The organism is Cyclobacterium sp. L-R (genome assembly GCF_056859355.1).
The window spans coordinates 57,672-113,372 of sequence record NZ_JBSXOH010000098.1; the positions used below are offsets into that span (position 1 = coordinate 57,672).

Here is a 55,701-nt window from a genome sequence, read left to right on the forward strand (position 1 = left end):
AGATTCTCCTGTCTTTAAAGTATTATCAAATGCCTTCTTAATAGCCTCTCTACTTTTCCCTTCTTTATAAAAGTCAAGTGCTTCTTCCATCGATGGCACATAATCATCCGGCACTTCATGAATAAGACGGGTAACCTCACTCCATTCAGGTAAATTATTCTCGAGATCGATGCTCCAATACCAAATCTTGGATTTGAGGTTACATTGGTAATGAAAACTCTCCTTCTCTATAGCTTCAGTTAAGTTCTCAATAAAAAAAATAAATTCACTTGCTTTCTCTGCATTGGAATCAGGAAGGCCAAACCCATTTAGCTTCAAAGTCATTACCTTTCCATTCATCGAGTGAAGCTTAATCGTATAATTTTGAATGGCCTCAGATTCGGCTCTCTCTAAAAAAGCAATTAAAAGTTCTTTTTCTCCAATCTCCATTAAATTAAATAGACCAGGAAACAGCCCACTATCTTCAGAAAAACCAAGTGTAGCCAACATGTCCTCATTACATTCGGCATTCCATTCCTCCTCTTTTGTAAAACTCAATATTCCTTCATTAAAGTGAGATTTTAAAAAATTCAGGAGATCAATTTTTGGGATTTTTTCAAAAATAGATGAGGTAATCATTTTCTTCAATTAAAGTTTTTCTAGGATAAAAATTTAACTGCAATAGAACAAGCAATCTCAATAGACCGCACTCTCGGGTCAAACTATAATAGACGTTTTTATAAATCTAATTAGTTAAGAAACAAGTAATCAATGTAGTCGCATTTTGGTGATAAAATCCCCATTAAACTACAAATTAATCTGGTTTAACACACAATAAATCTGAAAAATTGTGCAGAAAGCATAAAAGGAAATGCAAAATACAAATCTTTTTGAGAGGGAAATTGTAAACAACCTTGCTTTGTAAAACACATAGATCAATAAACCCTTAACCCAAGCAAATTGTTAACAAAACTTCAAAAAGCTCATTTATCTAAGTTTTAATAATGAATTGAACGCCTAATTTTATTTGTCCTAAGAAATTGCTTGAACCCGAAATAGGCAATAGAAATTCTATTACGTGCTGAAATCGCTTTAAAATCAGCCACTTCGTTGCTGTTTTCAATTTCACCATAGCGGTGTTATGCTAAAATCTCCAAACAGCCTGAGTTTCTTGCGATTGCAACACTCATCACGAATTCTATTACATAATCCGGGTTTAACTCACTACTCACCTACCAGATACCCCTTTTCACAAGTCAATAAAGCTGGACAAAAAAAAGTGGATCCACCAATAAAGGCAAGACCCACTTAACTAAAATATATGACTTGAAACACGACACAAGGTTCGTATTAATCGATTCCTACCAAGCTTTACGCTGAATAAATTGAACCCAGTTAAAAAAAGGCTTATTTTAAAGTGATCTCTGTCAACAACTTATTGTCCTTTTTCAGAAATATACACTTATCGCAATAGATACTGACAGGCATAATTTACTTAATAAGTCTGTTCTAAAGCTCTTCTTCTCTTTCCAACATTAAAATGGCACTTTGAGGGACAATAAAATATTTCTCCCCTTCATACATAACTTCAAAGGCACCATTCAAAAGAAAAATGGCTAAATCTCCCTCTTTTGCCTGCAAAGGAATGTATTTAACATTTTCGGCCTGATCTTTCCATGGCTCGTCATCTTCTACAGGTAAAGGAATCGGATATCCTGGTCCAGCTTTAATAATATAGCCTTGTTGAACTTTATCTTTTTCCTGAACTCCAGGAGGTAAATAAAGCCCACTGGATGTTTTTTGGTTTGGCTTTTTTAATTTTATCAAAAGCCGATCGCCAACAATAATCAGTTTTTTAAGTTTGTTTTCGGATGTTAACTGCATGCCGGTATTTATTTAACGCTAATAGTATGGAAATAAAAATCCTCTTTAAGCAATAGGTCACTAATCAAGAATCGTAGTCCTACAAAACAGACTAATACGAAACTAAACCTTAGCACCAGATTGACAAAGCTTAAAATTGTGCCGAAATGACTGCCTCTAAAGCAATTTCGACCTTTAATAGATTGGTTATTGTATAGGAAATAAACCTAAGGTACAATAAAAACAATGGCATCTCCGACAACCGAAGACACCATTATTTTTAACTTATTCTATATAAACGAAGAATATTATTTCTTATCTTCTTCATTTACCTCTTCGTAATCAACATCTGAAACACCGTCACCTGAAGCGTCTTCAGTTGCCGCATCAGGTCCTGGCTGACCAGCTCCACCTTCTGCACCTTGAGTAGCATTGTACATCTCCTGAGAAGCTGCACTCCATGCTGTATTTAAGGCTTCCATTCCAGATTCAATTCCTGCTAGATCTTGACTTTGATGTGCAGCTTTAAGCTGTTCCAAAGCACCAGAAACTGCGGTTTTGTTTCCTTCAGACAATTTGTCTCCAAACTCTTTAAGTTGTTTCTCTGTTTGGAAAATCAAACTATCAGCCTGGTTGATTTTATCGATTTTTTCTTTCTCTTCTTTATCCGTAGCAGCATTTGCTTCGGCTTCTTTTTTCATTCTTTCGATTTCCTCCTCTGTCAATCCAGAAGAAGCTTCAATTTTGATCTTTTGCTCTTTACCAGTTCCTTTGTCTTTGGCAGACACATTAAGGATACCATTGGCATCTATATCAAAAGTTACTTCAATTTGAGGAACTCCTCTTGGAGAAGGCGGGATATCTGACAACTGAAATCTTCCGATTGTTCTATTGTCTTTGGCCATCGATCTTTCCCCTTGAAGGACATGAATGTCCACTGCTGGCTGATTGTCAGCTGCAGTTGAGAAAACCTCAGATTTTTTAGTTGGAATAGTTGAGTTAGACTCAATCAATTTGGTAAATACACCACCCATTGTTTCTATACCCAAAGAAAGAGGTGTTACATCAAGCAAAAGAACATCTTTCACTTCTCCTGTAAGTACTCCACCTTGAATTGCTGCACCAATAGCAACAACCTCATCTGGATTTACACCTTTAGAAGGTTTCTTACCGAAGAATTTCTCAACTTCCTCTTGAATCTTAGGAATCCTTGTGGATCCACCTACAAGTATTACTTCATCAATGTCTGAAGGAGACATAGAAGCATCAGCCATTGCTTTACGGACAGGCTCCATAGATCTTTTTACAAGACTATCTGACAATTGCTCAAATTTAGCTCTTGACAAACTTCTCACCAAGTGCTTAGGTCCAGTCTGTGTAGCAGTAATATAAGGCAAATTGATTTCCGTTGCAGAAGAACTTGAAAGTTCAATCTTAGCTTTCTCAGCAGCTTCTTTTAATCTCTGAAGTGCCATTGGATCATTTTTAAGATCAATGTCCTCCTCTGATTTAAATTCACTTGCAAGCCAGTCGATTATCACTTGATCAAAGTCATCACCACCTAAGTGAACATCACCGTTAGTAGACTTAACTTCAAATACACCGTCACCTAATTCCAATACAGAAATATCGAATGTACCTCCACCAAGGTCAAATACAGCAATTTTCATGTCTGCATTTTTCTTGTCTAAACCATATGCCAATGCCGCGGCAGTAGGCTCATTAATGATCCTTTTCACTTCAAGACCCGCAATTTGACCGGCTTCTTTTGTAGCTTGTCTTTCTGAATCATTGAAATAGGCCGGAACTGTAATAACAGCCTCAGTCACTTCCTGACCTAAGAAATCTTCTGCAGTTGATTTCATTTTTTGAAGAATCATTGCAGAAAGTTCTTGTGCAGTATAAGACCTGTCACCAATTTTGATAGCCACAGTGTCATTAGGTCCTTTTTCTACCTTATAAGACGCATGCTTTTTGTCATCTGAAATCTCAGAATATTTTTTCCCCATAAACCTCTTAACAGAAGAAATGGTATTTGCTGGGTTGGTAATTGCCTGACGTTTAGCAGGGTCTCCAACTTTTCTTTCGCCGTTTCCATTATCCAAAAATGCCACTATAGAGGGGGTGGTTCTTCTTCCTTCACTGTTCTGAATGACCACTGGTTCATTACCTTCCATTACAGCGACGCATGAGTTGGTAGTACCCAAATCAATACCGATAATTTTTCCCATAATTATATAAATTTTGTCGTTTTCGTTTTAAACACAAAACTACTATAACAACCAATGTGCCAAGTGAATTATTCGTGAAATTAATGCCACATTGTCATAAATTATGACAGGTTATCTTTATAAATGTCAATTTTTCGCATAATATTGCATTAGTAGCAACCGACATCAACAAGACAAGCCAACCTTTTCAATCAAAATGAAAATCTCACAAATCAACATTTACCCAATCAAATCTCTGGGTGGAATAAATTTAATCGATGCCAATGTAGAAGTTTCCGGTTTTCAATATGATAGAAACTGGATGCTTGTAGATCAGAATGGGAAATTTCTCACCCAACGTACCCTACCCGAAATGGCACTACTACAGGTAGCCCTAGAGAAAGACCATCTCCTTGTGTATCACAGCCTAAAAACTAGTGAAAGGATTAAAATACCTATTGATGAGCTTTCTGGTGAAAAGATTAAAAGTAATGTCTGGGACGATGCCGTAACCACAATGCATGTTTCTGCTGAAGTCGACAAGTGGTTTTCAAGCCAGCTAAATGTCAATTGTCATTTAGTAAAAATGGACCTGGAAAATAAAAGGTATATCGAAAACAAGTACAGCTTTAACAATGAGCATGTGAGCTTTGCAGACAGTATGCCATTTCTCCTTATTGGTCAATCCTCACTGGACGATCTAAATAGTAAACTGAAAGAACCACTGCCAATGACAAGGTTCCGTCCAAATATAGTTTTTACGGGTGGGCAGGCTTTCGCTGAAGATGATTGGAAAGACATTCAAATAGGTCAGCTAAGGTTTAGAGTCACAAAACCTTGCGCAAGATGCGTAATGACAACCATTAACCAAGAAACAGGAACAAAAGGCAAGGAGCCATTAAAGACTTTGGCACAATACAGAAATGTCGGTGGGAAGATATTATTTGGCCAAAACCTTATCGCTTTGGATAAGGGAAAAATTGCTGTAGGGGAGAAAATAAAGCCATATTGACGCTTACATTCAATCCCTATTTGAACCACCTTGTGAAGAAATTTTCGTCCCTCAACAGAGGGACGATGCAATCGATAGTAAACATCAAGCAGTTTGAAATTATCAACCCGAAATCGCATAGTCTATAAACTATTTCGGAAATCAAAACGTCCTGTCAATCATTTCAGTTTCTCGTTGTTCTTATGCCTATCCTTGTCCCTCTTGTTTTTTTTCTCAAAATTTCTTTCAAAGGCTTTATTAAGGTCTATTCCTGTTTGATTGGCCAGACAAAGCAATACCCATAAAACATCTGCCATTTCATCACCCAAATCGACCTCTTTGTCACTTTCTTTAAAGGATTGTTCCCCATACTTCCGTGACATAATTCGTGCTACCTCCCCCACCTCTTCTGTCAAAATAGCCATATTGGTCAACTCACTAAAATACCTCACTCCTGTGGTATTAATCCATTCGTCTACTTGCTTTTGTGCTTCTTCTATGGTCATAGGTTCTACTTATTTAATTGCTTTTCCTTGTTTTAATTTAAGTGTATGCTCTATACAGTCTGGGATATCCTCGTTATAATGACTTACAAAAAGCAAAGTCAAGTTCGTTTCTTTACAGAAAAACTCGATAGTAGACTTGAACCTACTTCTTTGCTCTTCATCCATGCCTTGGGAGGCCTCATCAAGAACTAACAAAGCTGGAGATTTAATCATGGCCCTGGCCAAAAGACAAAAACGTTGCTCTTCCAGACTTACCTGGCTCAACCTCAATTCACTCAAATGAGACAATCGAAAAGCTTCAAGCCATTTATCCACAATTATTTCTTGATCTTTGTTTAGTTTTTTAAACAGTCCCATTGTATCAAAAAAACCAGAAGCCACCACCTTTTTACAAGTTTGGTTGGCGGGAAAATACCGGGCCAATTCTGCAGAAACAAAACCAATGGGACGCTTAATATCCCATATACTCTCCCCAGTACCTCTTCTCCTGCCAAAAAGGGAAATATCATTGGCGTAAGCTTGAGGGTTTTCACCAAGCACTATACTAATTAGGGTTGATTTCCCTGCACCATTATGGCCTTTTATCAGCCATTTTTCACCAGGCAACACTTGCCAAAAGAGGTTATCAAGTAATTTTTTTTGACCGTATTTGATGGTTACATTACTCATTTTTATAATTTCCTGACCTGAGTAAGCCGCTCCCAGGTCCTCCAATAATCCATCAAAAACCTCAGGAGAAAAATCAAACATTGAAAAGGCCTCATTTTCCAAGGGGATAAGGCTATCCCTATCCTCAACCACTGCTAACTTCCCTCCACTTATCCAGGCAATCTTATCAACGGACTCAGGAACTTCCCTAGCAGAAGATGTCATGATAATCTGAACCCCTGATTTTTGGATGGACTTGAGTATCCCTTCAAAACTAGCCCTCGTTTCCACATCCAGTCCCACCAAAGGCATATCTATTAATAACAGCTTTGGATTTTTCAACAAGGCTTGTGCCATTGCCAACCTTCGGGTCTCTCCATTCGAAAGTTTTATTAAGGATTTATTTTTCAATTCTTCAAGGCCAAATAGTTGAATAACATTAGGTAGATCCCAATTTCCTTCTCCCTTTATTTCCACTTCACTAAGAAATGCGGCTACAGTTGCCGTATCCTCAGATTCAGCACTATTGAAACGTTGTTGGTAATAAAAGCTTTGCTGGCTGGATTTGTTCCGAAAGGTGTATTTCTGGGAAACCAAGGCAATCAGATCTCTAAAGCTATTTATCACTCCTAGGTCCCGTTGTTTTACCTGGTATTCAGCAGCAAATGGCCATTCAATACTCCCCTCTACCAAAGTAGTCCTGCCCAAAAGTGTTTCTAGAAACAAGGTTCGTTCTTTCCCTGATTCTCCTAAAATCGCCCAAGATTCTCCATTTTGAACTGTGAAATTTAAATTTTTGAACACGGTTTTCCCAAGAGACTGAACTGTAGCTTCTTTGATTTCTAAAAACACATTCTTATTCTTCATTCTATATTTTTTTGCTTAAATGGAAAACCCTAAATCTAATCGGTCAAACATAAAGCCCCATCCATATCGTCAGCTATTCTTGATTGAAGAGAAAATCAATTTTTCCTGATTTAATGGTGATAACTCTTGGCTCCTAAGCAATAGGTTGCTGCAAAGGAATGATAAAGGAAAGGGTTAAGGTTAATTTTTAATGACCAGGCCCTAATCAAAGACTTGACCTGATTACACAACCATGAATTATTTTTTTGAGAAAGGGGCTAATTTACACCTTGTTTTTTGAATCTAGGATAATTGTAACCGGCCCATCATTTATTAAGGAAACCTGCATATCAGCACCAAACTCTCCTGTGGAGACAGGCTTCTTCAACTGATTGGTCATCTCTTCTATAAATTGGTCATAAAGCGGAATAGCGACTTCAGGCCTAGCGGCCTTGATATAAGAAGGCCTATTTCCTTTTTTAGTACTAGCATGAAGAGTAAATTGACTTACGATCAAAACATCACCATCTCTTTCCAAAATACTCTCGTTCATGACCCCGTGCTGATCAGTAAAGATTCTCATATTTACTACCTTTCTACATATCCAAGAAATATCCTCGGAGGTATCTGCTGTTTCTATACCTAAAAATAGTAACAAACCTGGGCCAATCGCTGATTTTTCATTGGCATCAATGCTCACTGAAGCCTTTTTTACTCTTTGTAATACTACAATCATTGTGTCATTTTATGCATCTCAGAAGACGTGATGGTCTCATTTCCTGTGAGATTTAAGTTCAGCGCTTTTTGCACCATAGCTTTGGCCACCTGATGATCATAAATCGGTTTATACTTACTAAAAAGCCCAAAGAAGGTAACAAACTTCATGACTACTTTACCTATTTCCTCCCCAGGCCTGTTTTCATTTCTTTCCCCCAATAATATGGAAGGCTGGAAAATGCCAACATAATTAAAATTCATTCGCTTTAAACCATTTTCAACCTCACCCTTTACTTTATTATAAAGAATTGCTGATTGAGCATCCGCTCCAATGGCACTTACATACATGAATTTACTAGCTCCTAACCTCAAACACATTCTTGCAAAATCCAGAACATAATCATGGTCTATTCGTCGAAAATTCTCTTTAGACCCCGCCTTTTTAATGGTAGTTCCTAAGGCGCTAAAAGCGATAATCGATGTAGAGGCCTCACTAAGTCCCTTTAACAAGGATTGCTTATCACCACCCATATTCTGCTTCCTAACTTCTTCTTCCAGGTCGACTTTATCCAAATGTTCAAAATCAACCTCTACCTGAACCAGTTTTTGATGTTTAAGGGCTAATTCCCTTCTTCCGAAGGTCACGACCCAATCAATGGCTTCATTCTTAAAAAGCTGATGGAGAAGTTGTATCCCCACCAAACCGGAAGCACCGGAAACAAAAGCGATGTGACTCATAAATCCTGATTTTTTTCCCAGTCTAAAAATTTCTCTATGTCCGATTGAAGGCTTTTGAAAATAGCGAGCAAAACGGTTATATCATCTACATAACCTACAAAAGGAATAAAATCCGGCACTAGGTCAGTGGGAAGTGCAAAATAAAACAAGCCAAGGACTAACAAACCCAATGACCTATTTGACAGGCCTGAATATTTCTTGCTCATATGGGCCTTAATCATTCTTATGAAAATTTCAACTTGAAATTTGACTTGTGCAAAAGTTGGGTTTTGAGAAAGCTCTTGCCACTTTCTATTTACTTTCACTAGCAAACTGCTCAACTTTTTCTCGGTACCCGCAATGTGCTCAGCCCTGTTTAGGTATATGGCTTTAACCTTCTCAAAGAGGCTTTGACCTGATGTATAACTGTCCATGTGAATTTATTGCTTTTTAGTGTTTAGGTCAGTAGTAAATGCGTATTTCATCTTTGATTTTTTTTAGGGCGACTCCTATGCTATCCTGATCTGTTTCCATTGCGAGTTGAAATATTTTTTTTGACAACTCAAGACTCCTTTCATCCTGACTTACTTGCTGGTAAGCTTGGTTGATAAGTGAAATGGTTTGCTCCACAGCAGAACGCAAAGTCTCCCACGAATCATCTGTAAAATACACTTGTTGAGACAAATTATGATTGAACTCATTTCTAATTTCTTGAATCAACAGACTATGTAATTCTCCAGCCAGCATGTCAGACCCATTTACCCTTCTTATAAGGTTGTTTGGAGAGATTCTTTCCAACAATAAGCAGAGCCTTTCACCGGCTTGAATTCGCAAAGGAATAATCTGTTCAGAATTTTTGGATTTGATATCCAACCATTTCATCTCTTTTTCCTTCTTCAAAAATGATACCGTAATAATAAACATTCCATAAATGACCAGGCCTGCAGGAATAATTATTTTTAATAGTTCAAATAGGTAATCCATGTTCAAAGGTTTTAATTGGCAATATCTAAAATAATGTCATGTTTTACTATGCACCAATTGTTTTTCTGTTTTAATTTTGGAACCATTAACCATGCTACTTCCTTAATCCCACATGTTGACTCCTATAAGAATTACGGCCAAGGCTCTCGAAGAGATCAAATCCATTATGGCCACCAAGAATATACCTGTCGAATATTCCTTAAGAATAGGTGTAAAAGGTGGGGGCTGTGGTGGCGTTTCCTATGCATTGGGTTTTGATCTGACGAAGGATGGTGACCAGGAATTTGAAATTGGAGGATTGCCAGTACTAATAGAGAAAAAACATGTGATGTTCCTGATGGGCATGCAGGTGGATTTTCACGAAAGCAATGAAGCAAGGGGGTTTGTGTTTACCAATCCTGATCTGCCCAAAAGACACGACAAGCAGTAAATAGTTTTATTAAAGGATTAAACCAATCCTTCAAAACCATATTTCATATTTGCCCAGAAGGCATCAATGGCAACTATCCGCGGCTTTAGAAAGGATATGATTTTTGGCCAATCATCTTTTCTCATCACGTTTACTCCTGTTATGGTTTTTTCCACTTTGCTTGATAGCTCCCCCCATTCGTTTGGCGAATCGGAAATCCACTCCCACTCTTCCCCTACTTCCTGTTGAAAAATTCTTTTGAAAGCAATCAATTGATCGAACAATAAACCTCTAATCTCCTCATCCGGGTGTTGAACTTCTATGGAAATGGAAGCAAAATCTCGTTCTGCTTTCATCCTAAAATACATGTGCTTCACACCTGTTTTATAGTTTTTCCAGTTGATTTTTGATCCATCAGCATTGGGAACAGGTTTCATATATTGACCAAAAGTAGTCCAAAAATCTTGTCTGGTTTTCTTGATTTCATGTTTCGTGTACATAAAACGACTTTATTGAAAATCTCTAGGGTAAACCACCTCTACAACAGAAAAATTAACTACCCCACCAAGGGCAGGATTATGTTTTTTTATTATCACCTGAATTTCATAACTTTCAGGATAGGCTTTTAAAATATCTTTGATCATTAAATACCCTAAATGTTCCAACAACTTCACCGGAACCTGCATATGAGCTTTAGCTATTTGGTAAAGCTTAAAATAATCAACAGTGTATTTGAGGTCATCCGTACGCATGGCTTCCTTGAAATCGGTGTGTACATGCATATCAACCGTAAAGCGATTGCCTAATTTCTTTTCTTCGGAGAACACCCCATGAAAGGCGTGAAATTCAATCCCCTCGAGTGATACTTTTCCCATTATTCAAATTGGTCAAAAAATGAACCCGATTGGTCCTTGTTTTTATTCTTAGGCAAAGTGGTATGCTCCTCACCTGGCTTTTCCATTTCTTCAGTATCTATCTTCTTTTCCGCTTCAGCTTCCGGAGTCGGGATACTTTCAATTTCAGTTTGAACACTTTCTTTCTCCGGTTCCGCTTGATTTTTAGGTTGCTCCCAAATGTATGTATTTCCAGAAGGAACTGGTTTTGATACTTCTTTTTCAGAAGAATTGTTATGTTTTTCCTTCCGTTGAAGTTCTTTGACCAAGCGGGTATGGATTCCAGAATCTATTTCTGTGAATCCCTCCTGCGCTGCTCTAACGTTCTCTAAAGTCTCGGAAGCAGTACGTTTTAAATTCTTTAATAAATAATCTCTTTGGTCTAGTAATTTTTCATAATTCTCTACCAATAGATTGACATCCTCTTTAAGGTCTTCAATAATATTTTTGGATTGTGATTCTGCTTGATCTATCAGGCTTCTTGCATTCCCTTTTGATTCTGCATGAAGCGCATCGGCATTCATCTGCGCCTCTTTTAAAATTAATTCTGCTGTTTTATTCGCTTGTTCAATAATGCTAGCGCCAGTGTCTTCTGCTGTTTTCAATGTTTTGAAAAGCGACTGTTCCACTTCCCTTAATTTGGAAGCTTCTTTTTCAGCATGCTCATACTTTACCTTGAGCGCATTTTTCTCTTCTACAAGCTTTTCCCATTCTTGAGACAAATAGCTTAAGAAGGTTGAAACTTCATCTTTATCATAGCCTCTGAAATTTTTTTCGAAGGTCTTTTGACGGATATCTAATGGTGTAATTTTCATTTCTTCGTCATTTAGCCGATCTATGATCGGAAGTTATTGACCAATATTTATCTCCCAAACAGAAACAGTATGATCATCACTGATGGCTACTACTTGATCTTTAATCCACAAAACTTTATTGATGGAGGTTCCATGACCTACATACCTTGCCTTATCTATTACTTTCAACAATTTGAAGGCCTCAGAATCCCAAATTTTCATTGACTTGTCCATACTACAAGTCACAAAATACTTACCATCCTCTCTAAAGGAAAGGTAATTGATTGCATACATATGTGCAGCAATATTCCGTAGCTCTTCAAAATTCGAAGGATCCCAAAACTTAAGTTGAGCATCTCTTCCTCCACTTACAAGTATTTTTCCATCAGGGCTGTAAGACAAGGCAAACACTGATTTTATATGTCCCTGCAATTTCGCTAATGGTTTCCAATTTTCTAAATCAAAAACTTTTACCATATTATCGCTGGCACCTACACTTATCTGACGCTTATCTGGAGAAACTGCCAATACGCGTAAAGACTGGTCACTGATTTTAATATGGCGAACAATAGATCTTTCGTCTATATCCAAAACTACCAACACACCATCACCTGTGGCTACCAACAATAAATTATCAATTACTTTTATATCAAAAATGGAATGGGAAGTGATTTTTAGAGACCAAATCTCCTTTTTACTCTTTAGGTCGACAACATGAACCCCCTCATTATTCTGCCCAATAAATAGCAAATTTCTTTGTTCATCTACTTCCAAAGCATAAACTGAACTGGGCAATTTAGCCAATAAAAGCCCATCTCCAGGACGAGAAAGATCCCATTCCACCACCATCCCATCTCCTGACCCAGTGTATATAAGGTGGGGCAAGCAACCAATGGCAAGTGCAAAAACAGAATGATTATGACCTCTTAATGTGTTAAGTTTACTTACTTGAATATTTGACATATATTGCAAAACCTAATTACCACTCAGTTGCCTTTAAGTTACTATGTTAACAAAAATAGAAAAAATTAGCCCTTTATCTGCTTTTGCCATCAACAATATTAAATCCTCCGAAAACAGTTCCATGGACTTTTTAAGTTTCAGAGAAAAACTATCTCTGGCAAATATCGGCCATCCACAAAAAAGAAAAGAATGGAAGGCTGCAAGATTAGCCATAAAAAACACCTTGGACAACCTGGAATTACCTTACCCTGGCTTTTATAAAGATCAACATGGCAAATCTCACTCTATGGATGGAACAGGACATGTTTCACTTACCCATCACGGTGATTGTGCTGCAGCAATATTTCACAAGGATATGCCTGTAGGAATTGACCTGGAAAGCGTCAGAGAAAAAACAGTGCCACTAGGGCCAAAATACCTTGATCCTTTAGAAATAGACTTTTTAGGCAAAGACCCCTTATTGTATACAATGGCTTGGTCGGTAAAAGAAAGCATCTTTAAATGCCAAGGAAAAAAAGGCATTAGCCTAAGACAGAATATTATTTTAGCCCCTTTCACAGCAAACGATAAAATTATTAATGGTAAAATACACGGCTCTGATTTTTCCGATCATTACTACCAAGTCGTGGTTCATTCAGAAAACGATATGGTTCTAACCTATACTGTTTGGTGATTTTTCTTATATTTATGATTGTCACTAAAACAACTAGAGATGAATAAGCTTTTTGGGTGTTTTCTATTTTGTATTCTTTGGGCTTCGGCCTTATACGGGCAAAAGATTTCCAATTTAGAAATGGTTGATGCTATTTCTGGTCAAGAATATTCCCTTGAGAAAAACAAGACCTCCAATGCCCAGGTTTTTATTTTTTACACACTCAAATGCCCTTATCCAAAACTATACAACACCAGAATAAAGGCTCTGAAAGAAAAATACGCCCAATCCAATATCTCATTTGCCTTGGTAAACCCTCATGCTGGCCAGGAAGATGAAAGCTTGGAAAAACTTAGTTCATTGGCATTTGCTAAAACCAACAAACTGCCATTCCTTATGGACACAGATCAGGCTTTTACCAAAATGACAGGAGTTAAAAAAATCCCTGAAGTAGTTATAATCACCTCAGGGCCTACCGGATACAGCGTGGCTTACAGAGGTGCCATTGACAACAACGCGCAAGCGATGGAAAGTGCAACTGTACATTATCTTGAAACTGCATTGGATGACATAATAAAAAGAGATCGCCCTAGTCCTACCATTACCAGAGCCGTTGGTTGCAATATTAGGTTTTTGCCTTAATTTTGGTTCACTATTTTTAGCATTTGACTGACCTCTCTGGATTTATCCAAATCCCCAATTTTTTCGAAGGAATAGATGAGGTTACGAATCACTCTCCTTATGATTTCAATGTTTCCGCATGGTTCATAGTATTCTGGCTTGGGGTCCAATTTCAAATGGTCTAGGTAATTATTTATATCTTGTTTAGTAAAAATAAGCCCCTTATTAAAGGCGTTGATATAAAATTTAAATTTACCTGATTGATAGGTCAACACGAAGAGGTTAGGCAAATTTACCCCATAAACTGGCAAGCCAAGTTTCTTGGCTACCAATAAATAAACGGAACAAAGGCTAATAGGATTCCCTTTTTTGGTTTCCAAAACCGTTTTGATCATGCTGTTCGAAGGACTATGAAAGTTTTTCGTGTTGGCGGAAAACTTCAAATCATTGAACATCACATTATTGATTAATTTTATTTTATCATAAACGGATAATTCGTTTTTGAAGTTAGTCCAAACATCAAAATAAATTTGCTGCATGAGGGCGTTGAGCTGTTCAAATTCCAGTTCCGGATAGAGGTAGGTATTGATAATCCACAGTCCTTCAAGTAACTCTTTCTCTTCAGAGTTTTTCCAATTGGTAAGCCTTTCCATAAGCAAGTTTAATTGCATGTCATGGACGATCTCTTCGATTTCTTTTTGCAATTCAGGATTAAATGAACCCTCCCACTTACTTTCAAGAAAAGGGATGATTTCATTGCCAAGAGAAATTATTTTACCTCTAACATGTTCTTTTATTTCCTGATCCCCATCATCCAACAAAGACACAAGAGCATTTAATTCTTTATCTGTCATCTGAATATTCAATCTCTAATAAACCTCACAATTCTATTAACCAAATTTACAAAATTTCAGCAATATATTACAGGTGACATTCAATTTTGAAGGAATATTAAAGTGCTAACATGAAAAAATCTATATCAAATAGCTTCCAATTCTTCTTTATAAGCCTTTATCGCTCTAAATATCCCTGAAGCCACATAGGTTTGTCCACTTTTGCTATTTAGGTACTTTTCTTCTGAAGGATTTGAGAGAAAACCAGTTTCTATTAAGATGCTAGGCATACTGGTCGTCCACAAAACATAAAAGGGCGCTTGTTTTACACCTCTGGAATGTCTGTTAACTCGTGTTTTCAAATCGGTCTCAACTTTTTCTGCCAAGGAAAGACTATTGGCAAAGTATGCCTTTTGCATCAGGTTAAATACCATGTAGGATTCAGGGGATTTAGGATCAAACCCTTCATAGTTCTCTTGATAATCATCCTCTAATAAAATTACTGCATTCTCTCTTTTCACAATTTCAAAATTGGCATTGAAATTCCTACTCCCCATAACATAGGTCTCTGTACCGTAGGCATTGGGAGAAGAAATGGCATTACAATGAATCGAAACAAATAAATCTGCTCTATTTCTATTGGCAATGTTTGCCCGCTCTTTGAGTTCAATAAAAACATCAGTTTTCCGAGTATAGATGACCTCCACATCAGGTAGTAGCTCAGAAATATACCCCCCAACCTTCAGGGCAATCGCTAGAGCGACATCCTTTTCCTGCGAGGTTTTACCTATCGTCCCAGGATCTTTTCCTCCATGACCGGCATCAATAACTATCCTTCTTAATTTGAATTCTGCCTTTTCCTCAACAGGCGGAATAAATCCCACTGAAACACCTGTAATGAAGAGCAATGAAATTATAAGAATATTTTTCAACTTGGTTCGTTTCATAAACGTTAATAACCTTAACTTTACCGAAAATTTAATGATTTTTATAGCAAACAGAAATTATTGGTGCAGATAATAAAGAACGTTTTTCTTTCCATCTGTATGCTCACCTATTTTGGGCATACTGTCTTGGCTCAAGAATCCGGTAATGAAAGATCTTCTGAACTAGAACTTACACCTCCAGATACCTTAGGGAATCCTGAAGTTAGGCTAGATACCTTATTGCCGGTACTCCCAGACAGCATTCTCCTTATCACCGCGGCGGATTTAGATTCTACCCAAAATCAACCAAAAGGTGATATTCAAACCACAATCAATTATTACGCCGAAGATAGTATCATCACGGACTTTGCACAAAATAAAGTATTTCTATATAAAGGTGCATGGTTTGAGTATGGAAATATCCGTTTGGATGCAGATTATATTGCTATTGATTGGAAAAAAAATGAACTCTATGCCTCCGGATTGAAAGACAGCCTTGGCGTTGCCCAAGGCACCCCTATGTTTAAGGAAGGCAATAGTGTATATGAAATCCGAAAGGAGATGCGCTACAATTTCAAAAGTCAAAAGGCCATCATTTCAGATGTGGTTACCCAACAAGACGAAGGGCTACTTCGAGGCGCAATAGTCAAAAAAGACAGTGAAGGCTCTGTATACTTGAGCAAGGGATTTTATACCACTTGTGACTTGGTGGAACCACATTGGCATATTTCTTCCTCCAAAATTAAATCTGTACGGGGCAAACACATTATTTCAGGACCATTTAATTTGTACTTCAACAATATCCCAACACCATTGGGACTTCCCTTTGGTATTATCCCTGATACTCCTGAAGAAAAAACATCTGGTATTATTTTCCCTTCTTATGGAGAGGAACAACGAAGAGGTTTCTTCCTTAGGGATTTTGGCTATTACTTTGCTTTCAATGATTATGTCCACACCAGGGTGACAGGAGAAGTGTTTTCCAAAGGTGGGTACGGGATGAAAACGGCTTCGGTCTATAACAAAAGATACAGGTTTAAGGGTGGATTAAATATTGATTATCAAAAGTTCCAAAGCCCCGAAACTGCTGAAGTACCTTTGGAATACGATGCTTTTTGGTTTAGGTGGAATCACACGCCAGAAACCCGAGGCAATTCCAGGTTTTCGGCCTCAGCAAATTTTGGTACCAAATCCTACAACGACAACATTCTTAACCAAGGGAATTACCAACAAAATCAACAATCAGATTTTTCCTCTAACATATCTTATAGCAAGACTTTTACAGGGACACCGTTCAGTATGTCCGCTAACTTAAGGCATTCTCAAAATCAGGTAACTGACGAAGTAAATTTGTTATTACCGGATGTGGCCATAAATATGAACAGGCAAAATCCGTTTAGAAACATTAAATTCGAACCCTTAAAAACGCTGAATGTCTCTTGGAATTTCAATGCCCAAAACTCTATAAATAACCGGATTACCACAGAATTGGGCGTTGACCCAAACCTTCAGCAGGAACTTGAAGAACTTGGACTAACCTCTACTCCAGATGTAATTCCATTTAATTTAGCCAACCTCCCCCAACTCTTAAGAGATGCTGACAATGGATTTAGGAATACCGTTCCTATTTCATCAAACTTTAGCCTCTTTAGGTTCTTTACAGGTACTGCCTCTATGAATTTTACTGAACTCTGGTACTTGGACAGAATCAACTACTATTACAACCCACAGGAAGAACGGCTAGATCAAATTTTGGAAAGTGGCTTCAATAGGGTAAATTATTACAATAGTTCTTTTAACCTCTCTACCAATGTGTATGGTTTTTACACCTTCAAAAAAGGATCTAAAATAGAAGCCATCAGGCACCACATGCAACCTACCTTTGGGTTTACAAGTACTCCTGATTTTTCAGATCCTAAGTATGGTTACTACCAAGAAGTGCAAACCAACGCCAGTGGCACCATTCAACGTCTATCTCGGTTTCAAGGTTTTATCTATGGTGGTGCTCCATTGGGAGAATCAAAATCACTTAGCATCAACATCAGAAACACGCTGGAAGCTAAACTTAAGACAGAAAGTGATACTGCAGAAGCTACTACAAAGAAAGTCCCCATTCTCCAATCCCTAAACGTGTCTACCAATTACAACTTTGCCGTAGACTCCTTTAATCTTGCTCCGTTCAATTTTAATACAAGAACCTCATTGTTCGACAAAAGGCTTTCTGTCAACCTAAATGCCACTTTTGATCCTTATGCTACAGGCACCTTTACCAATGGAGAAACTGTAACCACTAGGAGAATCAATGAATTTGCTTGGAAAAAAGGCCAAGGACTTGGTGTTATCAGAAGGGCTTCTCTTAACATCAACGGGAGTGTAAACCCTAGTAAGACAGAACAATCTCCAGGAGAGGTGCGTGATGATCTCACCAATGAGTTTTTAAATCAAGGGGGTCAAATGAATGATTTTGTTGAAAATGAAATCAATAGAATAGCCAATGACCCAAGCCAGTATATAGACTGGTCAATACCTTGGAACATGACCTATAGTTACAATCTGAGCTATAATAAGGCTGCCTCAGGGACTAAAAACGTCACCCAAGCAATAAATATATCCGGTGATCTTAGTCTATCAGACAAATGGAAGATCAATTTCACAAGTGGCTACGATCTATCTACTGCTAAGATTACTCAAACCATGATAGGCATCGCAAGAGACCTGCATTGCTGGCAAATGAATGTTAATTGGGTGCCTTTCGGAAGGTTTACCTCTTACAATATTGATATTCGGGTAAAATCAAGCATCCTTAGGGATCTCAAAGTATCCAGAAGAAGGTCCTTCTTTGATAGTTTCTAATATAAACCGAAGTAGGGGGTCAACTTTAACCCGGATCATGTAATAGAATTCGTGATGGGTGTTGTAATCGAAAGAAAATCAGGCTGTTTGGAGATTTTAGCATAGCACCGCTATGGTGAAATTGAAATCAGCAAGGAAGTGACTGATTTTTAACAGGGCTTATTGGCTAAAGGAGTTATTTCACATTTCGGTTTTAATCACCTATCCTCTTATACAACTGCCTCTCTGGCAATTGGCATACTCATACACCTTGGCCCACCCAACCCTCTGGAAAGTTCTGAGGAAGGCATTTCCAACACTTCCACACCATAATCTTTTAAAGCTTTATTTGTGTGTTTATTCCTATTATATGAGATAACCTGACCAGGGCCAGTTGTAAACACATTGGCTCCATCAAACCATTGTTCTCTAAGCGCATATTCCTGGCTTACCTTATCAGTACCTATTATTTCCAGATAAGGAATTTCCATTCTGAGTACTTCTCTTAAGTTTTTTTTCAATACTTTTCTTTTGATATTAACCTGTTCGCTATCTTCTTCTTTCCTGGTATAGACCGATATGTGTTGAACAGCCTGAAGCGCATCAGGGTAAGTAAGCACTCTATTTTTATCTAATATGGTAAAAACAGTATCCAGGTGCATGAAATTTCTTTTCTTGGGCAAATGAATTTCATAGACCCTTTCTATAAGACCATCTGCAATAAGATTTTTAGCAACATGATAGACCGCTTTTTCATCGGTACGCTCAGAACACCCAATTGCAACTGCTTTGTTGGATAAAATAATCACATCTCCTCCTTCGATCGACGGTGTATTATTGTGTGTTGTTCTGGGATATATCTGATGGATTTTATCTTTAAACAAAGGGTGATTTTCAAAAATCTGCCTTACCATATTAGACTCCCTTTGACGTTGATCCAACCGCATACTTGAAAAAATCATGCCTCCTGGTAATATGGCGGCGGTATCCCGTTGAAAATACAAATTTGGACATGGGGGAATTAAAAATGCCAAGTCCAAAAGGTCAGACAATGCTGCAGCACTCATTCTGCCTCTAACTTCATGCACCTTGATACCAGCTATAAGGGCTTGTACACATTGCTCTTGAGTTAGTACTCCTAGAAGTTCATCGCTCAAATGCCCCAATCGAGAAACTGCCAACGCTTCCCGAATCAAGTTACTTCTCACCTCATTGTCCTCAAGAATATCCTCCAATAGTTGATCAAAATAATAAACCTCGGCACCACATTTTTCCCGTATAAGCTGTGTGAAAACATCATGTTCTCTTTGCATTTCCTCTAAGTAAGGAACATCTTCAAAGAGCAGTAAGTGTTTATTGTATGGTGTTAACCTATCTATTTCTCTTCCAGGCCTATGAACCAATACTTGTTTTAATGTCGCGAATTCAGTATCTAAAGTCAAATGCATATATACCAATTTACAACAAAACCACAATTAATCAACTATTATTACCATACTTTCAATTTATTCCTTAAAATCCAAGATATTCCTAATTTTATTGGCTTCTCTCATATCGACCTTTAACCCTTCAGAATCATCATTTGCAATTCTATTTCTAAAGGCTGTCAAATGGTCAATATAACTGTCCAAGGCTTCCAATACATTGGTTTTATTTTCCAAAAAAATTGGTCCCCACATTTCAGGAGAACTTTTAGCCAATCTCACAGTAGAGGCAAACCCGCTGCCAGCCATATCTAAAATATTTCTCTCATCTGCAGTTTTATCAATAACCGTCTTTCCCAATACAAAGGAGGTCGCATGGGACAGGTGAGAAACAAATGCCAAATGAAGGTCATGGTCTCTTGGATCCATGAAGCGTAAACGTAAGTTTAAAGCATCAAAAATATCATAAGCCATCTTCTTAAGGTGAACATCTGTCTTTTCCATTTCACAAATGATCATGACCTTCCCGTCGAAAAGATCCACTTGTGCTGCTTTGGGGCCTGAGTTTTCTGTTCCAGCAATCGGATGAACTGCTAAGTATTGTGCCCTTTTGGGATGCTGACTTACCTGTTGGCAAAGTTGGTCTTTTGTGGAACCAAAGTCCATTACCAAAGTTTTCTCTCCTACCTTCGAAAGTGTCTTATCTAAAATTTCAAACAAGGTATCCACAGGTGTTGCCAAAATCACAATATCTGTATCCTTATCTGGCTCAGGTAGAGCTTTGGATATTAGTTGCATTTCCACAGCTACACCTAAACTTTCACTGTTCGAATCGAAACCAGTGATTTCTAATTCAGGAAAAATTTTCTTGGCTGCCAGTGCGAAAGATCCACCCAGCAGGCCTAAACCTATGATATGTATTTTTTTCATGGCATTTTATAGTTTTTTAACCTTGTAATGGCTTCCTCCATTTTATCCTCTCCTACACATAATGAAAACCGAACATAGGATGCTCCATTGCTACCAAAAATAAGCCCCGGTGTAATGAAAATATCGAAATCATAAAGCAGTTGGTCCACTAGATCGGTAGCCGTTCTACCCTCGGAGACTTTACCCCATACAAATAAACCAACAGCATCATTCTGGACTTTAAGCTGCAATAACTTGGCCATTTCCAATACAAGGTCTTTCCTTCTAGAATAAACTTTATTCATAGACTGGGTCCAGGTATTGCCTAAGTTCAAAGCAGCAACAGCCCCTTCTTGAATCCCTAAAAACATACCGGAGTCCATATTACTCTTAACCCTCAGTACAGCAGCTAGGTAATCACTTCTACCAGCCAACATGCCTACTCTCCATCCTGGAATATTGTATGTTTTGCTAAGAGAATTTAATTCCAAGGCATGATCTATTGCGCCAGGTATTTCCAACAAACTTTTAGGTTCTTCATTCAGAATAAAGCTATAAGGATTGTCGTGAACCAACAGAATATTGTTCTCTTTCGCAAAATTCACAAGCTTAATAAATAAGGCTTCACTCCCTATTGCACCCGTAGGCATATGAGGGTAATTCACCCACATTAATTTTACTTTCGTAAGGTCTGCTTGACTCAATGCCTCCCAGTCTGGTTCCCAATTATCCTCTTCATTAAGTGAATAATAAATGGGCTTGGCATTTAGCAGTTTGGTGACTGAGGTGTAAGTAGGATATCCAGGATTGGGCACCAAAACCTCATCACCTTCATTTAAAAAAGCCATTGAAATGTGCATGATTCCTTCTTTAGACCCCATCAAAGGCAAAACTTCAGAAGAAGGATCAAGGGTTACACTATAATTCCTTGCATAAAACGCGGCGATGGCATTTCTCAATTCATTGGTCCCTTGATAAGATTGGTACCCATGTGCAGAGGGAGAGGATGCTGTCCGCTTTAATGCTTCAATAACACTATCATCTGGCGGAAGGTCAGGACTACCTATCCCCATATTGATAATCGGCCTCCCACTTTCTCTAAGTTGTTGGACCTCTTTTAGTTTTTTAGAGAAATAGTATTCTTTAACTTCTCCTAACCTATCGGAAAAACCTTTCATTATTTTCTGCTTTGATATGTTCCAAAAATCTTAACCGAACCGTATTCAGAGGCGATTAAATCCATCGCATGATTAAATTTCTCAACATCAGAAATAAGTGTATCGATAAAAAATGAATACTCCCAAGGCTTACTCATCACAGGGATAGACTGAATTTTAGTCAAATCAAGGTCATTATCACTCAAAACAGTTAGCAATTTAGCTAAACCTCCTTTTTGATTTTTAATTGTAATCTTCAAACTGGCTTTGGTTGGTGCCGCATCACTTACCGGCTTGTCTTTTTGCAGAATTATAAACCTGGTAAAGTTATTTTTAACCGTTTGAATATTTTCAGCTAACAGTTCCAACCCATAAAATTCCGCGGCTTTTGGACTTGCCACTGCGGCTAAACCTTTGATCTTTTGCTCTGAAATAATCTTGGCGACATAGGCCGTATCAACATCATCTATTGGGTTTATAGATGGATGCTCAGCAAAAAACTTTTTGCATTGCAATAATGCCATGGGATGCGACCTGGCTTCAGTAATTGCTGACAATTCCTGTCCAGGCAAAGCCATTAGATTGTGTGAGATGGGTAAATAATACTCATCTGAGACGAAAAGTTCGTGTCTGTCTATTATATCATAATTAGGCAAGATAGCACCTGCGATAGAATTCTCTATGGCCATAACAGCCACATCCACTACTTGGTTTTCAACATTTTTGGCAACTTCTTCAAAAGTGTTGTATCCAAATACTTCAATATTCTCTCCAAAGTATTGTTGGGCTACTTGGTGATGAAAAGAACCTAGAACACCCTGTATTGCAACTTTTAATTTCTTTTCCAAAATCAAATCTATTAAGTGGATTATTTTGAATATTCAACGCACTATATTGAATCTAACTACCAAAACTACTCAGACTCAGCTAGTCTGGAAGAAAAACCTATTCATTATTATATTCTGGTACAATCTCCAGCAATGAACAATGTTTCCAAAAACTTGGATACGACTTGTTTACCACTTCAGGATCGTCTATTACCAGTTTGGTTCTGGTTATCAAAGGCATAAATGCCATTGCCATTCTATGGTCATCATAAGTGGCAATTCTTACTGTTTCGGGAATAATTGTTGCAGGCACAAGGGTAAATACGCCTGGTTTTCGTTCTTCAAGTAAAGCACCAATTTTAGCCAATTCTTTTTGTAAGGCATCGATCCTGTCTGTTTCCTTTATCCGCAAACTTTCCAGTCCAGTAAAATCAGATGTTTGTCCTGTTAATGCACAGGTGACGGCCACTGTTTGCGCCAAATCAGGGCAATGTGTAAAGTCGAAAGATGACAAACCGGTAATTTCTTTTTTTCTCAGGATTACTCCATCGCTTTGAAATTCACTTTCGACGCCAAGTTTATCCATTATGTCGACGATTTTGGCATCTCCTTGTAAACTCTCTGCTTTGAGGCCTTTAAGGTACAATTCGCCAGCATCAGCACAGGCCAATAAACTAAACCAATAACTTGCGCCGGACCAGTCACTCTCTACTGAAAAGGTGGTGGCTTGGTATTTTCCTGGTGCTATCCTAATCTGACTTCCTTCAAAAACATAATCAACACCGAAGGCCTTCATTAATTCAAGCGTCATGGTGATATAGGTTCTTGAACCAATTTTACCGGTGAGGTCAAGCACCAATCCATTTGGTAATAATGGGGCATTCATCAATAAGGCAGAAATATACTGACTACTAACGTCCCCTCTAATTTCAATTTGATTGGTTTTTTGACCTGAAAATCCTTCAATAGACAAAGGGGGGTATCCCTCTTTTTTAAGATAAGTAATGCTTGCTCCAAGTTCCTTTAAAGCATCTACCAAAATACCAATAGGTCTTTCACACATCCGAGCAGTACCCGTCATGGTTTTTTTCCTATTGTTCAGTGCTGCATAGGCTGTCAAAAACCGCATGGTCGTACCTGCATCCAACACATCATAAGTAGCCGGATCTTCCTTGAGTAACCGAATCATGGTTTGTGTATCTCTAGCCTCAGCCAGATTAGAAAGTTTATTCTTCCCCTCGGTAAGGGCATCGATGATCAAAACCCTATTGCTTTCACTTTTGGATGAAGGTAGTGGAATTTGAACTTGACCAAACGAACTTTTTTTTGGCAGTACTATTGTATTCATGGAATTTTTTAAACTTAAAATTTGAAGGCTTATAACAACAAAGGGGTTTTATATGGCTTTTAACCTTCCAGTTGATTGTAGTAATCCATAGCTTCCGCAATGGCTTCTTTACCAATAACTATATTGAAATCACAATCTCCAATTCTCCTTAATAAGGAAAAATTAAGCACGTTCCCTTCGTTTTTCTTGTCCTGAAAACACAGGTCAATGATTGTATCGAAATCCTTTTTATCAATGTGGACCTTCCCAAATACTGCCAATAATTTTTGTTGAATGATTTCAAGCTGCTCTTTTGGCAATCTTAAAAATTTATGCGAAAGATAAGCTTCAGCTATCATGCCTACGGCTATGGCCTCTCCATGAAGAAGATGAGATGGTGTATCCAGATAATGTGATTCGACAGCATGACCTATAGTATGTCCAAAATTCAGGATTTTCCTAAGGCCATCTTCCTTTGGGTCTTTGTCTACCACTTCCCTTTTTATCCCAACAGATACAGAGATAATGTCTTTCCAGGCTTGGGTTTGCCAATTCTCTGTTTTAAGGCTGTTAAAGTAATTTTCATTCCTTATCAAGCCATGTTTGATCACCTCGGCATAGCCAGAACGCAATTCAGGTTCAGGCAAGGTTCCTAGGAATTCATCACTAATCAGAACTCCTTCTGGTTGGTTAAATACTCCAATATGATTTTTGAATCCCTTAAAGTCAATCCCTAGCTTTCCACCTACACTTGCGTCCACCTGAGAAAGCAAGGTTGTTGGCAAATTTATAAAGCGAATACCTCGCTTATAAGTACTTGCACAAAAACCTCCCATATCCCCTGTAACCCCTCCACCAATATTTAGGATAAGTGTTTTACGGTCAAAACCATTCTCAGTCATCCATTCCCAGATGTTCACACAGGTATCAAGTGTTTTATGCACCTCACCTGCTTCAAAAGTAAAACTGGTATGTTCTGGAAGATGATTAGAGATTAAAGGGTAACAGTGTTTGATGGTATGACTATCCATGATTACCCCAAGTTTGGAGTATTTCTTTGAATCGAGAAACCGAACCAAATCCTGTGCTATTCGGGATGAAAATATTATTGTTTCCAAAATCTGTTTTTTTGTAAAGGTAAAAATTAAACCCGTTTTTATCTCTTAAAAGGAATGGATAGTAAAAGGATATTTCTACTTATAATTTCCACTCTTTGAAGATCAGGTTCTTGTATCCAATTCAGGAAAAACAATCCTGTTTTGGGCAGACTATACCTTAAACCTTTTTCTAATATTAGGCTAAGAATACAATCAAAATAAACCAATCAACATTTATTTAAGATAAAAACGGGCTTAACAATCAAACTGATTTCTTTGCAGAAACGTTATCTCTCAATTTCTTTTCCTGACGCTTTACTGACTCTTCATGAATGCAATAAAGTAATTCCTTCATGAATTTTTCGCTAAGGTTTTTCTCCATTCCACTAATGGTTCTAGATTCCATCACTTGCTTCCAACGGTCTGCCTGAAAAACAGTAAGATTATTGTCTCTTTTGTGCTCACCAATTTGATCTATAATAGAAAATCTTTCCGCCAAAAGGTCTAACAATTGATCGTCCAAATGATCTACAGCATTTCTAAGATCCTGCAATTTTTCTGAAGGATGTTCAACTTGGATAGGGTGTTTGAAATCAATTTGATCCAATATTTCTCTCAATTGCTGAGGAGTTACTTGCTGTTTCGCATCACTCCATGCATTGTCAGGATCGTGGTGTGTTTCTATCATCAATCCGTCAAGCCCGAAATTAATCGCACGCTGAGCAGTTTCAAGAATACCTTTTCTATTACCTACAATATGACTAGGATCGTTGATTACCTGCATTCCTTTCCACAACCTTTTCAAATGAATTGGCATTGACCAATTGGGTTTGTTACGGAATTTCTTGTCATAAGCATCACTGAATCCCCTATGGATGGCAGCTAGTTTGTTTACGCCTACAGCTTGAAGTCTTTCTAAAGCACCTCTCCAAAGTTCCAAATCAGGATTCATTGGGTTTTTAACCATAACAGGGATATCAACCCCCTTAAGTGCGTCAGCAATTTCCTGGACAGCAAATGGATTCACTGTAGTTCTAGCACCAATCCATAGAATATCAACACCATGTTTTAAGGCAGACTCTACGTGAGATGCATTTCCTACTTCTGTGGTAATAGGAATATGAAGCTTCTCTCTTACGATTTCCATCCACTTCAAGCCATCTTCTCCAATACCCTCAAAGCTTCCTGGTCTAGTTCTCGGTTTCCAGATTCCTGCCCTGAATACATCAGGTATAACATTGGCGGTGATCATATCCTGGCAAACCTTTTCGATTTGCTCAGGGGTTTCTGCGCTACATGGTCCTGCAATAATCAGGTGCTCATTTTTTAGACCTAAACCCCAGTCTTTTGTTTGTAAGTGATTTTCCATCTCTTTATTCTCGGTTAAATATTAAAATAAAAAAGCCCGATTCTTTCGAATCGGGCTTCTATGTTTTTTATCTTTTGTTATTTTTTATCAAGACAATACGCAGCTCCGATTCGACTTAAGGGACGAAAGTAAAAGTAAAAGAAGCTAAAATAGGTAGCTGCGTGATTTTTCATGCGTCAAATGTAACCTATCCCCCTTTAAAAATCAAATAGTTATTGATATTTTTAACCTTTAGTACAGAATTAAATATTCTGCTAGTCTTCTACCTATTCCGAAATACTGAATTATTAAACCCGAAATAGGCTTTAGCTTTAAGAATTTATGCTCAAAAAGAGGTAAATAGAGACTTTAAATAACGAAAATGGAATTATCCACCCAACGAAAACCTCTTATTTCTTTCCCGATATCATTTTCCTAAACGCAGCAAGAGGCTCAGCTACAGAAGTAAGGTAAACTGGGTTTTGGGTACCTCCCTGCTTATCAAAACACTCATATGGCGCACCAAAATCAGCTCCTTTGCGGAAATCATTTTCTTTTAGCTCCTCGATGTACTCATTGGCCAATTGCTTGGCAAGCTCCGGACTGCTATAATGAAGAGCAAAAGCTACCCAAGCAGTAGGGGTTCCCCAATAGGCGCCGTTCTGATAGGTGTTTTTGGCTGCCAAAGATTTTTCCCAAACCTTATTCTCATCAAAATCATGGTCTGTGGGCACATGCCTGATATTCCCTCGATAAGAAATGGTACCCTTTTTATAAGCATTCGACAATACCTTGCTGGCAGAACTTAAATCCTCTCCCTCCAAGACTCCCAAATAAATGGCAAGGGAAGTACCCCACACATCGGGTTGAGCACTTAATATAGTAGATGCTTTTAAAAAGCCGCTTTCATCTTTGAAAACAGAAGGTATGTTCTTCTTAATGGTAATGGCTATTTCCTTGTATTTTTCTGACTGCTCCGAGCGATCCAGTAATTCAAAAAGTTCAGAAAGCTGCATAGCAGACCTAAACTTTAATAAAGAGGGATAAAGTAATTCGCCTGTAAGTTCAATCGCATCTCTAAAACCAAAATCTACTCCTCTAAATCGATCTGAAGCATAAACCAAATGATTATCCAATACTGAAGGTGGAACATGAAAAGCCAAAGTTAGCCTGTCTATTAATTTCATTCCATTGATCTCTTCTGATAGAATCCCAGTTTCCCCCTTAGATTTGGCGTAATAATGGGCCATATGTACAAACATAAACTGATCCCCATATGGAGGGAGACTTCCCCATCTCTCTGTTCCTTGATCAGCATAACTGTAAGTGCCAGGGAAATAAATAGGAAGACCATCATCAATTCTAATATGGTCAGCTATCGAACCTACTGGTACCATACTCCCTCCAGTAGTGATCCAGCTTTGGTTTGCCTGGCTTTTGGCTGTGAGCAACAACATGTGCTTTTGCGCCTCTAGAGAAACCAAGTCAGTTTCTAAGGCCATCGCATAATCTCTAATCCAAAAAGACGGATAGGCATTTCTTCCTCCTGGTCTAATTAATAATCCACCGCTATTATTTGCCCCAAACACTTCAGAAATAAATTGACCTGGATGAATACTGGATTCTTCAAGAACAGCTATGGTTAATTGTTCCAAAAATTCCAATTGATCTTTTGATAAAACATCAACCTTATTGTTCGCTTGCCCATAAAGCAACTGAGAGCTAAACCAAAACAAGCACCCCAATAATACTATTCTTGACCTACTCATCTATAAATGTGTTTTGAGGTTTTGTACCAATGGCAAGATTCAGGTAGTTGGCAAAGTCCTTTGCAACATTTTCCCTTTGCACAATAAAGTGGTGTAAGGGGTTTACTTTGTCTGAAACCCACTTACTACCTTTTTTAAGATCGAAAGTCAATGCACCTGAACTCAATTCTTCAAGAAAATCCCCTTGGCCTATTACCGCATAATAAACAGTAGCAAGATCCCAACTGGGCCTTTCATCTCTAATCATTTTTCCTTCTACATTCCAAAGCCAGTCCCTATAGGCTGCCCTAAGGATATTTCCAGCCCTTGAGCTTTCTAGGGATTTCCCGGTATATACCTCCGCTCCTGAATCAACAAAATAGGTCGGTTTCGGAAAATGGTCTATCAGGTAATCTGTGTAGGCAGCGGTATTGTTTTTAAAAAAATTCCAATCCTGCACCATCTTCCCTTCTGTATTGGATGCACCGAGGGCGCCTAGTGCCACCCATCTTTTCACTTTCTTTGTGATCAATTCTATGCCACTCATTGGTGAGTGCTTATCGGGCTTGGAGTTTAAGAGCTCATACAAACCTTTGGTATGACCAATAGTAATATAAGTAACAGAATTATCAGGTGAATCCACCAAAAGTTTCCGACTTAGTGCAGTTTGTTCTGTAGCATCTTTATTGTGTATGATCTTATTTTTATAGGCTGCCGTATCTTTGGCAAGCTTCTCTGCCTGCATTTTATCCCTTGGATCTCCAAAGCTAAGGTCATGACTTGCTCCTACTGGTATATCAGGTCTACCATAATATACATTTATGGCATCAATTATACCTGCACCATAAGGGACTTTGCCAGAACTGTAGATTACACCAAGAATTTCGACCTTACCCTGGTCTGCATAATGATGCAGTAAAGCCATTGCTCCAACATCATCGCAATCTGACCCCATATCGGTATCCAATATAACTTTCTCTCTTTGTGCAATAGTATCATGACCCTGAAATGTCAGAAATAAAAGGCAGAGCTTACAAATTAAACTACATGAATACTTAGTGCTATTTAAAAATTTATGCATGCTTATGGATTTATTACTGACTTAAATCTAAATAGTAAACAGCTATTATTTAATACCCTGACAGCCTTAATGAGGCAATGTCATCAGCCATTTTAACTTCAATTATCTCTAAATTTAGGTATTCCGTATTAAAATCAAAGGTGCTGAAATCAATAGTTAGGTGATAAAATCGCAGCTCAAATCCTGTCATTAGTTGTTTTTTTGGTATCTTTGCGCTCTGAAAATGAGAATAAAACCTGATTTTTCTTTTGATATTCTGGGAATTGTATTTCTTCATCTCAAAATAGGTGAATTGTAAAGACTGGAGAAGTTGCTTGTGGGAAGAGGTTACCCTTTTATTTAAAAGGTATGTTGATTCGATCAAACTTCCATTCCAATTCAAACAACCCATTATAAAGCTTATTATTCGGGAGGTTTTCTTACCGAGTATTATTGACAAAAGGATATAGATTGGCCTGCCATTTATTGAAAACAGGCTGGTTTTGAAGGGAATTCTTTAAATTAATCAAATAGAAAAGCGCTAAAAACTATCAAAAATAGCATAACTGATATTTACCCATGCAATTACTGAACGAACAGGAGATAGAGAGACGAAAAGACCGGGAGGCATTAATTAATCTGGGAGTTGATCCTTACCCCGCTCTTTCTTACCCAATCAATGCCAACGCGGCAGATATTCATCAAAATTACGCAAATCGTAAAAACGATTATAAAGCCATCAGTATTGCCGGAAGGTTAATGACCCGAAGAATTATGGGCTCGGCTAGTTTTGCAGAAATACAAGACAGTACCGGCAGGCTTCAGATCTATGTAAGAAGAGATGATCTTTGCCCAGACGAGGACAAAACCCTTTACAATACTGTATTTAAAAAACTATTGGGGATTGGTGATTTCATTGGACTTAAAGGATTCATCTTCACCACTCAAACGGGAGAAATTTCTTTACATGTTCAGGAATTCACTTTATTGTCTAAATCAGTAAAACCGCTACCTATAGTAAAACGGGATGATGATGGCAATGTCTTTGACGGATTTACTGACCCTGAACTTAGGTACAGACAACGATATGTGGACCTAATAGTTAATCCTGAAGTAAAGGAGACTTTTGTTACCAGGTCTAAAATTATTTCAACCATGCGTAATTATTTTGATGACCATGGCTGGATGGAAGTGGAGACACCAATATTACAACAGGTACATGGTGGGGCTGCAGCCAAACCATTTGAAACCCATCATAACGCATTGGATACCCCCTTGTTTCTTAGAATAGCCAATGAGCTTTATTTAAAGCGATTGATCGTTGGTGGCTTTGAAGGCGTTTATGAAATAGGAAAAATGTTCCGAAATGAAGGCATGGACAGGACGCACAATCCTGAATTCACCTCCATGGAAATCTATGTGGCCTACAAAGATTATATATGGATGATGGAAATGGTTGAGAAGCTCATCTCACAAATTGCTACTCGGGTACTAGGTACTACCCAAGCAAAAGTTGGTGATAAGGTAATTGAGTTTGAAGGCCCTTATAAACGATTGTCCATGTTTGAATCCATTCAGGAATACACTGGCATAGACGTCAGCCAAATGGATGAAAAAGCTTTAAGAGAGGTCTGCAAGGACATGGGTATAGAGGTGGACAACAGTATGGGTAAAGGTAAACTGATCGATGAGATCTTTGGTGAAAAGGTAGAAGAACATCTGATTCAGCCTACCTATATTACTGACTACCCTATAGAAATGACACCTCTTGCTAAAAAACATAGGAGCAAGCCAGGTTTAGTGGAAAGATTCGAGTTATTTGTCAATGGTAAAGAGATCGCCAATGCCTATACCGAGTTAAATGACCCAATTGACCAAAGGGAAAGGTTTGAAGACCAACTTAAGCTAGCTCAAAGAGGAGATGACGAAGCCATGGCTATGGACGAAGATTTCCTAAGGGCACTTGAATATGGCATGCCTCCAACATCTGGATTAGGTATAGGGATAGACCGACTCTGCATGATGCTTACCAATCAAAGCACCATTCAAGAAGTATTGTTCTTCCCGCAAATGAAACCAGAGAAAAAAATAAAAGTAGCCACAGATGAGGAATTTATAGGCTTAGGGATTCATCCAGGTCTTGTTCCCGCCATCAGGGAGCTGAATATCTACACCATTGAACAACTGAAAGGGCTCAACCCCAACAAACTCTTCAATGATATTTGTGGAAAAAAGAAAAAGTTAAAACTTGACGCTCCTAATCCAAGCAAAGAAGATGTTGCTAACTGGATAAACGCTTAAATTAAAAGCCCGAAACATTAATTGCTTCGGGCTTTTTTATGATTTCACTTTTCAATCTAAAAAAGACCGTCCTCGTCTGCTTTTTGCTTGATAATTTTTTAACCCGGATTATGTAATAGGATTCGTAATGAGTGTTGCAATCGAAAGAAAATCAGGCTGTTTGGAGATTTTAACATAGCACCGCTATGATGAAATTGAAAACAGCAACGAAGTGGCTGATTTTGAAGCGATTTCTGCACGTAATAGATTGTCTATTGCATATTTCGGGTTTAATGTTCCCAGAAATTCGGCGGTACCAAACCCAAAGCTCGTAGATATACATACCCTTGCCCTCTATGATGTATTTCATTATCGATAAAGTACATCAAAGAACAATAAACTTTATTTTCATATTGCCCAAAGGCTTTCACGGTATCCTGAAAATCCTCCGTTGATAATTTCGGAAACCATTCGTCAATCTCTAAAGTAGCCTGATCCCAGAGCTCCAATAACCTCTCTTTGCTTTCTTCTACAGAATGGTCTTCCACAAGTGGCTGCCATTCCCTTGTAACCAGGCCTTTTATTCCCGGGCCAGCTATTCCCAGTAATTCCTGAACCATCACCCCAAAAGGGCGCATTTCGCCTAAAGAAAAATGAAAAAGTTGCTTTTCAGGAAATGCCTCAATTACACGACGCGTTAAGCCACGATGACCCTGCCAATGTTTTAATAATTGCTCTTGTGAAATGATCATTTGAAGTTCTTTGGTTTGCATGATACAGTATGTTTTTTGTGAACAATAGATTATAAGACAAACTTATCTACCCTTTGTGACAGCCCTATGTCAGTAGGTTTTTAAAAAATCTCAGCAGAGTTATTTTTTTTTAATTCAATTAAAATTTAACTAGTTTTAATTGACCGCAATCTCCCATGAACAGACTAATCCGACTAACCGCTATCCTCACTCAATTACAGAGTAAAAGACACATTACTGCTGAAGAAATTGCTAACAGGTTTGAAATAAGTCTTAGGACGGTATACCGAGACATCAGAGCCCTTGAAGAAGCTGGCGTTCCTTTGACAGGCGAAACAGGCAAGGGGTATTCCCTAGTAGAAGGGTACAGGCTACCGCCGGTAATGTTTGATGAAAAAGAAGCATACTCATTATTGCTTGCAGAAAAAGTCATAGAAAAATTTACGGACAGAGAGATTAGCTTACGCTTTCAGTCTGCCCTAATCAAAATCAAATCCGTATTAAAAGACCGGCAGAAAACGGCCTTAAACCACCTCGATGAACAAGTGGTTTACTATAATAGAGACATGAATACTCCTGACAATAAAGGGCTGGCCATTCAAGGTATTTTGACAAGCTTATCTGATTTCCGAGTTCTTCAATTTAACTATACCACTTTTTTAAAAGAAGAAATTACAAGCAGAGCAGTAGAACCTGTAGGCATGTATTTTTCCAAAGAGAACTGGTATTTAATCGCTTATTGCAAACTCAGGGAAGATTATAGAACTTTCAGAATCGACCGAATTCGTGATCTGCAGGTAACAGAAAAAAAATTTACTACAAATCACCCTTCATTAAAATCGTACCTTAAAAAAATGGAGGAGGGACATCAGTTAACGAAAATAGTCATACAGATGGAAGCATCCCATGTGAAGTTTATTGATAGCCACAAATACAATCAAGGTTTTGTAATGCAGGAAAATATAGGGCAAAAAGTACAACTTACATTTATGGTCGGTTCTATAGAATTCTTTGCTAGATGGATAATATCCTTGGCTGACATCGTCACTATCATTTCCCCAAGCACACTTTCGGACAGGTTAGAAGCCTTGCTAACTTTAATAGTAAAAAAACTAAAAGAAGGGGGACAATCTCAAAAAGCCAATTGATCTAATGGCCTCATCGCTATTAAATCACGGCGCATGTTGGTCAATTAATATTACATTTCCATCGGGATCTTTGACCATTATGCTTTCAGGACCTTTACTATTTTCTTTAACTTCCTTATCAAGAGTCAAACCTTGTTTCTTAAGCTCATTTTGAATTTCTCTAACATCTTGATAATCCTCCAGCACATTTGCATCAGCATCCCATCCCGGATTAAATGTCAAGATATTCCCTTCAAACATGCCTTCAAATAGCCCGATAAGGGTATCCTCATTTTTCATGATGAGGTAATGATTTTCCTCAGCCCCTCCAAATTTTGAAAAACCTAACTTTTCATAAAATTCTTTGGATGCTTTTAAGTTCTTAACAGCAAGACTAACGGAGAATGCTCCTAATTTCATGATTGACTAAATTTAAATTTTAAAGCTATTTTGATTCAGTGGAGAAAATCTACTTCTCCACTGAATCTATAAATTTCACTACAAGTACCTCAAAAAGGAGGGTTCACCATAAAGCCTTTCACATCTTATTTTAAACAAGCGACCTTTCTTAACTTAGTTAGGCCAGTGACCTTCGGCAATATTCAAGGCATTTCTGAACCTCTTTGACTGCGTCAGATCCTTCAGGTATTTTATATTCAAGTTCAATAGTAGCTGGGAACTTGTATTTTTTACTTTGAATTTCACTTAACAATTCGACAATCGGTGTATCCCCTTCTCCCCAAGGAAGGTTATTTTGACCATTGGCAAGTGTTTGCCGATCTTTGGTATGCATACTCAAAATATGCTTGTGTTGCTTTTCAATAAGGCTTATAATATCAGTAAAACCAGCAGCAATATAATGCCCAGCATCTAAATTCATTGCATTTCTTGGACTTTGGGCCAAAGCTGTGTCCCAGAAGTCAAAGGTTTGCTGTGTGTGACCGTGGTACCCGACTGACATTTTGTTCTTTTCCCCCATCTTACCCAATTTTAAGGTACGAGCATCATCTGCGGGATGCTCTAAGGTAACATGAGAAGCACCCAAGGCTCTTGCCGCTTTCATACCATAAGCGATCTCAGCATCAGTATTATCCCTTCCAAAGGTACTGGGTTTGAAAGCATAGATACTTACACCCGCATCCTTGTAAATTTTTCTAAACTTCTCGAATTTTTTGAAATCAGTTTTTGCCCTCCAGTTTGCAACTGTGGCAGCATAGGCGCTTGCTTCTTTTTGCAGTTCACCTAATTCTTTTTCTTCATCGGAACTTAGTTTCCCCCCATTTCTTTTCTTGCGACCCAATTCGTTATACCTACCTCTGTTCATACTAGATTCAGGGATACCCGCAAAGGATTCAGCCGGTCCTCCCATAAGTTCTATAGCGCTAATTCCACTCTCGGTAACATATTTAAGCGTAGCCTCTGCACTTTGATCTGCTAGAGATCTGAAGGAATAGGTTATACACCCTATTTGAACGCCGTTTATTTTCGAATTCGGCTTATTATAGCTTTTGATAATTGCTGGCGCTCCATTTACAAGTGAAGTTGTGCCCAAAGCAAGGCCTGCAGTACCCAATACGGATTTTATTAAAAATTCTCTTCTATTATTCATCGAATGGTAATTTAGGTTTAAACTGTAATATAAGAATTGACTGACTAAAAATTATTCTTTTTCAGCCAAAAACTCAAATTGTCCACCAAATTATTAGTAGAAACTGTCTTTTCTGAAAGTAAAATACCTGTACCTCTACCATTGAAGATTATCATTCTAAAAAGCTAGGGCATCTTAATCTATAACCCAACCCTTTAACCCGAAATATTCAATAGACATTCTATTACGTGCTGAAATCGCTTTAAAATCAGCCACTTACCTATTCCCAACTCAGCCATAAGTATGCCATTAGTGGACCTGATGCACCTTAACGAATAGGTTAAGATAGGAATTGAGCTGGCTCTCTTCTGGTATAAAGTGCAGGAACAAAATGGTTCAATTGCAAACAAGAAATAGATCAAAATCTACCTTCTTATTCCTAGGTAAAAAAGGCCTGAAACAATAAAGTATGTCTCAGACCTTTTCAATGATAAGCGTAATTAAAAAAACCCTTATCTACTTACTTTATCTTTCAAATCAGTAATTATTTTCTCAATGACGTGCCGGTTACTCTCAAGATCAATACCAACTTGAGCTGCCAATGCCTCTAGGTCCGGTTCTTTCTCAGCTGTCACATCGGCTATTGCCAGTCCAGCCAACTCGTTTAGTTTCTGCAGTTGCTCATCCATTTCCTCCTCATTCTCTTGTTCAAATAGCAGTTCAAGAGGCATAAGTTCAATCTCCCGCTTTAATATTTCTGCAGCAGTGTTGTGCATGGAAGGACCTAAATAAATATCTGCATTTTTTTCTATTTTAACATCATATTTATCCAAGGCAGCTATTAAGGACTCAAAACCTTTCTCTGTTAATGCTGTGGCTTGTACGGTTTGACTTTTTTCATTGTAGTAGGCTACTGAGAAATGCGGTGAAACTTCCCAATCTTTTAAGCCAAGCCTATAAACACCTCCTGTATAGCTTACGTTAAAATCTCTCTCCATTTCCTGAACTTTGGCAATGGTCCCATCTTGCTCAGAAATCACCATTACCAAGCGCTCCCCTTCATGCACAACCGAAGGCTGTGTAGACCCAGCGAACAGCATCATGTACGGCACCGGATTTTTGTCAATGTCCGCCATCAATCCAGCTTCATCTTCGATCGAACTATTGAGTTCGGTAGCAAAAAAGAAAATATCGTCAGGGCTAAAACTCGCAAAACCTGACAAAGGGCCATAGGTTTGCCAACAAGTCCCATTATATCCAATAAGATTAAACCAAAGTTCCTTCTCCCCATCCCTGCTTACAATATCTTTTATGGATGGAGAATACAATAGGTAATTTTCACCCGAAAAAACATCTTCCATTTGATAAAAATCTTTTTCAGGCTGGCTCTTTACTTCTGAAAAGCTAAATCTCCATGGGTTTTCTGACTGGAAAGCCATCCAATCCCGCTTGCTTTCTTCAAGGTTGTTAATGGCTGCGTGCTTCAGGTATTTGGTTATTAGCCCACCTTTTTTCATTAACCTATGGATAATGTATTGGGATTTGAGCATATCAAACCATTGTCGGCCAAATTTCTCAGTTATGTGTTTATAAACATTTAACCTTTGATCTGCCTCCTTACCTAATTTATCTTTTTCGGCAGCATAGGACAAGAGAAACCTGTCCAAAATGGCTACACTTAAGGCTGTATTTTGTTCACAAGCCTTCTTTATCTTAAGAAAATCTTCCATGGGTAAAAGATAAGCCGAAATTAACTTTTCATCAAATGATTTTACTTCAGTAAAGAAAGAATTTATTTATTGGTATGTGCTATTGAGCTTAATTATATAAATAAAAGGTAAGCCAAAAACTAGCACATTTGTGCGTACAGGTTGGATTAAGCCGCTATCAAAAAAAACAAATACCTTAAAACAGTAGGGTATTGGTCAATAACATTCGATGCTAATCCTAAAAGTAGCCTAGCACTTTCTTAACCGAACAAATCGGAACTGAGGTACCGGTCTCCCCTATCGCAGGTAATACATACAATTACTCCACTTTCTAAAGAATTAGAAAGCTCTACTGCAGCATGCAAAGCACCACCACTACTCATGCCAGCCAATATCCCCTCTTCTTTAGCCATCCTTCTGGTCATATTGGTAGCCTGTTCTTGGCTTACGTCAATTACCTGATCGACTCTTTCCCTATCAAATATTTTCGGAAGAAACTCAGGTGACCACCTTCTAATGCCTGGTATACTTGATCCGTCAGTTGGCTGAGTTCCTACGATTTGAATGTCTTGGTTTTGCTCCTTGAGGTAGCGGGACACGCCCATAATTGTACCAGTTGTCCCCATAGCGGAAACGAAATGACTTACCCTACCATGTGTATCTTCAAATATCTCTGGACCTGTAGAGCGATAATGAGCCCAGTAATTGTCTGGATTTGAAAATTGATTGAGCATAAAATAGCCTTGGTTTTCTACCATTTCTTCAGCCAAAGTCCTGGCGTATTCTATGGACTTTTCTGCGGGCGTGAGGATCACCTTTGATCCGTAAGCCTCCATAGACAAGACCCGCTCTCTAGTAGCATTGTCGGGCATTATCAAGGTCATCTCAACACCCAATAGATTCGCTACCATAGCCAAAGCAATCCCAGTGTTGCCGGAGGTGGCTTCTACTAATTTCGCTCCTCTTTTGAAATCCCCTCTATCTAAAGCGGATTGAATCATATGATAAGCAGCTCGATCCTTTACAGACCCACCAGGGTTTTGACCTTCCAGCTTACAATAGATTTCCACATTGGGATTTACAGGGATATTTTCAAGTTTAATTAAAGGGGTATTACCTATAAGTTCAAATAACTTCATAATTGTAATTATCAGGCTTCGCTTTTAAGCACGTAAAAATCTGTTAGATTGGAAGCTCCATCCAACATTTTAGTTTGGTAATAAATTTTGCTTTTAGCAGGAATACTTTTGGTCAACCAGACATTTCCACCTACTACACTTCCTTTGCCTATAACTGTATCTCCCCCCAAAATGGTAGCCCCTGCATAGAGAACTACATCATCCTCTATTGTAGGATGCCTCTTTTTATCGGCATCTTCCTTATTGACACTCAAAGCACCTAAGGTGACGCCTTGGTATATCTTCACTCTATCTCCTACCAAAGTGGTTTCTCCTATCACAATCCCTGTGGCATGATCAATGCAAAAGAACCTACCAATCATGGCTCCGGGATGAATATCTACACCTGTTTTACTGTGTGCATATTCCGTAATCATTCTTGGGATCAATGAGATACCTAATCGATGTAATAAATGAGCTACACGATATGCTGAAATAGCATAAAACCCGGGATAACAACGAATTACTTCAGTTTTTGATTTGGCTGCTGGATCACCTTTGTACATGGCATCAAGATCTTCATGAAGCTTGTTGTACACCTCTTCTTCCAGTTTTTCAAAAAATTGGTTCGCTAAATCTTCTCCATTCCCATTATGAAGTGCTACATTCATTGTGAGAATTTTTTGAAGTTGTAACTTTAATTCAGAAAATTTCAATTCCAAACTTCCCTTATCTTTCAATGCCTCGCTTGAATGTTCGGGAAATAAAATTCCCAAAAGATCATCGAAAAAACGATTGATGACTTTCGGTGAAGGGCATCCTGGACATAAATTATGGGCTTTTTGTAATCGGTTTAAGAAAACTTCCATACTCAATCTATTACTTTAGAATACAAAACCGACGCGGAAAACATATGGTTCATTATAATTTGTCCTTTTGTTGTCATAACTGAAATTATATAAGGCCATAAAGTTCATCCCACCCCTATCTCCAAAGGGCACAAAGTAACCTGCACCTGCAAATAAGCTTGGCACCCATTCCCTTGTGAAGATGATGTCATTATTAGGGAGAGTATAAGGAAGTTCTAGGTTCAGAGCCTCGTATTCAGCATGGAGAAAAATTTGCCTAAACACATTGTATCTATTAAATACCCTTGCTCCATACACATGAGAAGCCCCATCAACATAATATTTGTTGTTATAATATTGGTAGGTAGCTCCCACTCCAGCGGAGTATTTCTCTGTAATCATTGCCCCTACTAGTGGGGATGCGTCTATATAAGTGATATTACCAAGTTGCAAGCTAAAATTACCTCCATAATACAAGCGATCTTTTAATGGAGGATTGTCTTCTTCATCAATAAATCTTTGCGCTTGTACTTCATTGCTTAGGAAACAGATGAAAACGACAAATAATAATGTCAGCCCTGCCGATTTATTCTTCAATAATAACATAAAGATCTTCCGTTTTTCTTTTCATTAAATACCGCTCTCGGGCGAATTTCTCAAGCAATTCAAAATTACTTAACAATTCCTCTCGCTCAACCTTAATCTTTTCCTTCCTTTCTTGATAAAATTCTTTTTGCCTTTCAAGTTCATTTAATTTTGAACGAAGTTTGAAATGACTAATAATATCATTGCTATCAATAAAAATCATCCACACAATGAATAAAACGGTGAAAACGAAGTAGAAGTTTTTGGTGTACTTTAAATATTTAGCCATGATCTGCTCCAGTGTTTCTACAAATATATTAAAAGAAAAACAATCCCTTCTTCCGGTGTCTTGAAATAACGCTAAAAGGTCCCGTAGAGTTATGTTTTAGAAAAAGGAACTGGTCAAAAGAATTAACTAAATACCAGCTTCCTGGAGGTAGGAAGGGTTACCTTAATAAATAAACAACTGATTTTTGCCTGTCCCAATAATTCAGTAGAATGGGAAATTACATGAAATTAAGCCCTTATATAAATTAAAACCTAACTCTACTATGATGAAGATTAAAAAGACAAAAGCCTTTTCAGGAATATCCTGGAAAGGCTAGTTATTGGCTCCATTAAGTATTGGAATCCTCTTGACTCAATAAAAGAACCTATTATTAGAATTTCAATCCTGGGAAATAGGCAGATTCTCCAAGTTGTTCCTCAATTCTTAACAATTGATTGTACTTGGCCATTCTATCAGACCTAGAAGCAGATCCGGTTTTAATTTGACCAGTATTCAATGCTACTGCAAGATCTGCAATTGTAGAATCTTCAGTTTCACCAGAACGGTGAGACATCACAGATTTGTATTTGTTTCTATGACAAAGGTCAACAGCATTAATCGTTTCTGTCAAAGAACCAATTTGGTTTACTTTAACTAATAATGCATTGGCAATTTGCTCATCTATTCCTTTTTGCAATCTTTCAACATTGGTTACGAACAAGTCATCACCAACGATCTGAATTTTGTCTCCAACATATTCAGTCATTAGTTTCCAACCATCCCAATCATCTTCTTGCATACCATCTTCAATGGATTTGATAGGGTATTTGCTTACCCAGTCTTTCCAGTAATCAGCCATTTGAGAAGAGGTCAACTCATCTCCAGTGGATTTTTTGAAAACGTACAAACCTTTTTCTTCGTCATAGAACTCAGAAGAAGCAGCATCCATAGCGATAAAAACATCTTCACCAGGTCTAAAACCAGCTTTTTCGATAGCTTGTAAAACGATTTCCACCGCTTCTACATTGGATCGTAAATTAGGAGCAAACCCACCTTCATCCCCAACGTTAGTGCTCAAGCCTTTGGCTTTAAGAACAGATTTAAGGTTGTGGAAGATTTGAGTACCCATTCTAAGTGATTCAGAGAAAGAAGCAGCACCAGCTGGCATCACCATAAACTCCTGAAAATCAATAGCATTATCAGCATGAGAACCACCGTTCAAGATGTTCATCATTGGAACAGGAAGGGTATTGGCATTTACTCCACCAATGTATCTATAAAGAGGCTGTCCTGATTCCATTGCTGCTGCTTTAGCTACTGCCAAAGAAACACCCAAAATAGCATTTGCACCAAGTTTAGATTTATTATTGGTGCCATCAAGGCTTATCATTATCTCATCTATCTGGTTTTGTTCAAAAATATCAAAACCGATAAGTTCAGGCGCGATCACATCATTAACATTAGAAACGGCTTTTAAAACTCCTTTTCCCATGTACACATTTTTGTCATCATCTCTAAGTTCAACAGCTTCGTGAACACCTGTGGATGCTCCACTAGGAACTGCAGCTCTACCGAAGGCTCCATTTTCTGTGAAAACATCAACTTCTACCGTAGGGTTACCACGGGAATCTAATATTTGTCTTGCGTGAATCGATTGAATTAATGTCATATCAATATTAAGTTAAATGAATTATTTCTGAATTTGTGAAATAAATTGGTCGAATAAATACCTGGAATCGTGAGGACCTGGAGAACTTTCAGGGTGATACTGAACAGAAAACGCTGGTTTATTGGTAAGTTTGATACCGGCAACAGTCCCATCGTTTAAGTGATAATGGGTGATTTCTAGCTCACTATTTTTATCAATATCCTCCTTATTGACAACGAAACCGTGGTTTTGAGAGGTTATCTCACTTCTACCCGTTAATATATTTTTAATCGGATGGTTTAGTCCCCTATGTCCATGGTGCATTTTATAGGTACCAACTCCGCAAGCTCTTGCTAAAATTTGATGTCCCAAACAAATACCAAAAAGAGGTTTACCTAAGTCGAGAATCTCCTTAGTTGTTTCCACTGCGTAGTTCATCACCGCCGGATCACCAGGTCCGTTGGAAAGGAAATAAGCATCGGGATTCCACTTTTCCATTTCTTGAAGACTGGTCTTAGCTGGGAAAACTTGGCAATAAACACCTCTCTCTGTAAGGCATTTCAATATATTCCTTTTGATACCATAATCCACACAAGCCACTTTAATTGACGCATCAGGATTCCCTATGAAATAGGGGCTTTTGGTAGACACGGTAGAGGACAATTCAAGTCCATTCATGTCAGGAACTTTTTCCAACTCAATTTTAAGACTTTCGATGTCTTCAAATTCAGAGCTAATAATGGCATTCATTGCACCACTAGACCTAATATGTCTAACCAATTTACGCGTATCAATATCGGAAATCCCGGTGATGTTATGCCCTTCAAGGTATTCTTGCAGGGAAGACTTTGCATCAAGTCTACTGTAAACATCAGAAAAATCATTTACAACAATGCCTGCAATCAAGGGGAAATCTGATTCTTGTTCTTCATCTACTACCCCATAATTACCTATATGAGGCGTAGTATTTACGATAATTTGCCCTGTATAGGAGGGGTCGGTATAAATCTCCTGATAGCCTGTCATCCCTGTATTAAAACAGATTTCGCCTCCGTTGGTACCATGGCTTCCAACAAGGTTTCCGGTAAATACTGTGCCATCAGCTAAAAGAAGTATTGCTTTTTTCTTTTTCATATCAAATTTTGCTATGCAAATTTAAGAATTTTCTAATTTGTAAAAAGCTTTCTGCGAAAAGGATATAAAAAAAGGGACTGAACAAAAAGCCCAATCCCTATTAATTTTAAAGAAGATATAGCATCGATTATTCTGCTTTTTTATCTTCATCCTTATTTTCAGCCTTGTCATCGGAAGAAGCTTCAGGTGCTTTTTCTGTTTCAGCACTTTCATTATTTTCTTCAACAACTTCAGCAGAAGTAGCACTTTCTTCACTAGAAGCCTTTCCAGAACCTCTTCTACTTCTCCTACTTGCCTTTTTAACTGGTTTTTCTTCTTTCAACATCAATTCATTGAAGTCAACCAATTCAATGATACACATTTCAGCGTTATCACCTAATCTAAAACCAGTTTTAATAATTCTTGTATATCCACCTGGACGGCTTCCTACTTTTTCTATTACTTCTCCAAAAAGAAGTTTAATAGCTTCTTTATTTCTAAGGTAACTAAAAGTTATCCTTCTATTGTGGGTAGTATCATCCTTGGCCTTTGTAATCAAAGGTTCGATATATTTCCTCAACTCTTTGGCTTTGGCAAGGGTGGTGCTGATCCGCTTGTGTTCCAAAAGAGACTTGGCCATATTCGAAAGCATGGCCTTTCTATGTGAGGCGGTTCTACCCAAATGGTTAAATTTCTTACCGTGTCTCATTTTTAATTATTCTTCATCAAGTTTATACTTAGACAGATCCATACCGAAGGTCAGGCCTTTTTCCTGGATAAGTTGTTCCAATTCTGCCAAAGACTTCTTACCAAAGTTTCTAAATTTCATCATATCAGAAATTTCAAGTTTGGCAAGGTCTCCTAGACTCTTAACATCGGCGGCTTTCAGACAATTGTAAGCTCTGACAGAAAGATCTAAATCACTCAAGGATGTCTTAAGTAATTTTCTCATGTGCAGATACTCTTCATCTATAGGCTCTATAGCACCACTTCCTGGCGCGTCGATAACCATAGTCTGATCTGAAAACAACATAAAGTGTTGAATCAAGATCTTAGCAGATTCTTGCAAGGCTTTTTCGGGATGTATAGACCCGTCAGTGCTGACCTCCATGATTAATTGCTCATAATCAGTCTTTTGCTCCACCCTGGTATTTTCGATTCTGTATTTTACATTTTTGATAGGTGTAAAAACAGCATCAACCGAGATCGTACCGTAAATCTGTTCCTTAGGTTTGGATTCTTCTGCAGGAAGATATCCCCTACCTTTATCAACAGTAAGTTCAATTTCTAGGCTTTTTGAATTATCCAAATGACATATGACCAAATCAGGATTCAAAACTTCAAAAGAGGTAGTGTATTTGGCAATATCTCCTGCGGTAAAAACATCCTGATTTTTAACTTCCACTGTAATTTTATTATCAATGGCATCATGGATTTTTTTGAACCTGACCTGTTTTAGGTTAAGGATAATATCTGTAACGTCTTCAACCACTCCCTCAATACTAGAAAACTCATGCACTACACCGGGTAATTTTACGGCAGTAATAGCATAACCTTCCAGTGAAGACAAAAGAATCCTTCTGAGGGCATTTCCGATGGTAACCCCGTACCCTTTTTCAAGTGGCTTAAAGGTAAACAGTCCGTGGAAATCGTCTGCTTTTTCCATTACCACTTTCTCTGGCATTTGAAATGCTAATATGGACATATCTTTAATTCTTTTAATAGGAATGTAAATGATTACTTAGAGTACAATTCTACGATAAGTTGTTCTTTTATGTTCTCAGGAATATCTTCTCTAATTGGAACATTTACAAACTTACCACTCAGGGATCCATTGTCCCATTCCAACCAACTGTATCTGGTTGTTCCTTTGCCTCTAAGACTTTCTGTAATAGCCTCCAATGATTTTGATTTCTCTCTCACAGCAATCACATCACCTGGCTTCAACTGAAATGAAGGGATATTCACTACAGTTCCATTAACAAGTATATGTTTGTGAGAAACCAATTGGCGTGCTCCTCTTCTCGTTGGTGCAATACCCAGTCTGTAAACCGAGTTATCCAAACGACCTTCCAACAATTGCAATAGGTTTTCACCTGTCACTCCTTTTTTCCTGGAGGCATGATCAAACATTTTAGCAAATTGTCTTTCCAATACACCGTAGATGTATTTGGCCTTTTGTTTCTCCATCAATTGAATAGCAAATTCAGACTGCTTTTTGCGTCTACCTCTGCCATGCATTCCTGGAGGATAATTTTTCTTCTGAAGCACTTTGCTTTGCCCTTCTATGGGCTCGCCAAATTTCCTGGCAATTTTTGCTTTTGGACCTCTATATCTAGCCATGCTATATTTTCTTTAAATTAAACTCTTCTGCGTTTTGGAGGACGACAACCGTTATGAGGTAATGGGGTAACATCAGTAATGGTCGTCACATCCAGCCCAACATTTTGTAAGGTTCTGATGGCAGATTCTCTACCAGCACCAGGACCTTTTACAAATACTTCAATCTTTCTAAGACCGAGGTCATACGCAACCTGCCCACAGTTTTGAGCAGCCATTTGAGCAGCATAAGGAGTATTCTTTTTGGAACCCCTAAAGCCCATTTTACCAGCAGAAGCCCAGGAAATAACTTGTCCTGAATTATTGGTAATGGATATAATGATGTTATTAAAAGAAGCTTTGATATGGGCCTGTCCCACAGCTTCTACTTTAACAACCCGCTTCTTAGCCTTTGTCTTTTCGTTTCTTTTCTGAGCCATAATCTATGTCAGGATTTATTTAGTCGCTTTCTTCTTGTTGGCAACAGTTTTTCTCTTACCTTTTCTGGTTCTGGCGTTGTTCTTGGTTTTTTGACCACGAACGGGAAGACCCTTTCTATGTCTCAAACCTCTATAACAACCAATATCCATCAGCCTTTTGATACTCAACTGTACTTCAGATTTAAGTACACCTTCAGTCTTGTATTCCTCAGCAATGATGTTCCTGATGGCGGTTGACTCATCATCATCCCACTCTCCGGCTTTCTTGTCTAAAGAAATACCCGCCTTATTTAGTATGGCTCTAGCCGTACTCCTGCCGATACCAAAAATATAGGTAAGGCCTATTTCACCACGTTTATTGTCCGGTATATCGACACCTGCAATTCTAGCCATAGTATTTAACCTTGTCTTTGTTTAAACTTCGGATTCTTTTTGTTGATGACATAAAGCTTTCCCTTTCTCCGGATCACTTTGCAGTCAACACTTCTTTTTTTAATAGATGCTTTAACTTTCATATCAATACTAATTTTCCTAATTTGATACTGCTTACTTACTACTACAATTTACTTGTAACGGTAGACAATTCTTCCTTTGGTAAGATCATAAGGAGACATTTCTAATTTAACCTTATCTCCTGGTAAAATTTTAATGTAATTCATTCGCATCTTACCGGAAATGTGTGCAATCAATTGGTGACCATTTTCAAGTTCCACCTTAAACATTGCGTTGGACAATGCTTCGACGATGGTACCGTCCTGCTCAATAGATGCTTGTTTAGCCATAATTAAAATTTAAAATTCTCTTCTATAAAACGATGTGTTGTCAAGATTTCGGTTTTATCCTCTAATATGGCAACCGTATGTTCATAATGGGCAGAAGGCTTACGATCAGCAGTCCTGATTGTCCAACCATCCCTTTCTTGAACAACATTTCGAGTACCTAGGTTAACCATTGGTTCTATGGCTATAACCATCCCTTCTTTTAGTTTGGCACCACTTCCTCTTTTTCCCCAATTGGGAACTTCTGGAGATTCGTGAAGTTGTTTTCCAACTCCATGGCCTACTAATTCTCTAACAACAGTGTATCCTTTTGCTTCTACAAATTTCTGTATTGCATTGCCGATATCACCAACACGGTTACCTAAAACCGCTTTTTCTATCCCTAAATAAAGGGATTCCTTTGTAGCTTTTAAAAGTGCAATCGTCTTGGGAGAAACTTCACCAACAGGGTAAGTATAAGCGGAATCGCTATGAAAACCTTGGTGAAAGACTCCACAATCTATTGAGATTATATCGCCATCTTTCAATTGATATTGACTGGGAAATCCATGAACTACAACTTCATTCACGGAAATACACAGAGATGCCGGGAAACCATTATACCCTTTAAAGGATGGAATGGCTTTATTATCCCGGATAAATTCTTCAGCAATTTTATCTAAAAAAGAGGTCTTTACCCCTTCTTTCACATGTTTGGCTACTTCGCCATGCGCCTTTCCTAAAATCAGCGCACTATCTTTTATTATTTCAATTTCTTCTGCAGTCTTAAACTGTATCATACCTTAAGCTACAGCATAACTTGATGGGTCATTTTTCATGTTCCCACTCTTCATCATACCTTCATAATGTCTCATCAACAGGTAACTTTCTATCTGTCTCAATGTATCCAAAATTACGCCTACCATAATCAATAGAGAAGTCCCTCCATAAAACTGGGCAAACTCACTACTAACTCCTGCAATAATTGCAAAGGCTGGCATGATGGCTACCAAAGCCAATAGTATAGAACCAGGTAAAGTTATTCTTGATATGATATTATCAATGAAATCACCAGTTGGTCCTCCGGGTTTAATCCCCGGTACAAAGCCACCATTCCTTTTCATGTCTTCTGCAATTTGCTCGGGGTTAACCGTAATAGCAGTGTAAAAGAAGGTGAAAAGAATGATCATCAATGCAAAGACAAGATTGTATTGCCAAGATGTGAAATCACTAAATGTAGTTCCAATATAAGAGGCAATGTCGCTGCTGTCAGCCCAAATTTGAGCAATCAATGCTGGTAAAAACATCAATGATTGAGCAAAGATAATGGGCATAACTCCAGAGGCATTCACCTTAATAGGAATGTATTGTCTCTGACCACCGTAAACTTTGCCACCAACTACTTGCTTGGCATATTGAACAGGGATTCTTCTTACTGCTTCTGTAAGGGCTACAACTCCAACTACTACAAAGAAGAGGATAACGGCTTCAAGAAGAAGCAACAAGATACCTCCGCCTCCTTTAGATAAACTTTCGGAGATTATGGCGCCAGGCAATGCAGAGATGATACCTATCATGATCAACATGGAAATACCATTCCCGATACCTTTTTCAGTAATTTTCTCACCTATCCACATACAGAACATAGTCCCGGCTGTCAATAGAACAAGAGCAGACGTTAAAAATAGCGTTTTATCGATAACAATGGCTTCATCGGGGATAGTGGCTGTAATATAACCAATACCTTGTGCCAGGGTTATCAAGATGGTAAGAACCCTCGTAATTTGATTGATTCTTTTCCTGCCAGATTCTCCATCCTTTTGTAATTTTTGAAAATAGGGTACGCCAACAGTCAACAATTGAAGTACAATTGAAGCAGAAATATAGGGCATAATACCCAAGCCAAAAATGGACGCCCTACTGAAAGAACCACCTAAGAAGGTATCAATCAATCCGAATATACCAGAAGCTGCCTCTCCAAGGCGACTTGGATCAACACCTGGTAGGACGACAAAGGATCCTATTCTGAAAACAATTAGCAAACCAATTGTATTCAAGATTCTGATTCTTAAATCCTCAATCGAAAAGATGTTCTTTACTGTTGTAATAAACTTTTTCATGTATTAAATCTTATTTACAGATCCTCCAACTTTTTCAATCGCCGCTATGGCACTAGCAGAGAAACTGTGGGCGCTTACGTTTAATTTGGAAGTAAGTTCGCCTCTTCCTAGGACTTTTACAAGATCTTTTTTGGAAACTAACCCATTTTGATGTAAAACATCGAAATCTATACTGTCCGTGTTAAGCTTACTCGCCAACTCCTGAATAATATCAAGGTTTACGGATTGATAGGCTACCCTATTGTGATTAGTAAATCCAAATTTTGGTACCCTACGTTGAAGAGGCATTTGACCACCTTCAAAACCTAGTTTGGTTTTATAACCAGACCTGGATTTCGCACCTTTGTGCCCTTTAGTGGATGTACCTCCTCTACCAGAACCTTGACCTCTACCGATCCTTTTTCTGGTTTTTATGGAGCCCTCCGCTGGTTTTAATGTATGTAATTTCATTTTACTTAGATTTTCGATTAGTTTAAATATTAAACAACTTTTAGGTCATCTAATATTAAACTTCCTGTACCTTAACTAGATGGCTTATTTTTTGGATCATACCTTGTAACTGTGGGCTGTCATCCTTTTCCACTGTTCGGTTGATCTTACCTAGTCCCAAAGCAGCAATAGTAGCTTTTTGAGATTTGGGTCTATTAATTATACTCCTTATCTGAGTGATTTTTATTTTTGCCATTTTCTTAACCGTTAAAAACTTTAGCAATTTTAATCCTTCTCTGTTGAGAAACAGCGATAGCATCTCTCAATTTTAAAAGCGCTTCTATAGTCGCTTTAACCACGTTATGTGGATTAGAAGAACCTTTTGATTTGGCAAGAATATCTGTATATCCAGCACTTTCTAAAACAGCACGCATAGAACCACCAGCCAAAACTCCAGTACCAGGTGCAGCAGGTTTAATTAAAACCAAACCACCACCATATTTACCTAATTGCTCGTGAGGGATAGTACCTTTAAGCAATGGAACTTTAATCAAATTTTTCTTAGCGTCTTCTATACCTTTGGTAATCGCATCGGTAACCTCATTGGCTTTACCTAAGCCATAACCAACTACACCATTACCATCACCTACCACAACGATTGCTGAGAAGGAGAATCTTCGTCCACCTTTAACAACCTTTGCTACACGATTAATGGCAACAACTTTTTCGGTTAATTCTGTATCTGTAGCCCTGATGGGTCTTTTACTTACTTGGGACATAATGATTAAAATTTAAGGCCTCCTTCTCTGGCACCTTCTGCCAAAGCTTTTACATTACCATGATAAAGATATCCACTTCTGTCGAAAACAACTTCATTCACTCCGTTAGAAACAGCTTTTTCAGCTAATTTTTTCCCAACTTCTTTTGAAACAGATACATTCACATTTTTAATAGCACCCAGTTCTTTGGATGAAGCTGCTGCAAGAGTTTGACCTTTTAAATCGTCAATCAATTGTGCATATATTCCTGTATTACTTTTAAATACAGAAAGTCTTGGCCTAGCATCAGTACCTGAAATTTTCCTTCGGATACCTCTCTTTATTCTCAGTCTTCTAGTTTTTTTCTTGAAAGCCATCTTCTAATTATTTTTTAGCGGCAGTTTTACCAGCTTTACGTCTAATAATTTCTCCTACAAACTTAATACCTTTGCCTTTGAAAGGTTCAACTTTACGTAGGGATCTTATTTTAGCAGCTACCTGACCTATTAATTCTTTGTCGATACTCTCTAAAGTAACCAAAGGATTTTTACCTTTAGGAGTTTCAGTTTTGATAGCAACTTCCTCAGGGACAGCCAAAAATATACTGTGTGAATATCCCAAAGCAAGTTCAAGAATTTGACCTTGATTAGTAGCTTTATAACCTACACCTACTAGTTCCAATTCTTTTTTGTAACCTTCAGTTACACCTATCACCATATTATTTAACAAAGAGCGGTAAAGCCCATGTAGTGATTTGTGGCGTTTTGAATCAGTTGGCCTTACTATGACCAGGTTACCTTCTTCAACTTCTACTGTAAAATCAGGATGAACATCCTGAGTCAGTGTACCTTTGGGACCTTTAACAGTTATCTGATTGTGATCAGAAACGTCTACAGTCACACCCGCAGGTAGATTTATCGGTTTTTTACCTATTCTAGACATATCAATTTATTAGTAAACGTAACAAAGTACTTCACCACCCACACCTTCAACGCGGGCTTCTTTGTCAGTCATTACACCTTTTGACGTAGAAAGAATTGCAATACCCAAACCATTAATTACTCTGGGAAGAGATTCTTTATCTACGTATTTTCTTAAACCTGGCTTACTTACTCTTGTAAGGCTTACAATAGAATTTTCTTTGGTTTGAGGGTTGTACTTCAGGGCTATTTTAATAGTTCCCTGAGGTCCTTCCTCAACAAATTTATAATTCTGAATGTAACCTTTTTCAAAAAGAACTTTAGTAAGTTCTTTTTTGATGTTAGAAGCAGGTATTTCTACTATCCGGTGAGTTGCCTTGATGGCATTCCTCAACCTGGTTAGATAATCAGCTATTGGATCAGTCATATTTGTATTAGTCTAACTACAAAACCCTAACGGGCCTGCAAAGTTACACAATGAAATTAAGAATAAAAACTATTATATAATTTTTACCAGCTAGACTTGGTTACACCCGGAATTTTACCAGCGGAAGCCATTTCTCTAAAAGTCACCCTATTGATGCCAAATTTTCTCATGTATCCTTTCGGACGGCCGGTAAGTTTACAACGGTTATGAAGCCTTACTGGAGAAGCGTTCTTTGGAAGCTTATCCAATGCTTCATAGTCACCTGCTGCTTTAAGCGTAGCGCGTTTATGAGCGTATTTAGCTACCATACGCTCTCTTTTTCTTTCGCGGGCTTTTATCGATTCTCTTGCCATAACTATTCTTCTTTATTATTATTTACGAATGGCATACCTAGGGACTTCAACAAAGCATGCGCTTCTTCGTCAGTTTTCGCAGTAGTCACCAAAGTGATGTCCATACCAGAAATCCTATTTACCTTTTCGATACTAATTTCAGGGAAAATAATTTGCTCTGTTACTCCCAACGTATAGTTTCCTCGGCCATCAAATCCTTTATCAGAGATTCCTTTGAAATCCCTAACCCTTGGTAAAGCGATGCTTACCAAACGATCAAGAAATTCATACATTCTGTCTCCTCTAAGTGTAACTTTGGCGCCAATTGGCATACCATCTCTTAACTTAAAGTTTGAGATTGAATTTTTAGCTTTAGTTGCTACTGCTCTTTGACCAGTAATCAGTGTAAGTTCTTCAACTCCTTGATCGACCAACTTTTTGTCTGCCACAGCAGCACCAATACCTTTGTTCAAGACAATTTTTGTCAATTGAGGTACTTGCATCACACTTCCGAATTGAAATTTATCTTTCAATTCAGACTTGATTTCGTTGTCGAATTTTTCTTTTAATCTAGGTTTAGCCATTGATCACCTCCCCGGTTTTCTTAGAGTATCTTACTAATTTTCCGTCCTCATTCTTTTTTCGACCTATTCTGGTAGCGTCTCCTGTTTTAGGATCTACCAATTTAAGGTTACTGATATGAATGGGAGCCTCTTTCTTTTCTATACCACCTTGAGGAGAGTTAGTTGTAGGTTTTATATGTTTGGTTACCATATTTAAACCTTCTACTATTGCCCTTCTTTTGGCTCGGTCAACAGAAAGGATCTTACCTTGTTTGCTTTTATCATCTCCTGCGATCACCAATACGGTATCACCAGTTTTGATATGCAATTTCGGTTGTTTGTTAAATTTTCTTTCCATGATTACAATACTTCAGGGGCTAACGATACAATTTTCATAAACTGCTTTTCCCTAAGTTCCCTGGCAACTGGGCCGAAAATACGGGTACCTCTAGGTTCGTCATTGTTATTTAAAAGCACAGCTGCATTATCCTCAAATCGGATATACGAACCGTCTTTTCTTCGGACTTCTTTTTTGGTCCTTACGATCACCGCTTTAGAAACGGTACCTTTTTTCATATTACTGGATGATAGGGCTGATTTAACAGTGACTACAACCTTGTCTCCAATAGAGGCATACCTTCTTTTGGTTCCTCCCAAAACACGGATTACAAGTACTTCTTTTGCACCTGAATTATCCGCTACACTTAATCTGGATTCTTGCTGTATCATGATTTATAATGCCCTTTCTATTATTTCCACCAATCTCCAACGCTTGCTCTTACTCAGCGGACGAGTTTCACTGATTTTAACCAAGTCTCCTTGCTTACAATCATTGTTTTCGTCATGAGCCATGAATTTGGTCGTTTTACCAACAAATTTACCGTAAATAGGGTGCTTTACTCTACGCTCTATCGCTACGGTTATGGACTTATCCATTTTGTTGCTAACTACCTTTCCTATTCTTTCTTTACGAAGGTTTCTATCTGTAGTAGCCATTTTGTTTCTTATTTAGCTAGTTGTTTGGCTCGTAAAAACGTATTCAACCTTGCAACCAAACGCCTTGATTCTCTTATTCTATTTGGATTTTCTATGGGTGAAATAGCATGAGCAAAACGTAATTTTGTCAAGTTCTCCCTTTCCGCATCTATGCGGGATTGTATTTCGCTCTCAGTTAGAGCGTTGATTTCAGAATTTTTCATCAGCTTATGATCCAACGTAATCTCTACGTACGATAAATTTTGTACTTACAGGAAGCTTTTGTTGTGCTAGTCTTAGAGCTTCCTGTGCAACTTCCACGGAAACACCAGTAGCTTCAAAAAGGATTGTTCCTGGTCTGATAACTGCTACCCAGTATTCAGGAGCTCCTTTACCTTTACCCATCCTTACCTCTGCAGGCTTTTTAGTGATCGGTTTATCTGGAAATATTCGGATCCAAACTTGTCCTTCCCTTTTCATTGCTCTTGTCATTGCAATACGGGCAGCTTCTATTTGTCTCGAAGTGATCCATCCAGGCTCCAGGGATTTGATGCCGAAATTACCAAAGGCCAAAGTATGACCTCTTTGGGCAATTCCTTTGATCCTCCCCTTATGCATTTTTCTAAATTTCGTTCTTCTTGGCTGTAACATGATTGCTCAGTTAAGGATGTTTAGTTGTTTCTTTTTCTTCTCTTAGGCCCACCTTCTCTTCTTCTTCTGTTACCAGCAGGAGCATTTCCTTTGGAGTCATTACTTAGTCCGGCATTTGGAGAAAGATCTCTTTTACCATAAACTTCGCCTTTGAATATCCAAACTTTGATACCGATTTTACCATAGACTGTTTGTGCTTCAGAAAGGGCATAATCCACATCTGCACGAATAGTGTGCAAAGGAATTCTACCTTCTTTGTACATTTCAGATCTAGCCATTTCAGCACCACCTAATCTACCGGAAAGTTTTACTTTAATCCCTTCAGCGCCCACTCTCATGGTAGCAGCAATGGATTGTTTCATAGCTCTCCTAAAAGAAATCCTGGCTTCCAATTGCTGTGCAATGGATTCACCAACCAACTTAGCATCTAATTCAGGACGTTTGATTTCAAATATGTTGATTTGAATGTCCTTATCTGTAATTTTCTTAAGTTCTTCTTTTAGCTTATCCACCTCAGAACCACCTTTTCCAATTACTACACCAGGTCGGGCAGTTTGAATGGTAAGGGTAATTCTTTTAAGAGTTCTTTCAATAATCACCTTAGAAATACCGCCTTTAGGTATCCTGGCAAAGACGTATTTTCTGATGTTCTGGTCTTCATAAAGCTTATCAGCGAAATCGCGTCCTCCATACCAGTTAGAGTCCCACCCCTTAATGATACCAAGCCTTAAACCAATTGGGTTAACTTTTTGTCCCATATTTTAGTTTACTTTTTCATTTGATTCAACAACATCAGCGGTAACATTTTCTCCAACGGAGTCTACTACAAGCGTTACATGATTTGATCTTTTACGGATTCTATGTGCTCTACCCTGTGGTGCAGGTCTTAGCCTCTTTAACATCCTACCTCCATCTACAGAGATGGTCTTGATATACAATTCTGCATCTTCAAGCTTTTCATCAGGATTTTTCGCCTGCCAGTTGGCAATAGCGGATAACAACAGCTTTTCAAGCCTGATAGATCCATGATTAGGCGTAAATTTCAAGATGCTTAATGCCTGACCTACTTTCTTTCCCCTTACCAGATCCGCAACCAGACGCATCTTTCTGGGAGAGGTAGGAACATTATTTAATTTTGCTATAGCTTCCATGATTATCTCTTTCCTTTATCTTTTTTGGCAATGTGTCCACGGAAATTTCTGGTAGGTGCAAATTCACCTAACTTATGACCAACCATATTGTCTGTCACAAAAACAGGAATAAATTTGTTTCCATTGTGCACTGCAAAGGTTAGTCCTACAAAATCCGGAGAAATCATCGACCTCCTGGACCAGGTTTTGATCACGGATTTCTTTCCAGATTCGTTCATAACATCCACTTTCTTTAGTAAGTGGTGCTCTATATATGGGCCTTTTTTTAACGAACGTGCCATGTTTACTTAGTTCTTCTGCTAATGATAAATTTATTGGAGTACTTTTTGGGCGAACGAGTCTTTTTACCCTTGGCCAACAAGCCTGTTCTAGAACGTGGATGACCACCTGAAGAACGGCCTTCACCACCACCCATAGGGTGATCAACAGGGTTCATAGCAACACCTCTAGTACGAGGTCTTCTTCCAAGCCATCTTTTACGACCAGCTTTTCCAAGTACTACGTTCATATGGTCACCATTAGAAACAGTCCCAATAGTAGCCTTGCAAGTACCCAAAACGACTCTCATTTCACCAGAAGGCAATTTGAGGGTTACGTATTTACCTTCTCTCGCTAGAAGCTGCGCGTATCCACCAGCACTTCTTGCCATTGCTCCACCTTTACCAGGCTTCAATTCAATGTTATGAATAATTGTACCTAGAGGGATATTTCTTAAATACAAAGTATTGCCAACTTCAGGGCTTGCTCCTTCTCCAGAAACAACCGTTTGACCTACTTCAAGTCCCTCAGGAGCAATCATATAAGCTTTAGTACCATCCACATAAAATAACAAAGCTATCCTTGCTGTTCTGTTTGGATCGTATTCTATAGATTTAACTACAGCTGGAACGCCTTCTTTATTTCTTTTGAAATCGACGATCCTAAGCCTTTTTTTATGTCCACCTCCGATATATCTGGAGGTCATTTTACCACTATGATTCCTGCCACCACTTTTCTTCAAAGGAGCCAAAAGGCTCTTTTCCGGCTTAGAAGTTGTGACTTCATCAAATGAAGGCGCCACTCTAAAACGGGTACCAGGAGTTACAGGTTTTAATTTTTTAACTGCCATTGCTCTGATTCAATTAAATTTCTCCGTAAAAATCAATGATTTCACCTTCTGCTACCTGTACCATTGCCTTCTTGAAGGTGTTGGTATATCCAGAAACAATTTTAGCTTTGGTGTACCTTGTCTTTTTCTTTGCAGCATAACGCATGGTGCGTACTTCAACCACTTTGACACCGTACATTTTCTCTACGGCATCTTTTATTTGAGGCTTCTTTGCAGTTCTTTCAACTACAAAACCATACACCCCACGTTCGTTCATGGCTGAGATCTTTTCTGTAATTAAAGGTCTTTTTAATATATCCATGATTTTACTTCGATAAAAGGGTTTCTAACTTACTTACAGCACCTTCACAAAGAACAAGACTATCAGCATCAAGTAATTCATAAGTATTCAATTCACTGAATACTCTTACTTTAGCTTTAGGTACGTTCCTAG

69 protein-coding genes (2 of these 69 running past the window's edge) are annotated in these 55,701 nt (G+C 38.2%); 7 read left to right on the top strand and 62 right to left on the bottom strand.

The genetic code is table 11. The features are described 5' to 3' along the window. The 3 genes from AC13EX_RS23115 to dnaK form a co-directional block, all read right to left on the bottom strand. On the bottom strand, positions 1–618 hold the beginning of the coding sequence (locus AC13EX_RS23115; protein WP_482894522.1) for a PAS domain S-box protein. Its footprint begins 1,986 nt before the window's first position; only the first 618 of its 2,604 coding nucleotides appear in the window; its start codon is at positions 616–618; its stop codon lies beyond the left edge, outside the window. A gap of 870 nt (positions 619–1,488) precedes the next feature. Next, positions 1,489–1,863 (bottom strand): co-chaperone GroES, encoded by a 375-nt coding sequence (locus tag AC13EX_RS23120; protein WP_048642281.1) that lies wholly within the window; start codon positions 1,861–1,863, stop codon positions 1,489–1,491. Positions 1,864–2,150: 287 nt separating this feature from the next. Beyond that, positions 2,151–4,073, bottom strand: coding sequence for a molecular chaperone DnaK (dnaK, locus tag AC13EX_RS23125; protein ID WP_048642280.1), 1,923 nt, complete (start codon positions 4,071–4,073; stop codon positions 2,151–2,153). Positions 4,074–4,269: 196 nt separating this feature from the next. Between dnaK and AC13EX_RS23130 the strand changes: the two genes are divergently transcribed. Next, on the top strand, positions 4,270–5,064 hold the full coding sequence (locus tag AC13EX_RS23130; protein ID WP_482894523.1) for an MOSC domain-containing protein: 795 nt from the start codon (positions 4,270–4,272) through the stop codon (positions 5,062–5,064). 158 nt (positions 5,065–5,222) lie between these two features. Here AC13EX_RS23130 and AC13EX_RS23135 read toward each other — a convergent pair whose 3' ends face one another. The 6 genes from AC13EX_RS23135 to AC13EX_RS23160 all read right to left on the bottom strand — a co-directional run bounded on the left by AC13EX_RS23135 (position 5,223) and on the right by AC13EX_RS23160 (position 9,461). Then, a complete protein-coding gene (locus tag AC13EX_RS23135) occupies positions 5,223–5,549 on the bottom strand; it encodes a nucleotide pyrophosphohydrolase (protein WP_048642278.1) in 327 nt (108 codons plus the stop codon). 9 nt (positions 5,550–5,558) lie between these two features. Beyond that, positions 5,559–7,064 (bottom strand): ATP-binding cassette domain-containing protein, encoded by a 1,506-nt coding sequence (locus AC13EX_RS23140; protein WP_482894524.1) that lies wholly within the window; start codon positions 7,062–7,064, stop codon positions 5,559–5,561. Between the two features lie 262 nt (positions 7,065–7,326). Then, positions 7,327–7,779, bottom strand: coding sequence for a D-aminoacyl-tRNA deacylase (dtd, locus tag AC13EX_RS23145; RefSeq protein ID WP_482894525.1), 453 nt, complete (start codon positions 7,777–7,779; stop codon positions 7,327–7,329). After that, positions 7,776–8,498 carry a Rossmann-fold NAD(P)-binding domain-containing protein gene (locus AC13EX_RS23150; RefSeq protein ID WP_482894526.1) on the bottom strand — a complete coding sequence of 241 codons (723 nt, stop codon included), beginning with the start codon at positions 8,496–8,498 and terminating at the stop codon, positions 7,776–7,778. Before AC13EX_RS23150 ends, dtd begins: the two co-directional genes overlap by 4 nt. Beyond that, positions 8,495–8,911, bottom strand: a complete 417-nt coding sequence (locus AC13EX_RS23155; RefSeq protein WP_048642274.1) for a YkvA family protein — start codon at positions 8,909–8,911, stop codon at positions 8,495–8,497. The genes AC13EX_RS23150 and AC13EX_RS23155 overlap by 4 nt, the downstream gene beginning before the upstream one ends. 28 nt (positions 8,912–8,939) lie before the next feature. Beyond that, the gene (locus tag AC13EX_RS23160; RefSeq protein WP_482894527.1) at positions 8,940–9,461 is read right to left on the bottom strand and encodes a DUF7935 family protein; all 522 of its coding nucleotides are present in this window, start codon (positions 9,459–9,461) and stop codon (positions 8,940–8,942) included. Between the two features lie 112 nt (positions 9,462–9,573). On the opposite strand from AC13EX_RS23160, the gene AC13EX_RS23165 reads away from it, so the two are divergent. Next, positions 9,574–9,891, top strand: a complete 318-nt coding sequence (locus AC13EX_RS23165) for a HesB/IscA family protein (protein ID WP_482894528.1) — start codon at positions 9,574–9,576, stop codon at positions 9,889–9,891. A gap of 17 nt (positions 9,892–9,908) precedes the next feature. On the opposite strand, the gene AC13EX_RS23170 is transcribed toward AC13EX_RS23165, so the two are convergent. Genes AC13EX_RS23170 through AC13EX_RS23185 form a run of 4 tightly spaced genes read right to left on the bottom strand, consistent with a single transcriptional unit; the run spans position 9,909 to position 12,520 of the window. Further along, positions 9,909–10,370: a DUF4268 domain-containing protein gene (locus tag AC13EX_RS23170; RefSeq protein ID WP_482894529.1), complete on the bottom strand. Its 462-nt coding sequence runs from the start codon at positions 10,368–10,370 to the stop codon at positions 9,909–9,911. A 9-nt stretch (positions 10,371–10,379) separates the two neighbouring features. After that, entirely contained in the window at positions 10,380–10,745 is a 366-nt protein-coding gene (gene folB / locus AC13EX_RS23175; RefSeq protein WP_048642270.1) for a dihydroneopterin aldolase, read from the bottom strand. Then, on the bottom strand, positions 10,745–11,578 hold the full coding sequence (locus tag AC13EX_RS23180; protein WP_482894530.1) for a DivIVA domain-containing protein: 834 nt from the start codon (positions 11,576–11,578) through the stop codon (positions 10,745–10,747). Before AC13EX_RS23180 ends, folB begins: the two co-directional genes overlap by 1 nt. Before the next feature lie 33 nt (positions 11,579–11,611). Continuing rightward, positions 11,612–12,520 carry a WD40 repeat domain-containing protein gene (locus AC13EX_RS23185; protein ID WP_482894531.1) on the bottom strand — a complete coding sequence of 303 codons (909 nt, stop codon included), beginning with the start codon at positions 12,518–12,520 and terminating at the stop codon, positions 11,612–11,614. Between the two features lie 43 nt (positions 12,521–12,563). Between AC13EX_RS23185 and AC13EX_RS23190 the strand changes: the two genes are divergently transcribed. Continuing rightward, entirely contained in the window at positions 12,564–13,193 is a 630-nt protein-coding gene (locus AC13EX_RS23190; protein ID WP_482894532.1) for a 4'-phosphopantetheinyl transferase family protein, read from the top strand. Positions 13,194–13,232: 39 nt separating this feature from the next. Further along, the gene (locus AC13EX_RS23195) at positions 13,233–13,814 is read left to right on the top strand and encodes a redoxin family protein (protein ID WP_482894533.1); all 582 of its coding nucleotides are present in this window, start codon (positions 13,233–13,235) and stop codon (positions 13,812–13,814) included. On the opposite strand, the gene AC13EX_RS23200 is transcribed toward AC13EX_RS23195, so the two are convergent. Together AC13EX_RS23200 and AC13EX_RS23205 are read right to left on the bottom strand one after the other, a co-directional pair. Next, positions 13,811–14,647, bottom strand: a complete 837-nt coding sequence (locus AC13EX_RS23200) for a transglutaminase-like domain-containing protein (RefSeq protein ID WP_048644504.1) — start codon at positions 14,645–14,647, stop codon at positions 13,811–13,813. The genes AC13EX_RS23195 and AC13EX_RS23200 overlap by 4 nt on opposite strands. Positions 14,648–14,772: 125 nt before the next feature. Next, positions 14,773–15,573: an N-acetylmuramoyl-L-alanine amidase family protein gene (locus tag AC13EX_RS23205; RefSeq protein WP_048642265.1), complete on the bottom strand. Its 801-nt coding sequence runs from the start codon at positions 15,571–15,573 to the stop codon at positions 14,773–14,775. 99 nt (positions 15,574–15,672) lie between these two features. On the opposite strand from AC13EX_RS23205, the gene AC13EX_RS23210 reads away from it, so the two are divergent. Further along, positions 15,673–18,405, top strand: a complete 2,733-nt coding sequence (locus AC13EX_RS23210) for a putative LPS assembly protein LptD (protein ID WP_482894571.1) — start codon at positions 15,673–15,675, stop codon at positions 18,403–18,405. Positions 18,406–18,614: 209 nt separating this feature from the next. On the opposite strand, the gene AC13EX_RS23215 is transcribed toward AC13EX_RS23210, so the two are convergent. The 9 genes from AC13EX_RS23215 to AC13EX_RS23255 form a co-directional block, all read right to left on the bottom strand. Then, positions 18,615–19,832, bottom strand: coding sequence for an arginine deiminase (locus AC13EX_RS23215; RefSeq protein ID WP_482894534.1), 1,218 nt, complete (start codon positions 19,830–19,832; stop codon positions 18,615–18,617). Between the two features lie 57 nt (positions 19,833–19,889). Then, the gene (locus tag AC13EX_RS23220) at positions 19,890–20,738 is read right to left on the bottom strand and encodes a prephenate dehydrogenase (RefSeq protein ID WP_482894535.1); all 849 of its coding nucleotides are present in this window, start codon (positions 20,736–20,738) and stop codon (positions 19,890–19,892) included. Then, positions 20,735–21,895: a pyridoxal phosphate-dependent aminotransferase gene (locus AC13EX_RS23225; protein ID WP_482894536.1), complete on the bottom strand. Its 1,161-nt coding sequence runs from the start codon at positions 21,893–21,895 to the stop codon at positions 20,735–20,737. Before AC13EX_RS23225 ends, AC13EX_RS23220 begins: the two co-directional genes overlap by 4 nt. Continuing rightward, positions 21,895–22,722 (bottom strand): prephenate dehydratase, encoded by an 828-nt coding sequence (locus tag AC13EX_RS23230; protein ID WP_482894537.1) that lies wholly within the window; start codon positions 22,720–22,722, stop codon positions 21,895–21,897. Before AC13EX_RS23230 ends, AC13EX_RS23225 begins: the two co-directional genes overlap by 1 nt. A gap of 97 nt (positions 22,723–22,819) precedes the next feature. Continuing rightward, the gene (locus AC13EX_RS23235; RefSeq protein WP_482894538.1) at positions 22,820–24,049 is read right to left on the bottom strand and encodes a 3-phosphoshikimate 1-carboxyvinyltransferase; all 1,230 of its coding nucleotides are present in this window, start codon (positions 24,047–24,049) and stop codon (positions 22,820–22,822) included. Positions 24,050–24,108: 59 nt separating this feature from the next. Continuing rightward, complete coding sequence (gene aroB / locus AC13EX_RS23240) at positions 24,109–25,146, bottom strand: 3-dehydroquinate synthase (protein WP_482894539.1); 1,038 nt, start codon at positions 25,144–25,146, stop codon at positions 24,109–24,111. A 241-nt stretch (positions 25,147–25,387) separates the two neighbouring features. Then, positions 25,388–26,494, bottom strand: a complete 1,107-nt coding sequence (locus AC13EX_RS23245) for a chorismate mutase (RefSeq protein WP_048642257.1) — start codon at positions 26,492–26,494, stop codon at positions 25,388–25,390. Between the two features lie 389 nt (positions 26,495–26,883). After that, positions 26,884–28,242, bottom strand: coding sequence for a hypothetical protein (locus AC13EX_RS23250; RefSeq protein ID WP_482894540.1), 1,359 nt, complete (start codon positions 28,240–28,242; stop codon positions 26,884–26,886). Then, entirely contained in the window at positions 28,235–29,302 is a 1,068-nt protein-coding gene (locus tag AC13EX_RS23255) for a nucleoside hydrolase (RefSeq protein WP_482894541.1), read from the bottom strand. Before AC13EX_RS23255 ends, AC13EX_RS23250 begins: the two co-directional genes overlap by 8 nt. 558 nt (positions 29,303–29,860) lie before the next feature. On the opposite strand from AC13EX_RS23255, the gene lysS reads away from it, so the two are divergent. Beyond that, positions 29,861–31,582 carry a lysine--tRNA ligase gene (gene lysS, locus AC13EX_RS23260; protein WP_482894542.1) on the top strand — a complete coding sequence of 574 codons (1,722 nt, stop codon included), beginning with the start codon at positions 29,861–29,863 and terminating at the stop codon, positions 31,580–31,582. A 269-nt stretch (positions 31,583–31,851) separates the two neighbouring features. On the opposite strand, the gene AC13EX_RS23265 is transcribed toward lysS, so the two are convergent. Further along, entirely contained in the window at positions 31,852–32,334 is a 483-nt protein-coding gene (locus AC13EX_RS23265) for a DinB family protein (RefSeq protein ID WP_482894543.1), read from the bottom strand. Positions 32,335–32,489: 155 nt separating this feature from the next. Between AC13EX_RS23265 and AC13EX_RS23270 the strand changes: the two genes are divergently transcribed. Continuing rightward, the gene (locus tag AC13EX_RS23270; RefSeq protein ID WP_482894544.1) at positions 32,490–33,461 is read left to right on the top strand and encodes a helix-turn-helix transcriptional regulator; all 972 of its coding nucleotides are present in this window, start codon (positions 32,490–32,492) and stop codon (positions 33,459–33,461) included. 24 nt (positions 33,462–33,485) lie between these two features. On the opposite strand, the gene AC13EX_RS23275 is transcribed toward AC13EX_RS23270, so the two are convergent. From AC13EX_RS23275 to rplD, 37 genes are all read right to left on the bottom strand, one after another. Continuing rightward, complete coding sequence (locus AC13EX_RS23275; RefSeq protein WP_048642250.1) at positions 33,486–33,860, bottom strand: VOC family protein; 375 nt, start codon at positions 33,858–33,860, stop codon at positions 33,486–33,488. A gap of 157 nt (positions 33,861–34,017) precedes the next feature. Next, the gene (locus tag AC13EX_RS23280) at positions 34,018–35,049 is read right to left on the bottom strand and encodes a sugar phosphate isomerase/epimerase family protein (protein WP_482894545.1); all 1,032 of its coding nucleotides are present in this window, start codon (positions 35,047–35,049) and stop codon (positions 34,018–34,020) included. Positions 35,050–35,540: 491 nt separating this feature from the next. After that, positions 35,541–36,758 (bottom strand): hypothetical protein, encoded by a 1,218-nt coding sequence (locus AC13EX_RS23285; protein ID WP_482894546.1) that lies wholly within the window; start codon positions 36,756–36,758, stop codon positions 35,541–35,543. A gap of 239 nt (positions 36,759–36,997) precedes the next feature. Further along, positions 36,998–37,876, bottom strand: coding sequence for a cysteine synthase CysM (gene cysM, locus AC13EX_RS23290; RefSeq protein ID WP_482894547.1), 879 nt, complete (start codon positions 37,874–37,876; stop codon positions 36,998–37,000). A gap of 11 nt (positions 37,877–37,887) precedes the next feature. Continuing rightward, a complete protein-coding gene (locus AC13EX_RS23295) occupies positions 37,888–38,724 on the bottom strand; it encodes a serine O-acetyltransferase (RefSeq protein WP_339710362.1) in 837 nt (278 codons plus the stop codon). A 15-nt stretch (positions 38,725–38,739) separates the two neighbouring features. Then, positions 38,740–39,309 carry a hypothetical protein gene (locus AC13EX_RS23300; protein ID WP_482894548.1) on the bottom strand — a complete coding sequence of 190 codons (570 nt, stop codon included), beginning with the start codon at positions 39,307–39,309 and terminating at the stop codon, positions 38,740–38,742. Then, complete coding sequence (locus AC13EX_RS23305) at positions 39,290–39,577, bottom strand: FtsB family cell division protein (RefSeq protein WP_048642244.1); 288 nt, start codon at positions 39,575–39,577, stop codon at positions 39,290–39,292. The genes AC13EX_RS23300 and AC13EX_RS23305 overlap by 20 nt, the downstream gene beginning before the upstream one ends. Before the next feature lie 370 nt (positions 39,578–39,947). After that, entirely contained in the window at positions 39,948–41,225 is a 1,278-nt protein-coding gene (gene eno, locus AC13EX_RS23310; RefSeq protein WP_048642243.1) for a phosphopyruvate hydratase, read from the bottom strand. Positions 41,226–41,246: 21 nt separating this feature from the next. Beyond that, the gene (carA, locus tag AC13EX_RS23315) at positions 41,247–42,338 is read right to left on the bottom strand and encodes a glutamine-hydrolyzing carbamoyl-phosphate synthase small subunit (RefSeq protein WP_048642242.1); all 1,092 of its coding nucleotides are present in this window, start codon (positions 42,336–42,338) and stop codon (positions 41,247–41,249) included. Positions 42,339–42,465: 127 nt separating this feature from the next. Further along, the gene (gene rplQ, locus AC13EX_RS23320; protein WP_048642241.1) at positions 42,466–43,026 is read right to left on the bottom strand and encodes a 50S ribosomal protein L17; all 561 of its coding nucleotides are present in this window, start codon (positions 43,024–43,026) and stop codon (positions 42,466–42,468) included. 6 nt (positions 43,027–43,032) lie between these two features. Next, entirely contained in the window at positions 43,033–44,022 is a 990-nt protein-coding gene (locus AC13EX_RS23325; RefSeq protein WP_339710371.1) for a DNA-directed RNA polymerase subunit alpha, read from the bottom strand. Between the two features lie 32 nt (positions 44,023–44,054). Next, the gene (gene rpsD / locus AC13EX_RS23330; protein ID WP_048642239.1) at positions 44,055–44,660 is read right to left on the bottom strand and encodes a 30S ribosomal protein S4; all 606 of its coding nucleotides are present in this window, start codon (positions 44,658–44,660) and stop codon (positions 44,055–44,057) included. Between the two features lie 17 nt (positions 44,661–44,677). Next, entirely contained in the window at positions 44,678–45,076 is a 399-nt protein-coding gene (gene rpsK, locus AC13EX_RS23335; protein WP_014020645.1) for a 30S ribosomal protein S11, read from the bottom strand. A 15-nt stretch (positions 45,077–45,091) separates the two neighbouring features. Next, the gene (gene rpsM, locus AC13EX_RS23340; protein ID WP_048642238.1) at positions 45,092–45,469 is read right to left on the bottom strand and encodes a 30S ribosomal protein S13; all 378 of its coding nucleotides are present in this window, start codon (positions 45,467–45,469) and stop codon (positions 45,092–45,094) included. Between the two features lie 5 nt (positions 45,470–45,474). Further along, entirely contained in the window at positions 45,475–45,591 is a 117-nt protein-coding gene (gene rpmJ / locus AC13EX_RS23345; RefSeq protein ID WP_009034194.1) for a 50S ribosomal protein L36, read from the bottom strand. Positions 45,592–45,639: 48 nt separating this feature from the next. Continuing rightward, positions 45,640–45,858, bottom strand: coding sequence for a translation initiation factor IF-1 (infA, locus tag AC13EX_RS23350; protein ID WP_014020643.1), 219 nt, complete (start codon positions 45,856–45,858; stop codon positions 45,640–45,642). Between the two features lie 2 nt (positions 45,859–45,860). Then, on the bottom strand, positions 45,861–46,634 hold the full coding sequence (gene map, locus AC13EX_RS23355; protein ID WP_048642237.1) for a type I methionyl aminopeptidase: 774 nt from the start codon (positions 46,632–46,634) through the stop codon (positions 45,861–45,863). A gap of 3 nt (positions 46,635–46,637) precedes the next feature. Continuing rightward, positions 46,638–47,954, bottom strand: a complete 1,317-nt coding sequence (gene secY, locus AC13EX_RS23360; RefSeq protein ID WP_048642236.1) for a preprotein translocase subunit SecY — start codon at positions 47,952–47,954, stop codon at positions 46,638–46,640. Between the two features lie 3 nt (positions 47,955–47,957). After that, complete coding sequence (rplO, locus tag AC13EX_RS23365; protein ID WP_020888630.1) at positions 47,958–48,404, bottom strand: 50S ribosomal protein L15; 447 nt, start codon at positions 48,402–48,404, stop codon at positions 47,958–47,960. A gap of 55 nt (positions 48,405–48,459) precedes the next feature. Beyond that, positions 48,460–48,639, bottom strand: a complete 180-nt coding sequence (gene rpmD / locus AC13EX_RS23370; RefSeq protein WP_048642235.1) for a 50S ribosomal protein L30 — start codon at positions 48,637–48,639, stop codon at positions 48,460–48,462. 4 nt (positions 48,640–48,643) lie between these two features. After that, complete coding sequence (gene rpsE / locus AC13EX_RS23375; RefSeq protein WP_048642234.1) at positions 48,644–49,162, bottom strand: 30S ribosomal protein S5; 519 nt, start codon at positions 49,160–49,162, stop codon at positions 48,644–48,646. Positions 49,163–49,167: 5 nt separating this feature from the next. Next, positions 49,168–49,518 carry a 50S ribosomal protein L18 gene (rplR, locus tag AC13EX_RS23380; RefSeq protein ID WP_048642233.1) on the bottom strand — a complete coding sequence of 117 codons (351 nt, stop codon included), beginning with the start codon at positions 49,516–49,518 and terminating at the stop codon, positions 49,168–49,170. Positions 49,519–49,525: 7 nt separating this feature from the next. After that, positions 49,526–50,083: a 50S ribosomal protein L6 gene (gene rplF / locus AC13EX_RS23385; protein WP_339710406.1), complete on the bottom strand. Its 558-nt coding sequence runs from the start codon at positions 50,081–50,083 to the stop codon at positions 49,526–49,528. Positions 50,084–50,092: 9 nt separating this feature from the next. Further along, positions 50,093–50,488: a 30S ribosomal protein S8 gene (gene rpsH / locus AC13EX_RS23390; protein ID WP_048642231.1), complete on the bottom strand. Its 396-nt coding sequence runs from the start codon at positions 50,486–50,488 to the stop codon at positions 50,093–50,095. An 83-nt stretch (positions 50,489–50,571) separates the two neighbouring features. Then, positions 50,572–50,841: a 30S ribosomal protein S14 gene (rpsN, locus tag AC13EX_RS23395; protein WP_048642230.1), complete on the bottom strand. Its 270-nt coding sequence runs from the start codon at positions 50,839–50,841 to the stop codon at positions 50,572–50,574. Between the two features lie 2 nt (positions 50,842–50,843). Further along, positions 50,844–51,404: a 50S ribosomal protein L5 gene (gene rplE / locus AC13EX_RS23400; RefSeq protein WP_048642229.1), complete on the bottom strand. Its 561-nt coding sequence runs from the start codon at positions 51,402–51,404 to the stop codon at positions 50,844–50,846. Then, on the bottom strand, positions 51,397–51,741 hold the full coding sequence (gene rplX / locus AC13EX_RS23405) for a 50S ribosomal protein L24 (RefSeq protein ID WP_048642228.1): 345 nt from the start codon (positions 51,739–51,741) through the stop codon (positions 51,397–51,399). Before rplX ends, rplE begins: the two co-directional genes overlap by 8 nt. 2 nt (positions 51,742–51,743) lie before the next feature. After that, on the bottom strand, positions 51,744–52,112 hold the full coding sequence (rplN, locus tag AC13EX_RS23410) for a 50S ribosomal protein L14 (protein ID WP_014020631.1): 369 nt from the start codon (positions 52,110–52,112) through the stop codon (positions 51,744–51,746). Between the two features lie 3 nt (positions 52,113–52,115). Then, a complete protein-coding gene (gene rpsQ, locus AC13EX_RS23415) occupies positions 52,116–52,379 on the bottom strand; it encodes a 30S ribosomal protein S17 (RefSeq protein WP_048642227.1) in 264 nt (87 codons plus the stop codon). A gap of 8 nt (positions 52,380–52,387) precedes the next feature. Then, positions 52,388–52,582, bottom strand: coding sequence for a 50S ribosomal protein L29 (gene rpmC / locus AC13EX_RS23420; RefSeq protein WP_048644503.1), 195 nt, complete (start codon positions 52,580–52,582; stop codon positions 52,388–52,390). Positions 52,583–52,586: 4 nt separating this feature from the next. Beyond that, positions 52,587–53,009 (bottom strand): 50S ribosomal protein L16, encoded by a 423-nt coding sequence (rplP, locus tag AC13EX_RS23425; RefSeq protein WP_048642226.1) that lies wholly within the window; start codon positions 53,007–53,009, stop codon positions 52,587–52,589. A gap of 20 nt (positions 53,010–53,029) precedes the next feature. Next, entirely contained in the window at positions 53,030–53,767 is a 738-nt protein-coding gene (gene rpsC / locus AC13EX_RS23430; RefSeq protein ID WP_020888642.1) for a 30S ribosomal protein S3, read from the bottom strand. A gap of 3 nt (positions 53,768–53,770) precedes the next feature. Then, complete coding sequence (rplV, locus tag AC13EX_RS23435) at positions 53,771–54,160, bottom strand: 50S ribosomal protein L22 (protein WP_048642225.1); 390 nt, start codon at positions 54,158–54,160, stop codon at positions 53,771–53,773. A 2-nt stretch (positions 54,161–54,162) separates the two neighbouring features. Further along, positions 54,163–54,441, bottom strand: a complete 279-nt coding sequence (rpsS, locus tag AC13EX_RS23440; RefSeq protein WP_014020625.1) for a 30S ribosomal protein S19 — start codon at positions 54,439–54,441, stop codon at positions 54,163–54,165. A 2-nt stretch (positions 54,442–54,443) separates the two neighbouring features. Beyond that, complete coding sequence (rplB, locus tag AC13EX_RS23445) at positions 54,444–55,268, bottom strand: 50S ribosomal protein L2 (protein WP_048642224.1); 825 nt, start codon at positions 55,266–55,268, stop codon at positions 54,444–54,446. Between the two features lie 13 nt (positions 55,269–55,281). Beyond that, positions 55,282–55,569 (bottom strand): 50S ribosomal protein L23, encoded by a 288-nt coding sequence (rplW, locus tag AC13EX_RS23450; protein WP_020888646.1) that lies wholly within the window; start codon positions 55,567–55,569, stop codon positions 55,282–55,284. Positions 55,570–55,573: 4 nt separating this feature from the next. Beyond that, positions 55,574–55,701: the 3' end of a 50S ribosomal protein L4 gene (gene rplD, locus AC13EX_RS23455; RefSeq protein ID WP_048642223.1), read on the bottom strand. 502 nt of this gene lie beyond the right edge of the window; only the last 128 of its 630 coding nucleotides appear in the window; its start codon lies off the right edge, out of view; its stop codon occupies positions 55,574–55,576.

Coding starts and splice junctions, on each gene's coding strand:
- rpsD (WP_048642239.1), bottom strand. CDS start 44,660: ATGGCTAGATATAGAGGTCCAAAAGCAAAAATTGCCAGGAAATTTGGC.
- rplV (WP_048642225.1), bottom strand. CDS start 54,160: ATGGAAGCTATAGCAAAATTAAATAATGTTCCTACCTCTCCCAGAAAG.
- dnaK (WP_048642280.1), bottom strand. CDS start 4,073: ATGGGAAAAATTATCGGTATTGATTTGGGTACTACCAACTCATGCGTC.
- AC13EX_RS23165 (WP_482894528.1), top strand. CDS start 9,574: ATGTTGACTCCTATAAGAATTACGGCCAAGGCTCTCGAAGAGATCAAA.
- AC13EX_RS23155 (WP_048642274.1), bottom strand. CDS start 8,911: ATGGACAGTTATACATCAGGTCAAAGCCTCTTTGAGAAGGTTAAAGCC.
- cysM (WP_482894547.1), bottom strand. CDS start 37,876: ATGAAGTTATTTGAACTTATAGGTAATACCCCTTTAATTAAACTTGAA.
- rpmC (WP_048644503.1), bottom strand. CDS start 52,582: ATGAAAAATTCTGAAATCAACGCTCTAACTGAGAGCGAAATACAATCC.
- AC13EX_RS23135 (WP_048642278.1), bottom strand. CDS start 5,549: ATGACCATAGAAGAAGCACAAAAGCAAGTAGACGAATGGATTAATACC.
- AC13EX_RS23220 (WP_482894535.1), bottom strand. CDS start 20,738: ATGAAAAAAATACATATCATAGGTTTAGGCCTGCTGGGTGGATCTTTC.
- AC13EX_RS23305 (WP_048642244.1), bottom strand. CDS start 39,577: ATGGCTAAATATTTAAAGTACACCAAAAACTTCTACTTCGTTTTCACC.
- AC13EX_RS23195 (WP_482894533.1), top strand. CDS start 13,233: ATGAATAAGCTTTTTGGGTGTTTTCTATTTTGTATTCTTTGGGCTTCG.
- AC13EX_RS23170 (WP_482894529.1), bottom strand. CDS start 10,370: ATGTACACGAAACATGAAATCAAGAAAACCAGACAAGATTTTTGGACT.
- rpsN (WP_048642230.1), bottom strand. CDS start 50,841: ATGGCAAGAGAATCGATAAAAGCCCGCGAAAGAAAAAGAGAGCGTATG.
- AC13EX_RS23180 (WP_482894530.1), bottom strand. CDS start 11,578: ATGAAAATTACACCATTAGATATCCGTCAAAAGACCTTCGAAAAAAAT.
- AC13EX_RS23270 (WP_482894544.1), top strand. CDS start 32,490: ATGAACAGACTAATCCGACTAACCGCTATCCTCACTCAATTACAGAGT.
- AC13EX_RS23225 (WP_482894536.1), bottom strand. CDS start 21,895: ATGAAAGGTTTTTCCGATAGGTTAGGAGAAGTTAAAGAATACTATTTC.
- rplE (WP_048642229.1), bottom strand. CDS start 51,404: ATGGCTAAACCTAGATTAAAAGAAAAATTCGACAACGAAATCAAGTCT.
- rpsQ (WP_048642227.1), bottom strand. CDS start 52,379: ATGGCTACTACAGATAGAAACCTTCGTAAAGAAAGAATAGGAAAGGTA.
- AC13EX_RS23215 (WP_482894534.1), bottom strand. CDS start 19,832: ATGCATTTGACTTTAGATACTGAATTCGCGACATTAAAACAAGTATTG.
- AC13EX_RS23190 (WP_482894532.1), top strand. CDS start 12,564: ATGTTAACAAAAATAGAAAAAATTAGCCCTTTATCTGCTTTTGCCATC.
- carA (WP_048642242.1), bottom strand. CDS start 42,338: ATGAAAAAGAAAAAAGCAATACTTCTTTTAGCTGATGGCACAGTATTT.
- rplX (WP_048642228.1), bottom strand. CDS start 51,741: ATGGAAAGAAAATTTAACAAACAACCGAAATTGCATATCAAAACTGGT.
- rpsC (WP_020888642.1), bottom strand. CDS start 53,767: ATGGGACAAAAAGTTAACCCAATTGGTTTAAGGCTTGGTATCATTAAG.
- secY (WP_048642236.1), bottom strand. CDS start 47,954: ATGAAAAAGTTTATTACAACAGTAAAGAACATCTTTTCGATTGAGGAT.
- AC13EX_RS23160 (WP_482894527.1), bottom strand. CDS start 9,461: ATGGATTACCTATTTGAACTATTAAAAATAATTATTCCTGCAGGCCTG.
- map (WP_048642237.1), bottom strand. CDS start 46,634: ATGATACAGTTTAAGACTGCAGAAGAAATTGAAATAATAAAAGATAGT.
- infA (WP_014020643.1), bottom strand. CDS start 45,858: ATGGCTAAACAAGCATCTATTGAGCAGGACGGTACCATCGTCGAAGCA.
- AC13EX_RS23295 (WP_339710362.1), bottom strand. CDS start 38,724: ATGGAAGTTTTCTTAAACCGATTACAAAAAGCCCATAATTTATGTCCA.
- AC13EX_RS23245 (WP_048642257.1), bottom strand. CDS start 26,494: ATGGAAAATCACTTACAAACAAAAGACTGGGGTTTAGGTCTAAAAAAT.
- rplF (WP_339710406.1), bottom strand. CDS start 50,083: ATGTCTAGAATAGGTAAAAAACCGATAAATCTACCTGCGGGTGTGACT.
- rpmD (WP_048642235.1), bottom strand. CDS start 48,639: ATGGCAAAAATAAAAATCACTCAGATAAGGAGTATAATTAATAGACCC.
- rplQ (WP_048642241.1), bottom strand. CDS start 43,026: ATGAGACACGGTAAGAAATTTAACCATTTGGGTAGAACCGCCTCACAT.
- AC13EX_RS23275 (WP_048642250.1), bottom strand. CDS start 33,860: ATGAAATTAGGAGCATTCTCCGTTAGTCTTGCTGTTAAGAACTTAAAA.
- AC13EX_RS23250 (WP_482894540.1), bottom strand. CDS start 28,242: ATGAGTAGGTCAAGAATAGTATTATTGGGGTGCTTGTTTTGGTTTAGC.
- rpsK (WP_014020645.1), bottom strand. CDS start 45,076: ATGGCTCAGAAAAGAAACGAAAAGACAAAGGCTAAGAAGCGGGTTGTT.
- dtd (WP_482894525.1), bottom strand. CDS start 7,779: ATGATTGTAGTATTACAAAGAGTAAAAAAGGCTTCAGTGAGCATTGAT.
- AC13EX_RS23235 (WP_482894538.1), bottom strand. CDS start 24,049: ATGAATACAATAGTACTGCCAAAAAAAAGTTCGTTTGGTCAAGTTCAA.
- rplP (WP_048642226.1), bottom strand. CDS start 53,009: ATGTTACAGCCAAGAAGAACGAAATTTAGAAAAATGCATAAGGGGAGG.
- AC13EX_RS23120 (WP_048642281.1), bottom strand. CDS start 1,863: ATGCAGTTAACATCCGAAAACAAACTTAAAAAACTGATTATTGTTGGC.
- AC13EX_RS23140 (WP_482894524.1), bottom strand. CDS start 7,064: ATGAAGAATAAGAATGTGTTTTTAGAAATCAAAGAAGCTACAGTTCAG.
- AC13EX_RS23300 (WP_482894548.1), bottom strand. CDS start 39,309: ATGTTATTATTGAAGAATAAATCGGCAGGGCTGACATTATTATTTGTC.
- rpmJ (WP_009034194.1), bottom strand. CDS start 45,591: ATGAAAGTTAAAGCATCTATTAAAAAAAGAAGTGTTGACTGCAAAGTG.
- AC13EX_RS23280 (WP_482894545.1), bottom strand. CDS start 35,049: ATGAATAATAGAAGAGAATTTTTAATAAAATCCGTATTGGGTACTGCA.
- AC13EX_RS23265 (WP_482894543.1), bottom strand. CDS start 32,334: ATGCAAACCAAAGAACTTCAAATGATCATTTCACAAGAGCAATTATTA.
- AC13EX_RS23205 (WP_048642265.1), bottom strand. CDS start 15,573: ATGAAACGAACCAAGTTGAAAAATATTCTTATAATTTCATTGCTCTTC.
- rpsS (WP_014020625.1), bottom strand. CDS start 54,441: ATGGCACGTTCGTTAAAAAAAGGCCCATATATAGAGCACCACTTACTA.
- rpsE (WP_048642234.1), bottom strand. CDS start 49,162: ATGTCCCAAGTAAGTAAAAGACCCATCAGGGCTACAGATACAGAATTA.
- folB (WP_048642270.1), bottom strand. CDS start 10,745: ATGGGAAAAGTATCACTCGAGGGGATTGAATTTCACGCCTTTCATGGG.
- AC13EX_RS23325 (WP_339710371.1), bottom strand. CDS start 44,022: ATGTCCATATTAGCATTTCAAATGCCAGAGAAAGTGGTAATGGAAAAA.
- rplO (WP_020888630.1), bottom strand. CDS start 48,404: ATGAAATTACATACATTAAAACCAGCGGAGGGCTCCATAAAAACCAGA.
- rplB (WP_048642224.1), bottom strand. CDS start 55,268: ATGGCAGTTAAAAAATTAAAACCTGTAACTCCTGGTACCCGTTTTAGA.
- AC13EX_RS23200 (WP_048644504.1), bottom strand. CDS start 14,647: ATGACAGATAAAGAATTAAATGCTCTTGTGTCTTTGTTGGATGATGGG.
- rpsH (WP_048642231.1), bottom strand. CDS start 50,488: ATGACTGATCCAATAGCTGATTATCTAACCAGGTTGAGGAATGCCATC.
- AC13EX_RS23255 (WP_482894541.1), bottom strand. CDS start 29,302: ATGCATAAATTTTTAAATAGCACTAAGTATTCATGTAGTTTAATTTGT.
- AC13EX_RS23210 (WP_482894571.1), top strand. CDS start 15,673: ATGCTCACCTATTTTGGGCATACTGTCTTGGCTCAAGAATCCGGTAAT.
- rplN (WP_014020631.1), bottom strand. CDS start 52,112: ATGATACAGCAAGAATCCAGATTAAGTGTAGCGGATAATTCAGGTGCA.
- rpsM (WP_048642238.1), bottom strand. CDS start 45,469: ATGGCTAGAATTGCAGGTGTCGATATACCGGACAATAAACGTGGTGAA.
- eno (WP_048642243.1), bottom strand. CDS start 41,225: ATGACATTAATTCAATCGATTCACGCAAGACAAATATTAGATTCCCGT.
- lysS (WP_482894542.1), top strand. CDS start 29,861: ATGCAATTACTGAACGAACAGGAGATAGAGAGACGAAAAGACCGGGAG.
- AC13EX_RS23185 (WP_482894531.1), bottom strand. CDS start 12,520: ATGTCAAATATTCAAGTAAGTAAACTTAACACATTAAGAGGTCATAAT.
- rplW (WP_020888646.1), bottom strand. CDS start 55,569: ATGGATATATTAAAAAGACCTTTAATTACAGAAAAGATCTCAGCCATG.
- rplR (WP_048642233.1), bottom strand. CDS start 49,518: ATGGCTTTCAAGAAAAAAACTAGAAGACTGAGAATAAAGAGAGGTATC.
- AC13EX_RS23130 (WP_482894523.1), top strand. CDS start 4,270: ATGAAAATCTCACAAATCAACATTTACCCAATCAAATCTCTGGGTGGA.
- AC13EX_RS23285 (WP_482894546.1), bottom strand. CDS start 36,758: ATGGAAGATTTTCTTAAGATAAAGAAGGCTTGTGAACAAAATACAGCC.
- AC13EX_RS23150 (WP_482894526.1), bottom strand. CDS start 8,498: ATGAGTCACATCGCTTTTGTTTCCGGTGCTTCCGGTTTGGTGGGGATA.